The following is a 43372-nucleotide window of genomic DNA, read 5'->3' as shown; positions in this document are numbered from 1 at the left end:
AGAAACTGAATAAAACTTCTGCGTAAATCAGCGAGATCAGCGGGACATAAATAACAAGAATATTTGCCCGCAGAAGACGCAGATTAGCGCAGAAATTAAATGAAACTTCTGCGTATATCAGCGAAATCAGCGGGACAAAAAAAAATGAGATTCCCACGTCCGTGAGAATGCTAAACTTAAAAGAGATTCCTGCTTTCGCAGGAATGTAGTATGAAAAGATTTATAGGTTTTATAACAAAGGAATTTTACCATATTTTTAGAGATAGACGCTCCTTGTTTATTCTTTTTGGGATGCCTATTGTCCAAATTCTACTGTTTGGTTTTGCCATTACAAACGAAATAAACAATGTGGATATTGCTATTTTAGATCATTCTAAAGATGCCACCACCAAAGAGATTATTAATAAAATTTCTGCTTCAAAATATTTCAGTATCAAACAACTTATTGAACGAGAAGCCGATATTGAAGGTGTTTTTAAAAAAGGAAAAGTAAAGGCCGTTTTAAACTTTGAAAAAGACTTCAGTAAAAATCTTATTAAAGATCATCAGGCGACCATTCAAATTATTACGGATGCAACAGATCCCAACACAGCAAATACCATCAGTAATTATGTGAATTCTATTTTACAAAATTATCAGCAAGAGCAAAACAAAGCCATTAACATCGACTATGTGATTGTTCCTGAACCTAGAATGGTTTATAACCCAGAACTAAAAAGCGTCTATATGTTTGTTCCTGGCGTTATGACTATTATTTTAATGTTGGTTTCAGCGATGATGACTTCCATTTCAATTACAAGAGAGAAAGAATTAGGAACAATGGAGATTCTATTAGTGTCTCCAATCAAACCTTTTCAAGTAATAATAGGCAAGGTATTTCCATACATTTTTCTATCCATTATCAATGCCATTGTAATTGTAGTAATGAGTATTTTCATCTTTAAAATGCCCGTGCAAGGCAGTTTATTTCTCTTAGCATTAGAAAGTGTGCTGTTTATTGTTTCAGCATTGGCATTGGGGATTTTAATCTCAACCATTTCGGCAACTCAGCAAACAGCCATGATGATTTCGCTCATGGGATTAATGCTTCCTGTAATTCTACTATCAGGATTTATTTTTCCTATTTCAAGCATGCCTGTGCCTTTACAAATTATTAGTCATGCCATTCCAGCTAAATGGTTTATCATCATCTTAAAAGGGATTATGCTTAAAGGTGTTGGAATCCAATTTTTATGGAAGGAAACATTTATTTTACTAGGTATGACCGTATTTTTTATTGGATTGAGTGTTAAGAAATATAAAATTAGATTGGAGTAGAAAGTGATTCTGAAAGGTTTTTAAAATCTTTCAGATATAAATTAAAAAAGATTCCCGCTTTCGTGAAAAATGATTATGAGAACAATTAGATTTATCATACAAAAAGAATTCAAACAAATCTTTAGAAATAAAGGAATGTTGCCTATTATTTTTGTGTTACCACTACTCCAATTGGTTATTCTTTCCAATGCTGCCACTTTTGAAGTCAAAAACATCAAATTTGCATATATAGATCATGACCATAGTTCTTCATCCAGAGCCTTAATTGAAAAATTTGAAGCATCAACGTATTTTAATGTTTTAACCGATTTTCCTTCGGAAGCTAAAGCAAGTTCTGCTATGCAAAAAGGCGATGTAGATGTGGTTTTAGAGATTCCTTCGCATTTTGAACGGGATTTACAAAAAGAGAAAAAAGTAAGTCTTGGCATTACTATTAATGCTATTGATGGAGCAGCTGCTGGAGTTGAAAACGTCTATATCTCGCAAATTATTCAAAGTTATAACAAGCATATAAAAACAGATTTGATGCAACTGTCAGGTTCTCAAATACAACCTGTAAATATTAAAACCATTCCCTTATTTTGGTATAACGAAACCTTAAACTATAAGACTTATATGGTTCCAGGAATTCTGGTATTATTAGTAACCATGATTACCTTATTTCTTTCAGGAATGAATATTGTTCGAGAAAAAGAAATTGGCACTTTAGAACAAATAAATGTGACACCAATAAAGAAAAGTCAGTTTATTATAGGCAAACTCTTTCCGTTTTGGCTTATAGGTATGGGCTTATTAACCATTGGATTAATATTAGCCAGATTAATTTTTGATGTTCCTATGATTGGAAGTTTATTTTTAATGTACTTCTATACGTCCATTTATGTTTTAGTCATACTTGGGATGGGATTATTCATATCCAACTTTACCGACACCCAACAACAAGCCATGTTTATTGCCTGGTTTTTTACGGTTATTTTTATTTTAATGAGTGGTTTGTTTACCCCTATCGAAAGTATGCCAGAATGGGCTCAAACCCTCACAGAATTCAATCCTATAAAGTATTTTGTGGAAGTGATGCGTATGGTTATGCTAAAAGGTTCTGGATTTATGGATATTTTACCACAACTGATAAAAACACTTGTTTACGCTATTATTATGAATGGCCTAGCTGTATTGAGTTACAAGAAAACTACTTAATTAATAATGCGCTTTGAGCAGTGTATCATTATTTAATTATGGTTAAAATTAAACGATACTTTAAATTATAATTAAATGAAATTAAGAACAAATGAAAATCAATATAATAATTAGCGAAAAAACTCTTTTTTTAGATCTAATTTTGGACTCAAATCAAGGTTTAAATTATTAAAACTAATACATTGCAGAGTAATCAGTAAATTTGAAGTACCAGAAGAAAAAATAAATACTCTAAAACACTAAGTTTCATGGAAAAGCAGGTTTTTATCAAAAAAAGTAATGGAGAAACAGAATTGTTTTCGTTTGAAAAATTAAGAAACTCTTTACTTTCTTCAGGAGCTTCGAAAGATATGGTTGAAAATATTGTAAATAAAATACAACTAGAGGTTTACAATGGGATGTCGTCCAATATAATTTACAAAAAGGCATTTGCTTTATTAAAGAAACACAATAGAACTTCTGCTTCTAAATACAGTTTAAAACGGGCTATTTTCGATTTGGGACCAACGGGATTTCCTTTTGAAAGGTTGATTGGCGCGCTTTTAAAAGAGAAAGGATTTCAAACTCAAGTAAGTGTAATTTTAAATGGCGAATGTGTCACTCACGAAATTGACGTATTGGCTGAAAAGGATGGGAATGTATACGCTATAGAATGTAAGTTTCATTCGGATGCTCAAGGAGCCAGTAACGTTAAAGTACCTCTATATATTAATTCAAGATTTTTAGATATCCAAAAGCAATGGAATATAAACTCTAACAAGAATACATATTTAAAACAAGGTTGGTTGGTTACAAACACTAGGTTTACGGAAGATGCTTTAAACTACGGAAAATGTGTTGGTTTAACTATGTTAAGTTGGAATTATCCTAAAAACAACGGACTTAAAGCTAATATTGACACGCTAGCTTTGTACCCTATAACTACTTTAACAACCTTAACAAAAAAAGAACAACACTTGCTTATTGATAACAATATTGTTTTAGTTAAAGAGTTGGCTAATGAAAAGGAAGCGTTGAAAGATCTTGGAATTTCAAAAACTAGAACAAAGCGCATTTTAGAAGAAGTAAAACAATTATGTAACCGGTAGATATTGTAAGAATAATCTTGACAAATACACTCTAAAACAAAACATTTATTTGTAATTTGGAATAAAAAAAACCATCTTTTCAGATGGTCTTTTTACTAGAACTTTACTAACTCTTATTTTTTCAATGTAAAAACTTTTTTTACAATAGCATTTTTACTGGTATCATAGTATTCAATAATAAAGTTATTGTTGGAGTCAAAGTATCCAATCCCATTATAATTGTTAGATTTAAAAACATAATTGTTAGAACGACTGGTGTTTATTGCTTTTCCAAATTCTGTTTCTGAATTAGAAACAACCTGTGAAACTAAAAAGCCATTACTGTTACGTTTAAAAACATATGGTTTATCATTATAACTATAATGAATAGTTTTAATTTTAGAATCGTAGTAAGAATCACTATCATCATCCACTTCTACGGTTTGAGTTACTTTTGATGGAGAGCTAACTACATCTTGATTTACCTTATTCTTATCGGCTTTATCTAATTTAAGTTGTTGCTCTTCTCGAGTCGTAATTTTCACTTTTTTTTCTACAACTTCCTTCCCATCATCTACTTTAATGGTTTTGGTAGTTGTTTCTTCAGACACATTTTTTGGTTTCTCTTGTGCAAAAAACACTGTGGGAACCATAAACATGGCTATGTATAATAAATTTTTCATTTTAATAATTTTTAAAGGTTAATAATCAACTTAAAACAGTGTCTTATTTACCGTCAACAGCATCCTCAACTTCGTCTGCAGCATCATCAACGGCGTCGCCTACATCATCAGCTGCATCTTCAATTCCATCGCCTATGTCATCTGCAGTGTTTTCTATTTTGTCTCCGGCAGTTTTTTCATCTCTACATCCCGTAAGGGCAATTGAAAGTGTAAATAAAACGGCAAACATTAATATGACTTTTCTCATGATTTCTAAATTTTTGGATTAATATTAAACCTGAATATCAAGTTTATATCACAAATATCATAGATTAAGAGAGAATGGATTAACTTTAATAAAAAACATATTAACTCAAAACCTGATATTGAGATTGGTCTATAGATTCTTAAAAATTAATTATGCTTCAATAACATTTTCCTTAAATGTATCTGAAGTTTCTTTACTCCAAGCTTCTAACATCCAACTAGATTTTTCAAGTTCTCGAATGTATGCTCCTATTAAATCTATGGTTCCTTCGTCTGAAACATCATTTGCTTTTTTTAAAACTACACTCATCTGGTTTAATAAAGCTTTATGATCTTCAATAGTTTCTGAAACCATTTCCTTATCTGTTAACAAGGCCGACGACTCTTTAATAGTAGACACTTTTAAATAGTCGCTATATTTACTCATTGGATGGTATCTAAGGGTTAAAATGCGTTCCGCAATTTCATCTACTTTTAAACGGGCATCTGTGTACAATTCTTCGAATTTATTGTGTAAATCGAAAAAATTCTTTCCTAAAACATTCCAATGATTACTTCTTAATTTCTGATAATACAAATGATAATCTGCCAACAGTGTGTTTAATTCCACTACAACTGGTAATAATTTTTCATCTTGCATGTTCAAATAACTCATAATTATATAATTCTTTTATTGGTTTATATATAACTTATGGTCTTAACTACATAAAACAAACCAATTAACAGGTTTTAACCCTATTCGGTTTTATTTAACTTAAATTATGTTAAACATGCATTTTATAAATTTAAAAGAGTGGTTTTAAAATGTGAAGTATTATTTATTCAAATTCAATTTTGTTTAAAATAAGCCCTGAAGCCGGAGCTATATAGTCCATGACTTCTGTACTTTCAGGCTTTAAGGAATCTTCTATATAGTTTAAAGTAATTTCATTTTTTCCTAATTTTATAAGAGCTCCCATAATTAATCTTATTTGATTTCGCATAAAACCCTGGCCTCTAACTCTTAAAATATAAGAAGTTTCTGGAAAAAAATTAGCAGTAAAAAGTGTGTTTTCTATAATTTCGCAAGTTAGAATTTCCCGATTGTAAATTCCATTATTAGTTGCCTTATAACAGTAAGTTTTAAAATTATGAAAACCTTCAAAAAGTTTAGCTCCTTGTTTCATAGTTTCAATATCAAGTTCATCCAATATAGTAGTCATAATTGGTGCACAAAATGGGTGGTATTTATCGCCATGAGCAAAAACATATAGGTATTCTTTAATTTTAGCGTGATTTATTACATTAAAATCCTTGGACACCTCTTTAACCGAAAGTGCGCGAATGTCTTGTGGTAAATTGTGATTGAATAAGGCTAGAAACTCTTCTAAATTAGTCAATGGCTCATCATATACAAACAATTCGAAAGCAGCTTCTTGCGAAGAAACCATGGCGTCCGTTCTGCCAGATCCTAATGTTTTAAAGCGTTTTCCTTCAAAAATATAATTTAAGGTCCTATCTATCATTAAATGAACTGTTTTCACGTTTGGCTGTTTTTGCCAACCGTGAAATCTATAACCTAAATACTGAACTGTTATTAGATAGTAATATCTTTTATTAAACACAACTTTATAGTTTTAAACGGAAAAGTAAGGTATTTTAGAGAACTGCCAAATTTTTTATACCTTGTATATATAACCAATTTATTATGACTAGTAATTCAACAAATAAACCAACTTTATGGTTTTGGATTGTAGGTGTAGTAGCTTTAGTTTGGAATCTTTTGGGAGTTATAGCATATTTAAAACAAACTTTTATAAGCGATATCAAATTAGTTAGTCTGTCTAAAGCTGAGCAAGCACTTTATACAAATGTTCCAATATGGGCTACCATTGCTTTTGCAATTGCTGTTTTTAGTGGAGTTTTGGGTTCTATTGCTTTACTGTTTAGAAAAAAAATAGCTATAATTTTTTTTATAATATCGTTGATTGGAATTATAGTTCAAATGAATTATAGTTTTTTTGAAAGTAAAGCGAAAGAGGTTTATGGTCCTATGGTTATCGCTATTCCTGTATTAATAATTCTAATTGGAATATACCTAGTAACTTTTACAAATAGATGTATTTATAGAAATTGGATTTCTTAAACAAGTTAAAATATAAGTTTAAAAAACATTCATTAACTAGAATGCCTTTTTTTTAGAACCTTTATAATATCCTGTAATTGAAATCCTTTTGCCTGCAATAAAATTAAATAATGAAACAATAAATCTGCATTTTCGTTTAAAAACAAATCATCGTTATTGTCTTTAGCTTCTATAACAACTTCTATTGCCTCTTCGCCTACTTTCTGTGCTATTTTATTTAATCCTTTTTCAAATAAAGAAGCAACATAAGATTCTTTTGAAAGGGAATTTGTTTTTCTGTCTTTTATAATGTTCTCAAGATTAGTTATAAAACCGTATGTTTCTATATTATCTTCATTCCAACAGGTATCTGATCCTTTGTGACATGTTGGGCCTTTTGGAAGGACTTGAATCAGTAATGAATCGCTATCACAATCTAATTTTATATCCACCAAATTCAAGAAATTCCCACTTTTTTCTCCTTTAGTCCATAATCTTTGTTTTGTTCTACTATAAAAGGTTACTTGTTTGGTTGCGTTTGTTTTTTTTAAAGCCTCTTCATTCATATATCCTAACATTAAGACATTTTTTGTTAGGGCATCCTGAATGATTGCTGGAACCAAGCCGTCATTATTTTTATTAAAATCTATTTTCATTATAATCTCACTTCAATATTATTATTCTTTAATTTTCTTTTCAAATCTAAAATCTCAATTTCACCAAAATGAAATACACTAGCAGCTAAGGCTGCATCAGCTTTTCCAAGTTGAAATGTATCTATAAAATGCTGTATATTACCTGCTCCACCGGATGCAATAATTGGAATATTTAATTCTTCAGAAAGTTGTTTTAAAACCAAATTAGCAAAGCCATTTTTGGTTCCATCATGATCCATGGATGTAAATAGGATTTCTCCAGCGCCACGTTGCTCAACTTCCTTAGCCCATTCGAATAAATCTAAGTCTGTCGAAATAGTTCCACCTGCAAGATGTACTTTCCATTGGCCATGAATTTGTTTGGCATCTATAGCAACTACAATACATTGATTCCCGAATTTTTTAGACAATTCATTAATTAAATCTGGACGTTTAATTGCTGAGGAATTTACAGATACTTTATCTGCACCAAATTTTAAAAGAGCTTCTACATCTTCTAACGAAGAAATTCCTCCACCAACAGTAAAAGGAATATTTATTTGTTTAGCAACCTCTAACACTAAATCCAGCATGGTTTTCCTACCTTCAAGAGTGGCTGATATATCTAAAAAAACCAATTCGTCTGCACCATTCTCCGAATAAATCTTGGCAAGCTCAATAGGGTCTCCAGCATCTCTCAAATCGATAAAATTAACGCCTTTAACTGTACGTCCGTTTTTAATATCTAAGCACGGAATAATTCTTTTTGCAAGCATATTAAAAATTTGTTTCTAAGTCTTTTAGGCTGATTTTTCCTTCGTATAAAGCCTTACCAATAATTACTGCTTCACAACCAATATCTTCTAGTAAATTAATATCATCTAAACAAGAGACACCTCCTGAAGCAATCAGGTTAATTGACTGAGCATCGCTGTTAGAACAGGAATTTATTATTTTTTTATACAAATCGATGGATGGTCCCTCTAGCATACCATCTTTTGAAATATCTGTACAAATAACATATTTAATACTCTTTTTTTGATAGTTTTTTATAAATGGAATTATTTCTAAAGGACTATGTTCTTGCCAGCCATCAATTACTATTTTTTCTTCCTTGCAATCTGCTCCAAGAATTATTTTAGTACCTCCATATTTTTCAAGCCAACCATCAAATAGTTTTGAATTATTTACAGCAATACTTCCACCAGTAATCTGCTTTGCACCAGAATTAAAAGCTATGTGTAAATCTTCATTTGTTCTTATGCCACCTCCAAAATCAATTTTTAGTGTTGTTTTTGAAGCAATTTGTTCCAAAACTCTATAATTGACAATTTGCTGGGCTTTTGCTCCATCTAAATCTACTAAGTGTAGATATTCAATTCCTGCTGCTTCAAATTGTTTTGCCACTTCTAATGGACTTTCGTTATATATTTTTTTTGTGTTGTAATCGCCTTTTGTTAGCCTAACGCACTTTCCGTCTATAATATCAATTGCAGGTATAATTCTCATGTTATAATTCTAAAAAATTCTTTAATAATAGTTCTCCTGTATAACTACTCTTTTCTGGATGAAATTGAACTCCATAAAAATTGTTTTTTTGTAAAGCTGATGAATAGATTTCGCTATAATTAGTAGTTGCTATGGTGTCTTTGCAGTTTTCGGCATAATAACTATGAACAAGATACATATATTCATTTTCAGAAATACCATGAAAAAGCTCCGATTTTAAATTATTTATTGTGTTCCAACCCATTTGGGGTACTTTTACTTGATTGGGAAAGCGTTTTACTGAAACATTAAAGACTCCCAAACCTTTTGTATTACCTTCTTCGGTATCATTACAAAGTAATTGCATACCTAAACAAATTCCTAAAACAGGTTGTGTAAGTTGTGGAATAATAATATCTAAACCACTTTCTCCAAGCATTTTCATAGCACTATTTGCTTCGCCAACTCCAGGGAATATCACTTTATCTGCTCCCATAATCTCTTTTAGTTTATTGGAAAGTACAGCATCTACTCCCAAACGCTTAAATGCAAACTGAATACTTTTAATGTTTCCGGCTCCATAATCTATAATAACTACTTTCATTTTCTTTTTTTTTAGACTCTTCGCCAAGCTCAGAGTGACATTATTTTAATCAATTTCATATAAGACCTTTTGTTGAAGGCAACACCATTTTATCTACATCTTGTTTTACGGCCATTTTAATGGCTTTAGCAAAAGCTTTAAAAATAGCCTCAATCTTGTGATGCTCATTTGTACCTTCTGCTTTAATGTTCAGGTTACATTTGGCACCGTCTGTAAAGGACTTAAAGAAGTGCATAAACATTTCTGTTGGCATCCTACCAATCATTTCGCGTTTAAACTCTGCATCCCAAACCAACCAGTTTCTCCCACCAAAATCTATGGCTACCTGTGCTAAACAATCGTCCATTGGTAAACAAAATCCATAACGTTCAATGCCTAATTTGTTGCCCAAAGTTGTAGCAAAAAGGTCACCTAAAGCAATAGCTGTATCTTCAATGGTGTGGTGTTCATCCACTTCTAAATCGCCATGTACTTTAACATTCAAATCCAATTGTCCATGACGTGCAATTTGATCCAACATATGGTCGAAAAAAGCAATTCCAGTATCAATACTACTTTTACCTGTTCCATCTAAATTTAAACCAATTTTAATTTTAGTTTCATTGGTGTTTCTTTCAATAACACTAGTTCTCTCTTTCATTTTTAAGAAGGTGTAAATTTGCTCCCAACTATTAGTTTCTAAAGCTATATACTCATCTAATTCTTCTCGTTTTACTGTAATTTCATTTGTTCCAAGGTTTGTATTATCATTAATAAAAACACCTTTAGAACCTAAGTTTTTGGCTAATTCCATATCTGTTAGACGATCTCCAATAACGTATGAGTCTTCTAAATTATATGCCTTTGAAAAGTATTGCGTTAATAAACCCGTATTTGGCTTTCTAGTTGGTGCATTATCTTTTGCAAAAGTTCTATCTATGAATTGCTCTTTAAATTGAATCCCTTCCGCTTGAAACGTTTTGAGGATAAAATTATGGATAGGCCAAAAAGTATCTTCAGGAAACGCTTTGGTTCCAAGACCATCTTGATTGGTGATCATGACAATTTCAAAATCTAATTCTTTAGCAATTTTACTTAAATATTGAAATACATTTGGATAAAAATCTAGTTTCTCAAAAGAATCTATTTGTTCATCTGAAGTTTCTTTTATGATGGTTCCATCTCTATCTATAAAAAGGACTTTTTTCATTATATAGCGTTTAATGTGTTTATTAATTTTTGATTTTCTAATGGTGTACCAACTGTTAAACGTAAACAATTTTCACAACCAAATTGAGTGGTTCTATTGCGGATAACAATTCCTTTTTCTGTTAATTGCTTATACCTTAAATTAGCATTATCTACTTTAATAAGTAAAAAATTGGCATCTGTAGGGTAGATTTTAGAAATATATTCCACAGAGCTCAATTGTGATATTAATTGGTCTCTTTCTAATCTTATTAAATTTATTTCAGACATAACTTCATCATTATTTTTCAATCTCTCTAATGCTAAATCTTGACTTAAACTATTGATATTATAAGGTGGTTTTATTTTATTCAAAACAGCTATTATTTCGGTTGAAGCATAGCCAATACCTAATCTAATTCCTGCCAAACCATAGGCTTTAGAAAAGGTTTGTGTGATTATTAAATTAGGAAATTCTTCCAATCTATTTAGCCAACTTTTTTGCTTTGAAAAATCTACATAAGCTTCATCGAGAACGACGATTCCTTTAAATTTCTTAAGCAGTTCATCAATTGTAGATTTATTAAAACTATTTCCTGTTGGGTTATTTGGTGAACAAAGAAACAAGATTTTAGCATTAGACACTTTTAAAATTAAATCTAAGTGTGGTTGAAAAGCATTTGTTAATGGCACTTCCACTACTTCAACAGCATTGATATTAGCTAACACCTGATACATCCCATAAGTTGGTGGTAAACAAATAACTTTATCTGTCTTTGGTTCACAAAAAGCTCGAATAATTAAATCTAGAACTTCGTCGCTACCATTTCCTAAAAGGATATTATTTGTTGCAATGTTTTTAATTTTAGAGAGTTCTAATTTCACAAGAGTTTGTTGCGGATCTGGATACCGATTTACACCATTATCAAATGGATTTTCGTTGGCATCTAAAAAAACCATATCGTTTACAAAGTCCTGGTATTCGTCTCTTGCAGAAGAATATGGCTTTAAAGTCTTTACGTTATCTCTAACTAAGTCTAAAATTTTCATGTTTAAATGTCTTTTAATCTAATAGTTACTGCGTTTTTATGTGCTTGTAAACCTTCAGCTTCTGCCATTAATTCAATTGCATTACCTATATTTTTCAAACCTTCTTTTGAGATGTTTTGAAAGGTGATACTCTTAGTAAAACTATCTAAATTCACCCCAGAATAAGATTTGCTAAAACCATTTGTTGGCAAGGTATGGTTAGTGCCAGACGCATAATCTCCAGCACTTTCAGGTGTATAATTTCCAATAAAAACTGATCCTGCATTCATCACATTGTTGATGAAAAATTCTTGATTTTTACTACAAATTATAAAATGTTCTGGAGCGTATTCATTAATTAAATCCATGGCATCTTTATCATTCTCTAAATAAATAAATTTTGATTTGGATAATGCTTTTTCTACCATATCCTTTCTTGGCAAACCTTTTAATTGTTTCAAGATTTCGTTTTGAACGTCTTTAATAAGATATTTTGAAGTTGAAACCAAAACAACTTGACTATCTGTTCCGTGTTCTGCCTGACTTAATAAATCGGAAGCAACATAAGCTGCATTTGCACTATCATCAGCTACCACTAACAATTCACTAGGTCCAGCAGGCATATCAATAGCAACACCAAATTTTGTTGCCAACTGTTTGGCAACCGTAACGAATTGATTTCCTGGACCAAATATTTTATACACTTGAGGCATAGACTCTGTACCAAAAGTCAAGCCCGCAATGGCTTGAATTCCTCCTACCATAAAAATTTTAGTAACGCCACAAAGTTGTGCTGCGTATAAAATTTCATTTGCAATTTTCCCTTGTTTGTTTGGAGGTGAGCACAACACAATTTCTTTACAACCTGCAATTTGGGCAGGAATAGCCAACATTAAAACCGTTGAAAACAAAGGAGCGGTACCTCCAGGAATATATAGTCCAATTTTTTCAATAGGTCTTTTTTCTTGCCAACAACTAACACCAGTCATAGTCTCTACTTGAACTTTATTTGTTTTCTGAGCTTTATGAAACTTTTCAATATTATTTTTTGCCAATTTTATGGCATTTTTCAATTCGTTTGAAATTTGATTTGATGCTTTTTCAATGTCTACTTTAGCAACCATATTTGATTTTAAAGCTATACCATCAAAAAGTTCTGTATATTTTGAAATAGCATTATTTCCATTTCTTTGTACATCATTAAAAATATGATTAACAGTATCTTCTAAGTTTTCAATTTTTTGTGTAGGTCTCTGCAAAATAGCAGACCAAGCTTCTCTATTTGGGTTTATTATCGTTTTCATTATAATACCATATTTTCTATTGGACAAACTAAAATACCTTGAGCTCCTTTGGCTTTTAATTCATCGATAATTTCCCAAAAATCATTTTTATTGATTACTGAATGTAAAGAGCTCCAACCTTCTTCCGCTAATGGTAAAATAGTTGGGCTTTTCATTCCAGGAAGAATTTTTAGAATATCTTGAATCTTATTATTAGGTGCATTTAATAATACATATTTTGAATGTCTTCCTTTTAAAACAGATAGAAATTGAAACTTTAATTGATTTAAAATAATCTCATTTTTAGCTGATATTAGGGGAGATACAGCCAAAACTGCTTCCGATTGCAACAACACTTCTACTTCCTTTAAATTGTTTTTAAACAAAGTACTTCCACTTGAAACAATATCAACAATGGCATCTGCAAGTCCGATGTTTGGGGCAATCTCAACAGAACCATTAATAATATGAAGTTGGGCTTCAATATTATTTTTCGATAAAAACTGATTGACTGTGTTTGGATATGAAGTGGCAATCCGCTTGCCTTGTAAATCCTGAATAGATTTAAATTTTATAGCTTTTGGAACTGCAAGTGACACTTTACAGCTTGAGAAACCTAATTTTTCAACAATTGGGATATCAATCCCTTTTTCTATTAAAATGTTTTCTCCAATTATGGCTGCATCAACTACCCCATCTCTAAGGTATTGTGGAATATCTCCATTTCGCAAATAAAATACTTCCAAAGGGAAATTTTTAGCTGATGCTTTTAGTTGGTCTCTTCCATTATCTATAGAAACACCTACATCTTTAAGAATCTTCATGGAATCGTCGTGTAGACGACCCGACTTTTGAACGGCAATTTTTAATTTACTCATAATATTTCCCATGAAAGTGGGAAGCTTTTAATTTGTGTTTGAGTAAATTTATTTGGAAAGAGATTTCTATATGACTAAAAATAAAAAACCCGTCTGATTTACTCAAACGGGTTTTTAAATATTTTGAAATTATTCAATACATTTTCAGCTCGCTTGAATGCCAGAATGAAAATGATGATGTAATTGAATAAAAGTCATGTTTCTTTTTTGTGAGTACAAAGATTGTAAATTATAATTTACAATTCCAAAATTAATTTTATTTTTTTATTGATTTCCTAAAATAATAGGAAGTCCCGAATCTCCAGAACCAATAACAATAACCTTGCTATTAGGAGATTCTGATAGCTTTATAGTAGCTTCAATACCTTTATCTTGTAGAATCTTATCATTTAAAGACTCGCTTAAAATACGGTTCGCATCCGCTTTACCTTGAGCTTCAATAATTTGCTTTTCTGCTTCTTTTGCTGCCGTTACAAGTCTAAACTCGTATTCTAACGATTCTTGTTCTTGTTTTAATTTACGTTCAATAGCCTCTTTAATTGTTGGAGGTAAAGTAACGTCTCTTACTAAAATATCGTTTAATTGAATATATTGATCTGTAACCATTTTTTTGGTTTCTTCAAAGATCTCTTGCTGAATAGCATCTCTTTTACTAGAGTAAAGTTGTTCCGGTGTATAACGTCCTACAACACTTCTAGCTGCCGAACGAATAGCTGGTAAAAGTACTCTGTCTTTGTACATTTCACTCTTTTCTTGATGTAATTTTCCTAGATTTACGTAATCCGGTTGAAACCAAATTGAAGCTTCTAATTTAATGTCTAATCCATTAGAAGATAATACATTCATTCTTTCAACGAGTTCTTGCTGACGTACTTCGTAAACAAACACATTATTCCAAGGTGCTACAATATGAAAACCTTCACCCAAAGGTGGCTCATCTGTTACAACACCTCCTCCAAAAGTTTTATATAGTACTCCTGCTTGACCAGAGCCTATAGTTACGGCCGATTTAGCAATTAGAATAAGTAATACTACTGCAATAATAATAGTAGGTAATGCAATTTTTGGTAATTTTTCCATGTAATTTTTTTAAATTAATCCGTTATATTTTCTAATAAACCACTCTGCACTTAAACTTAAAATTATAAGCGCAAGTAGGTATTTCCAATCGATCAAAGGTACAACATTTTTATGGCTCTTTTGGATAGGTTTATATCTTTCGTCTTGTAATAATTCTTTTATCAATCCATTATAATTACTAACAAAATAGCTGCTTCCCTTACTGGTTTCCGCTATTTGTTGCATTTTATTTACATCAGCATTTAAAAATTGCTGCTCTATATTATAATCTAGAATTTTAAAACTTCCAGATTTTGAAATATTCTCATTTTTAGCACTTACTGTAAAGTTGTAATCTGAAGCAGGCAAACTACTTAAATCCACCTGGTAGAAGTTGTTTTTTAGAATTAAAGGAAAATCCTTTGTTTCTTTAGAGATCTTATCTGTGACCTTAATTGATAAAGATTCTTTAGAGTCGAATTCATAATTCTTATTAAAGAACTGCGCTTTTAATATAACACTAGAATTGCCTTCGTAAAAAGAGTTATACTCTAAACTTAATCTCGTTTTTCTTTCGGTTGAAGCTAGATACTGAATAAGTTTTCCAATAAAATTATCAAAGCTATTAAAGGACTTAGCATTTAAATAATTTTGTGCTCGCCATTGCCAGATATTCTCGCCAAATAAAATAGCTTCTCTCCTACCATTGTGTTCTAAAGTTGAGAGCAAACTACTTTCTGTACTGTAATTCCCAATTTTTTTATATAAAATAGTTTGAAATGGAGTTTTAAAATTAGCTTCACCAAAACTAGATTTTAGCGGAGGAAACGTATCAAAATCTAAATCTTCAATTATAAAATTAGAAAAACCCGTGTTTAATACAGCTTGATAATCTTCTGTCTGATTTGTAATTTCATGAGTAACACCTATATCAAGACTATTTAAATATCTCCAATTAGTTTTTGTTCCAGAAATTAAAAAATAATTGTTGTTTGAAGATTTTAAATAATCAAAAACACTGTTAAAGCTATTATTTGGCTGATACAGTATAACTAATTGATAATCATTTGCTTTTTCTAAATATTCATTTGGTTTCAAAACATTTACTTGACGTTGCTCGTTAGCTTCTACACTCTTTTTTAGAGCTCCTAAATCTGGATGTAAAATGGTTGATACTAGAGCTACATTTGTTTTCTGATCGATAATTTCTACTGCAAATTCCTTTTGATTATTAACCTTATTTTTTTCATTATCCAGAGGTTCTAAAATTGCTTTATAAGTTTGAACCCCTACCTTATTTGCTGGTAAATAAAAGTTTAAAATTTGAGAATTATTTTCTTTTGTAAAACTAACATTTACAGAATAAACATTAGAAGCACCACTTTGTATCTTAAACTGAGAACTTACATCTTCTTCTCCATGATACACCAAAATAACCTCCACAGGAAATTTATTCTTTAAATAAGCGTATTTATTGACATTTAACTGCTGAATTTTTAAATCGGAATAAATGGTTGAATCTCCTAAAATAACGGAATAAATAGGTTGTTTATATTTTTCTGCAGAAAACCGGTAATCGTTACCAATAGTTTGATTTCCGTCTGAAAGTACAATGGTTGGTGATACAGATTGCTTGTAAATTTGATTGAACTCACGGAAAACCTGATCTAAATGAGTTTGATTTTCAGTAAAACTAATAGAATCTGAAAGTTTAACCTCATTTCCAAAAGTATAGGTTTGAACGTTAAACTTCTTGCTAAGTTCCTGATTGGAATTCAGATCTGTTATAAAGTTTAATGCCTGTTCATTTTGTTTTAAATAATTAATTGAACTGGAATTATCTACTGCTACAACTAAATTAGGTTTTTCTAGATAAACGCTATCACTTTCAAACTTAGGATTGATTAGCAATATTAACAAAGAGAAAACAGTAATAAACCTTAAAGCCGCCAAAGCAATATCTGTTTTAGCCAACTGTTTCACTTTATATTTATACTGAAAAAGCGCTATAAATAGCGCTATAATTCCAGATATAAAAATGTATAAAATTGATTCTGTATGCATGTATTAAGTTAGGCAATTATTTTTTAGGATATAAACTATACCCGCTATTTAAATTACTAAGTTAACATTCCTCCATCTACATGAATGGTTTGTCCGGTAATATATGCACTCATATCGCTAGCTAAAAATACACAAACATTGGCAATATCGTCTGGTGTACCTCCTCGTTTTAAAGGAATAGCATCTCTCCATCCTTTTACAGTAGCTTCGTCCAACTTAGCAGTCATTTCTGTTTCAATAAAACCTGGAGCAACAACGTTGCTTCTAATATTTCTTGATCCTAATTCTAAGGCAACAGATTTAGAAAACCCAATAATACCTGCTTTAGAGGCAGCATAGTTTGTTTGTCCGGCATTTCCTTTTACTCCTACTACAGAGCTCATATTAATTATAGAACCACTTCGTTGCTTTAACATGGTGCGCTGCACCGCTTTGGTCATATTAAAAACAGATTTTAAATTAACCTCAATTACTTGATCAAAATCTTCTTCTGTAATACGTAACAACAAATTATCTTTTGTAATTCCAGCATTATTAACTAAAATATCTATGGTGTCAAAGTCTTTTAAAACCTTTTCTACCAGTTCTTGAGCTTCATTAAAATTAGCCGCATTACTTTTGTAGCCTTTAGCTTTAACACCAAGGGTATTTAACTCTTTCTCAAGTTCGTTTGCAGCTTCTACAGAAGAGCTATAAGTGAAAGCAACGTTAGCTCCTTGCTTTGCAAAAACTTCTGCAATACCTCTTCCTATGCCACGGCTTCCCCCAGTAATAATAGCCGTTTTTCCTTTTAATAATGTCATTTATATAAATTTTAATTAAGTTGGTATTTCGTCAATCAAAGATAAACTTTTTGAATATAATTTATCCTACAATTTCCGAAGATAAAAAATAAAACACTTATTTCGAAAAACAAGGTAGGAGTTTTAAAGACTTAACTGTTTAATAATAAAGAACTATTTATAAACTTAAAATTTTTAAAAACAATTAATTATGAATACCCTAAGAAAAAAGATTTTAATACTTGGATTAACAATAGCAGCAGTAGCACTGTTAGCTAGTTGTTCTGATGATAACGATGACAATATAAACAATGGTCAAGGAAACTTACAATTAAAGATAAGTTCGACTTTGCCAAACTCTACTGGCAAGACTTATATAAATAGTAGAGGAATTAACTCCACCCTTGAAATTTCTGATTTTTTAATTAATATTAAAGAATTCGAATTAGAACTGGATGATGATTACTACGATGAACAAAACAATGGTTATTATGGTTTTGAAGATGAAATTGAATTAGAAGGTCCTTTTTTATTAGATGTTCTTTCTAACGAATTTACTATTGTAGATGTTGCGATTCCAAATGGTGTTTACGAAGAAATTGAATTTGAATTCGACAAAAGTGCTGATTCAGGAAGCATTCTTTTTAATAAGTCTATCTTAATTAATGGGAACATTGACGGTGTTCCGTTTGAATTCTGGCATGATTTTGAAGACGAAATTGAAGTTGACTTTGAAGATACTGATATGGATATTGTAATTAATAACGATAATAACCAATTGGTGATAAACTTTGACTTAACCGGTGTTTTTAATGGTATATCAGGAGTTGATTTATCTGAAGCAGTTGATGGAAATGGGAATGGTGTTATTGAAATTAGTCCAATAGATACTGATGGTAACAACCAAATAGCTCAACAAATTAAAGAGAAAATAAAATTAATGATCGATCTTTTAGATGATTAATGAGTATTGATTAATAGCAGAAAAGTCGTCCGGAATTTAGGTTCTGGGCGATTTTTTTTTCATCATACTTTAGCCTTACATATAAAACCACCTAAGAAAATAGGAAATGGTTTTATCTCTCTTCTCTAGGAATCTAACTGATTTTAGGTTTAGAGATATTTAAAACTATAACTCCTGAAAAACACTTTAATATAAAACAAAAAAAAGGCCATCTTAGATAAGATAGCCTTTCGTATTATTTATGTAGCTTATTAGTTAGCTAATACTTCAGCCACTTTCTTTCCAATTTCAGCAGGAGACTCTACGACGTGAATGCCACAAGCTTTCATAATCTTCTTTTTAGCTTGAGCAGTATCATCGCTTCCACCAACTATAGCTCCAGCATGACCCATTGTACGTCCTGCAGGTGCAGTTTCGCCAGCAATAAAACCGATAATAGGTTTTTTAGATCCACTAGCTTTATACCAATTTGCAGCATCGGCTTCTAATTGTCCACCAATTTCACCAATCATAACTACTGCTTCAGTTTCTGGATCGTTAATTAGTAATTCTACAGCCTCTTTTGTTGTTGTTCCAATAATTGGATCTCCACCAATACCAATAGCAGTAGTAATTCCTAGACCTTGTTTTACAACTTGATCAGCAGCTTCATAAGTTAAAGTACCTGACTTAGAAACAATACCAACTTTACCTTTTTTGAAGACAAATCCTGGCATAATACCAACTTTAGCTTCGCCTGGTGTAATTACACCTGGACAGTTAGGACCAATTAATCTACAATCTTTATTTTTAATATATTCTGCAGCTTTAATCATATCTCCAACCGGAATACCTTCAGTAATTGTAATAATTACTTTAATTCCAGCATCGGCAGCTTCCATAATAGCATCAGCAGCAAACGCTGGTGGCACAAAAATAATTGTTGTGTCTGCACCTGCTTGCTCAACAGCTTCTTGCACTGTATTAAAAACCGGTCTGTCTAAATGTGATTGTCCACCTTTTCCCGGAGTTACACCACCAACAACATTAGTTCCATACTCAATCATCTGACCAGCATGAAATGTTCCTTCGCTTCCTGTAAATCCTTGTACTATTATTTTCGAATCTTTATTAACTAAAACGCTCATTATTGTTTAATTTTTTATGTTTTTAAAACGTTGCAAAAGTAAGTTTTTAACTGCTATTTATAAAGCCTTTTATACTTTAATTTCTGAAAAAGAATTGGATTCAATAGCATTGTCGTCTGCAAGCTGACTTATTTGATAGCCTCTATACAGTTTATTGTCTTTTATTTGCCAAATACACATATAATGTGCTAATGGTATTTCTTCGTCTTCATTTTCTATAGTCTTGCCATAAACTGTATATCTTGATGTAATATTGTCTGAATCCTCTAATAAATGACTGATTTCATATCTGATTGATAAGTAATTCTCTCGAACATTTTTAAAGAATCTTAAAATATCATCAAATTTAGAGATACGAAACCCTTCGCTACTGTTCCAGTGTAATTCGATATCTTTATGATAGTACTGTTCCACCAAATCTTTGGATTTTACTACATCTGTATTGTAAAACTCTTTTAATAAATCTTTAGGGCTCATTTTTTTATTTTTAAATTTTCTAAAATCTTTGGAATCATTTTAATAGAAGCTATTTCCTTGTATTTAGATCTAAAATCATCTGCTGGAGTTCCAAAATAACTCTTATTTCCTTCTAAGGATTTACTGACACCCGATTGTGCCGAAATTACTGCTTTTTTACCAATTGTAATTCCACTAGTAACGCCTACCTGTCCCCAAATGGTCACTTCATCTTCAATAACCACGCAACCGGCAATTCCAACTTGAGAAGCTATCAGGCATTTTTTTCCTATTACAGTATCGTGTCCCACTTGAATTTGGTTGTCTAATTTAGAACCTTCACCAATTGTTGTATCTCCGGTTACTCCTTTATCTATAGTACAAAGAGCACCAATATCTACATGGTTTTCAATTATGACACGTCCTCCAGATTTTAATTGATCGAAACCTTCTGGTCTATTTTTATAATAAAAAGCACTACTTCCTAGTACTGATCCAGCGTGAATGGTAACGTTGCTTCCAATTATTGTATCATCGTATATACTTACATTGGAATGTATAACACAGTTATCTCCTATAATGACATTATTTCCTATAAAACAATTGGGTTGAATAATCGTGTTTTTCCCTATAGAAGCCGATTCTGAAATAGCAGATTTGGATGAAAGGAAAGGTTTAAAATGTTGTGTTAGCTTATTGAAATCTCTAAACGGATCGTCACTTATTAATAAGGCTTTGCCCTCTGGACACGGAACTTCTTTATTAATTAAGACAATAGTTGCTGCAGATTCTAAAGCTTTATTATAGTATTTGGGATGATCTACAAAAACAATATCGCCAGATTCAACTACATGGATTTCATTCATTCCAAGTACAGGAAAGTTTTCATCACCAACAAAAGTGGTGTTTATTAAATCTGCAATCTGTTTTAGCGTATGTGGTTTTGGAAACTTCATAATAGTTATTCAAGGTTGTATATTTTAAGAATAAGAATTCTACACGTAAGAAATCGAATTCTAAAAAACACAACTATTCTTTAATACGCTCTTTATAGGTTCCTTTATCTGTTTCCACTTTAATTTTATCTCCTTCATTAATAAATAAAGGTACATTAACTTCTGCTCCAGTTTCAACAGTTGCAGGTTTTGTAGCATTGGTAGCTGTATTTCCTTTAACTCCCGGTTCTGTATGAGTAACCTCAAGAATAACATTTGCAGGCATGTCTACGGATAAAGGCATATTATCTTCTGAGTTTATTAGAACAGTAACTACTTCACCTTCCTTCATTAAATCTGCTCTGTCTAAAGCAGCTTCTAATAAGCGAATTTGCGTGTAGTCTTCAGTATTCATAAAATGAAAAAACTCTCCATCGTTATATAAAAACTGAAATTTGTGAGTTTCTACACGCACATCGTCTAACTTATGCCCGGCAGAAAATGTATTCTCTAAAGTTTTTCCAGTGGTAACACTTTTCATTTTAGTTCTTACAAAAGCAGGACCTTTTCCTGGCTTTACATGTAAAAATTCAGTTATTTTATAAATGTCATTATTATATCTGATGCATAATCCATTTCTAATATCACTTGTTGTTGCCATTATATTCTTTAGTTGTTTATTATTAAGTAGCTTCTCTTTTCTTTAAGTAAAGATATTAGGAAGCCTACAATTAATTTGATTTAAAATATCCTTTCATTATTCCACGATGCGAATTTTTAATAAACTGAAGGATTTCGTCTCTTTCTGGAGTTGCTTCCATTTCAGCTTCAATAATTTCTGCAGCTTGGGTATTATTATAGTTCTTTTGATACAAGATTCTATATATATCTTGAACTTCTCTTATTTTTTCTGTTGAAAATCCTCGTCTTCTTAGTCCTACCGAATTAATTCCGACGTAAGATAAAGGTTCTCTAGCAGCTTTTACAAAAGGAGGTACATCTTTTCTTACTAAAGAACCACCAGTAACAAAAGCGTGATTTCCTATGGAACAAAATTGATGAACAGCTGTCATTCCTGCTAATACTACATAATCGCCAACAGAAATATGTCCGGCAAGTGTGCTATTATTAGAAAAAATACAGTTTTTTCCAACTATGCAATCGTGAGCAATATGACAATAAGCCATAATTAAACAATTATCGCCTATTACAGTCTTCATTTTATCTGTGGTTCCTCTATTTATGGTTACACATTCTCTAATGGTAACATTATCTCCAATAATGGTTAAGGTATCTTCGTCGTTATATTTTAAATCTTGAGGTACGGCAGAGATTACAGCACCGGGAAAAATATTACAATTTTTTCCGATTCTGGCTCCTTCCATTATGGTTACATTGCTTCCAATCCATGTACCATCTCCAATTACAACGTTATTATGTATGGTAGTAAAAGGATCTATTACAACATTCTTTGCAATTTTAGCACCTGGATGTACGTAAGCGAGTGGTTGATTCATTTATCTAGTATTATTTTTAACTAAGCGGTAGAAATGTGCTCGCTTTAGAACATATATTCTTCAATTCAAAACTTGGATTCCGCTCGGTTTATTTTTTTAAGTTTTTCTAACTTTATTGTTTAACTTTTGCTATTTGAGCCATTAACTCTGCTTCTGCACATAATTTTCCATTGGCATAAGCATAGCCCTGCATATGACAAATACCACGACGAATTGGTGAAATTAAATCGCATTTAAAAATTAAGGTATCTCCTGGTACTACTTTTTGCTTAAACTTAACATTATCAATTTTCATAAAATAAGTTAAGTAATTTTCTGGGTCTGGAACTGTACTAAGCACTAATATTCCTCCAGTTTGAGCCATAGCCTCCACTATTAAAACGCCAGGCATTACTGGTGCTCCAGGGAAGTGTCCTGCAAAAAACGGTTCGTTCATGGTCACGTTTTTCATACCAATTACACCAGAGTCTGTTAGTTCGAAAATTTTATCAATCAATAAAAATGGTTGTCTATGTGGAAGCATTTCCATGATCTTATTGACATCCATTAAAGGCTCTTGATTTAAATCTAATTTAGGAACGTTGTTGCGTCTTTCATTTTTAATAATTTTAGACATTTTTTTTGCAAACTGGGTGTTTACAAAATGTCCAGGCTTATTAGCAATAACTTTACCTCTTAATCTTATTCCTATTAAAGCTAAGTCTCCTAACACATCTAATAGTTTGTGTCTAGCAGCTTCGTTAGGGTGGTGAAGTGTTAAGTTATCTAATATACCATTTGGCTTAACTGATATGTCGTCTTTATTAAAAGCTACCTTTAATTTTTCGATTGTTTTTGGAGAAATATCTTTATCTACATAAACAATGGCGTTATTTAAATCGCCTCCCTTAATAAGTCCGTGCTCTAAAAGTGCTTCTAATTCGTGTAAAAAACTGAAGGTTCTAGCGTCTGCAAATTCGTTTTTAAATTCGGAAACATGATTTAAAGTAGCATTTTGGGTTCCTAAAACTTTAGTACCAAAATCTACCATAGTAGTAACCTTATAATCGTTTGAAGGCATAATTAGGATTTCGCTTCCAGACTCTTCATCTGTATAAGAAATCACATCGGAAACTACGTATTCTTCTCTAAAAGCATCTTGCTCCTCTACTCCTACTTTTTCGAGAGCTTCTACAAAGTACTTAGAAGAACCGTCCATAATTGGAGGTTCAGAAGCATTTAGTTCAATAGTTACATTGTCTAAGTCCAACCCAACTAATGCAGCTAAAACATGCTCTGAGGTCTGAATGGTTACACCATTTTTTTCTAAACAAGTTCCTCTTTGAGTATTTGTAACATAATTAGCATCTGCCTCAATAATTGGTGTTCCCTCTAAATCTATGCGCTTAAAACGAAAACCTGTATTAGCATCTGCAGGCTTAAAAGTTAAAGTTACATTTTTGCCCGTATGTAAACCAACACCAGTTAAAGAAACAGAATCTTTAATGGTTTTTTGCTTAACTTCAGTATTAATTATTGCCATCTACTTTTTTTTCTAAATCGGTTATACTTTTTACAATTTTTGGTAAATTCTTAAAATGAACATATGACTTATTCCAATCGTTATAATTAAACGAGGGTGAGCCTTGTACCACTTCATTATCTTTTATATTTTTCCCTATTCCGGACTGTGCCTGAATTTTTACATTATTACCTATGGTTAAATGTCCTGCAAATCCTACTTGACCGCCAATTATGCAGCTTTCGCCTATTTTTGTAGAGCCAGCAATTCCTGTTTGTGCAGCAATAACGGTGTTTTTTCCTATTTCAACATTATGGGCTATTTGAATATGATTATCTAATTTTACACCCTTTCTAATTGTTGTTGACCCTAAAGTAGCTCTGTCAATTGTTGTTCCTGCACCTATATCTACAAAATCTTCTATAACAACATTACCAGTTTGAGGCACTTTATTGTACTCGCCTTTTTCATTTGGAACAAAACCAAAACCATCTGCTCCTAAAATAACTCCAGAATTTAACACGCAGTTTGATCCAATAACTGTTTCAGAATAAACTTTAGTTCCAGCAAATATAATTGTGTCGTTACCAATAACAACATTATCGCCTATATATGTATTAGGAAAAATTTTAACATTATTACCTATTTTCACATTTTCACCTAAATAAGTAAATGCCCCTATATAGACATCGGAACCATAAGAGGCTGTTTTAGATATAAACGAAGGATTCTCGATTCCTTGTTTATTTAACTTCACCATATTATAGTACTCTAGCAACTTAGAGAACGACTTATAGGCATCTTCTACCTTAATAAGTGTGGTGTCTATATTATGTTCTGGCTCAAAAGTTTTATTAACTATAGTTATAGATGCCTTTGTAGAATATATATACGATTGATATTTAGGATTAGCAAGAAAGGTTAGAGACCCTTTTGTTCCTTCTTCAATCTTGGAAAGCTTAGAAACTTCAACATCGGGATTACCTACAATGTCGCCTTCTAAAATTCCTGCTATTTGTTGTGCTGTAAATTTCATTCCGACAAAAATAGGAAAAAAGTCCTAAAGTTTTTCTTTAGGGTAACAGATATAATATTTTGTTACTGTTTTTGAGAGAAATTTTAAGTTTAATTGATCTGTAGCCTTAATAATATCTTGTACTTTACCTGTTTTGTACAGAATTTTTATTTGTTGATCTTTTTGATAAGCCTGGTTGGAAATCTCTCCTGTAAAAACAAAGTAATTTGCTTCGTGCTCACTAATAGAATAATCTGTCTTTAATTTTTTAATATGCTTTTGAAGTTTTTCTTTTTTTATTGGTTTATTTTTAATTTTTACCTTAAGCAAAGTTCTATTTATAAGCATTTCGCTTAGATTTCTTAAAACAAAATCTTCATGAAATTGCCATTCTTTCATTGCAGATACAATATCATAATCATCCAATTTAGCAAAATTTTCTAGGGTATCTCTATTGAAGTTCGTTAGATTAATTTCGTTAATTAAAAAATATTTCAGTGCTGTACTTGCTTGTAAAACTACTCCCTGACTTGTTAATTCTTTTGCTCGTTTTAAAACACGTATTAATAGTTGTTCTGCTGCAACACTGGTTTTATGTAAATAAACCTGCCAATACATAAGTCTTCTAGCCATGAGAAACTTTTCTACACTATAAACCCCTTTCTCTTCTACTACCAATTCATTATCAACCACATTAAGCATAGCTATTAAACGCTGGCTATTTATATTCCCTTCAGCAACTCCGGTATAAAAACTATCGCGTTTTAAATAATCGGCACGATCCATATCCAATTGTCCGGAAATAAGCTGACATAAAAATATTCGAGGATATTTTCCTTTAAATATTTCTATAGCCAGAGTTAAACTTAAGTTAAATTCCTTATTAAGTTCCTCCATAAAAAGCAAGGAAATCTGCTCGTGAGACACCCCATTTACAATACTATGTTCCATTGCATGAGAAAATGGACCATGTCCAATATCGTGCAATAAAATGGCTATATAGAGAGCTTGCTCTTCATCTTTAGAGATGCTAACCCCCTTAAAACGAAGCGTATTAACAGCTTTTTGCATTAAATGCATACAACCCAAAGCGTGATGAAATCTAGTATGATGTGCGCCTGGATAAACCAAATACGACATGCCCATTTGCGAAATTCTTCGCAAACGCTGAAAGTATTTGTGTTCAATTAAATCGAAAATTACCGAATTAGGTATGGTAATAAAACCGTAAATTGGGTCGTTAAATATTTTGAGTTTGTTTTGCAAAATCAGACTTAGTCTTTTGACATTTAAATTTAAACAAATATACATGAACCAGATAAATATTCTTTGGGTTGACGATGAAATTGATTTATTAAAACCACATATCCTTTTTTTAGAAAAGAAAAACTATTCCGTAACATCATGCAAAAGTGGAACAGAAGCATTAGAAGTTCTAGATGATAAAAATTTTGATATTGTATTTCTAGACGAAAACATGCCCGGATTAACAGGACTTGAAACTTTAAATGAAATTAAAGAAAAGCGAGACACACTTCCTGTAGTTATGATTACTAAGAGTGAAGAGGAATATATTATGGAAGAAGCTATTGGGAATAAAATTGCCGATTACCTAATAAAACCCGTTAATCCGAATCAGATTTTATTAAGTCTGAAGAAAAATTTAGATCACTCAAGATTAGTATCAGAAAAGACCACTTCTAATTATCAGCAAGAGTTTAGAAAAATTGCTATGGATTTAAGCATGGTTAATACCTATGAGGAATGGGCTAACTTATATCAAAAACTTATTTATTGGGAAATTCAATTAGAAAATATAGAAGACCCAGGAATGTTCGAAATATTGGAGTCTCAAAAAAGTGAAGCAAACACTCAGTTTGGTAAGTTTATAGATAAACATTATCCTTCTTGGTTTGAACCTAATACAGATGCCCCAACCTTGTCGCACACCTTATTTAAAAACAAAGTTGTTCCAGAAATTAGTAAAGAACAACCTACACTTTTAGTGGTCATTGATAATTTGAGATACGACCAATGGAAGGCTTTTGAGCCAACCGTTAATAATTATTATAAAAAAGTATCAGAAACACCTTTTTATAGTATACTTCCATCGGCCACTCAGTATTCAAGAAATGCAATTTTCTCTGGATTAATGCCAAGCGATATGGAAAAATTACACCCAGATCTCTGGAAAAACGATACAGACGAAGGTGGTAAAAACCTCTACGAAAAGGAATTTCTAGAAGCTCAATTAAAACGTTTAGGTCTTTCTAATCTAAAAATGGAATACCATAAAATTACTAATTTAAAAAATGGTAAAAAGCTGGTAGAAAACTTTAAGACTCAAAAAGAGAACGACTTAACTGTTGTAGTTTATAATTTTGTAGATATGCTTTCCCATTCTAAAACAGAAATGGATGTAGTAAAAGAATTGGCATCTAACGATAAAGCCTATCGATCTCTAACTCAAAGTTGGTTTAAAAATTCTCCTTTATTAGAAATGATCCAGCAAGCACAGCATTTAGGGTTTAAACTTATTATTACCACAGATCACGGAACTATTAATGTTAAAAACCCGTCGAAAGTTATAGGTGATAAAGACACGAGTTTAAATTTAAGATACAAAACAGGTAGAAGTTTAACCTATGAAGACAAAGATGTTTTGGTTGCAAAAGATCCAAGAACAATACATCTACCTTCTATTACCATGAGTAGCTCGTTTATTTTCACCAAAGGAGATTTGTTCTTTGCCTATCCTAACAACTATAACCATTATGTAAGTTACTATAGAAATACCTACCAACATGGAGGTGTTTCTTTAGAGGAAATGATTATTCCTTTCATAGTTCTAAATCCTAAATAATTCCATGTAATACACAAATATCCGACGAAATACACTATTTGTTAGTTATTCTAAATTATTATCAGTATTATTGTATCCAAATTTGATTAATTTGAATGTTACCTATAACTTAAATGATCTTGATACTGTTGCTCAGCAACTTATAAAGAACTTAAACGGCAAGACCATCTTATTATATGGAGAAATGGGAGTTGGTAAAACAACTTTAGTAAAAGCTCTTATAAAAGCTCTAGGTAGTTTAGATGAAGTTAGTAGCCCAACATATTCCATTGTGAATGAATATGAATTAACTAATGATAAAATTTATCATTTTGATTTATATAGAATAAAAGACATTGAAGAAGTTTATAATTTCGGAATTGAAGATTATTTAGATTCCGACCATTGGATAATAATTGAATGGCCAGAATTAATTGAAGAATTGATTCTAGAAGATAATAATCGTGTTATTTTGAAGTTAAATGTTAACAAAACAAGAAATTTGATATTAAAGTAATTATAAAATGAGCAAATAAAAGTGTAGATAGCCACCAAATTCTACTAGAAAAACAAATAATTACGGTTTTCCCGTAATTGAAAATCGAAAAAAAGGCGTTTTTAACATAATTTTAACATTTTGACCCAAAAACGACTTATGTTCTTAGTTACATTTGAGGTATTAATTAATTAAATCCCTTAAAATTATGAAAAGTAAGAAGTACTTAATTGCAATTGCAATTTTCGGTGGAATGTTATTTACAGCTCAAGCAGAAAATTTTTTCCAATCAGATGAAGATGCACCACAAATTGAAAAAAGTAGAATCAAAGTACCGAGACACGTTTAATAAAAAAGAACTTGTTTATGGTAGTATTATTGCTACATTTATAGCAATATCTCCTTTTATTTTTAATTTATATCAAAGTGTTCCAGACCAAAAGGTTTGGAACACTTTTTTGTTTACCTACGATAGTAACTATTTTGAAAGTGTTTATGTAGTCGCTTGGACTTTAGCTGGAAAAATTATTCCATTGCTTCTTATGTTTATCTGGTTTTTCACCTGTAAACATTGGTGGTACCACACAATAATTGTCCCAATTTCTATGTTTATTTACCAAGCAATTCAAACATTAAATAGTGATTTATCTTGGGTTGATAATAATTTAATTCTTTATATGTTGCCTATTATGGCTATAGTTATACCAACTATTTACTTAATTAGAGCACGAATGTTTAATAAACTAAATACGGCCAATAAGTCTTTAGAAGAGCTAGAGGCAGAGTTTATGATTAAACCAAAAGGCTTTTGGGATAAACTAAGACAGTATTTTTAAAATCTTACCTAAACATTTAAAAATTTATTCGTAATTTGACTACATTATATAATGTGTGTCAACTATGTCTAAATCCTTATCTCCTTTTACCAAGCAACAACTACTTCCTCAAGAGGAAAGACTAGAAATTTTTAGTCGTAAAGGCAGTTTATTTATTGGTATTCCTAAAGAAACAGCATATCAAGAAAAGCGAGTTTGCCTAACCCCAGATGCTGTTTCAGCCATAGTTAGCAACGGACATCGTGTTTTATTAGAATCGGGAGCAGGAAGTGGAGCTCATTTTTCGGATAAAGAATATAGTGAGGCAGGTGCAGAAATTACAAAAGACACAGCCAAAGTTTATGCTTGTCCTATGATTTTAAAGGTGGAGCCTCCTACTCTAGAACAAATAAACCTTATTAATCCACAAACTATTTTAATTTCTGCAGTTCAATTAAAAACTCAAACAAAGAAATATTTTGAAACTTTAGCAGCCAAACGTATTACTGCTCTAGCTTTTGAGTTTATTAGAGACGAAACAGGTGCTTTCCCAGCAGTTAGATCCTTGAGTGAGATTGCCGGAACAGCTTCGGTTCTAATTGCTTCAGAACTGCTGAGTAATGTTAATGATGGAAATGGTCTAATGTTTGGTAATGTCTGTGGTGTTCCACCTATAGAAGTTGTTATTTTAGGTGCAGGAACTGTAGGAGAATTTGCGGCTAGAAGCGCTATTGGACTAGGTGCAAACGTAAAAGTTTTTGATAACTCCATTACTAAATTAAGACGTATTCAGGTAAATTTAGGTAAAACCTTCTATACCTCTACTCTACAACCTAAAAACTTAAGTAAAGCATTGAAGCGATGCGATGTTGTAATTGCTGCTGTTAGAGGTAAAAATAGATCTCCTATTATTGTTACAGATTCTATGGTTGCAAATATGAAAAATGGTTCGGTAGTAATTGACGTCAGTATTGATATGGGTGGATGCTTTGAAACTAGTGAAGTGACCTCTCATAAAACTCCAACTTTTACCAAACACGGAGTTATTCATTACTGTGTTCCTAATATTCCAGCCCGTTATTCCAGAACGGCCTCTATTTCAATTAGTAACATATTTACACCATATCTTTTAAAAATTGCTGAAGATGGCGGACTAGAAAATTCTTTACGTTTTGATAGAGGATTAAAAAATGGGTTGTATTTTTACCACGGAATTTTAACCAGTAAACCTGTTGGAGAGTGGTTCGATTTAAAACATAGCGATATTAATTTGCTTATCTTTTAATTTATATTCATATAATACGTCCAACAATATGTCCCATAAATCATTAATTAAATGAAATTATTACATCGTATTGGCTATTATCTTGGTGGATTTGCTATTGGACTAGTTATTTTAGCCTTTTTCTTTAGTGGCAAAAAAACATCTTGTGCTTATGGACCAGAAGCCCGTGTGCTAAAAAACATCAACTTAAAGCAAGTTGAATTTTCAGAAAACATCTACTCCGCTATTTCAAATAAAAAAATAGACTCTTTACAAGTGAGAGAGTTATTAAAATATGGAGATATTGATTTTTCTAAAAGTGACACTCGTAAAGAACCATGTGCTATTTATGCAATTGACGGAAGAATTGGTAAAAAAGAAATTGTTTTAACTGTAGAGAATTGTGATAGTATTGCTACCATTCACGATATTAAATGGCTTAATTAAGCTTTTTATTGCATAAATAACGAAAAGAAGTTCTTATTAACCAGTTAGTTTATATAGTTTTTATTCCATAAATCATTTCTTTACTCTTAAGAAACAATTATTAATAGTCTGCGATTATAAGTTATAAGAGAACTTCAAAATAACTCAATCTCAAATTGCAACCATAAAAAAAGGCCTGAAATTAAAGTTTCAGGCCTTTTTTATTCTATAAACGCGTATTCTAGTTAAGAACAACTCGTTTTGTAATAGATCCACTTTTTTCTGTTCTAAATGTAAGCAAATAAACACCAGTAGGTAAACCTGACAAATTCAAGCTTTTCTCGTTGGAACTCATTTCTTCCGTGCTAATTACTCTACCTAGCATATCATGAACCTCAATAGTTTTAACAACTATACTTCCATTCAGTTTAATGTTAACTATTCCATCTATTGATGGGTTTGGATATACTTTAATGTTGCTTGTAGCAATGGTTTCGTCTTCTATGTTTAGAGAAGATTCAGGGGCTTGAACAATAAACGCTGGAGGATAAGAATCAGACTTAATACTACTATCTTCCCAATTACTTCCAAACATCATCTTACTACCATCTCGATTTGGAACACCCATTGGAGAATGTCCATAACCTGCGCTCTTATCTGAGTGATGATAACCAAATCTCTCAATAGTATTAGAACCATCTAATTTTATTGCAAACATTTCTCTTTTACCATGTGTGTTACAGCACGACTCAGTTACATAAGCATACCCTGGTCTATCTGTGTTTCTACAGCTTATATGACCACCCCAAACTCCTGTGGCTGTTGTATAATGGAAAAGAGGGGTTAATAATCCATCACTTAATCTTACCATTTTTAAATAGTAACTATCTGGTCTAGTATCATTATCTCCAAAAGCAACGTAAACATCATCTCCATTAGCATCCGTGCCTAAATCTGCATGTGTTGTATAGTCCGTAACATGTCTTTCATTAGTCATATCAATATTATAAACCTTTAAGCCTTCAACGGAACTACTTCCGTCTGGTCTCCAACTGACAACGGCATATGTCCCTGATGGGCTGACTGAAAACCAGTCCATATCCCCACTTGATCCAATATGCTTAGTTCCTGTTATTAAATCATTAGCAATGTCGTAAACAATTAAAGTTAAATCACTTCCGTTTTGTCCAATTAGTCCAATATATCTATCATCTGTAGACATATTCCCTTCGTTAAAACCATAACTAATTTTATTATACTCACTAAACGTATGAAGGGTTACTCTATTATTTGTTGTTACATCGTATCTAACTATAGTGTTTCCAGAGGTGCCATACATATGAATTGGACTTGTATTTGCCCAAGTTGCAGCACTTGGAATGGATGCCCAATACAAAAACTCATGTGTTGAGCCATCAAGAATAGCAGCAGGATATCCTGCTAACTTAATCAAACTACCATCAGAATTCCAAGGTTGATCTTTAGCATAATGGTGCTTTAATCTTTGTCCATCTGTTCCAAATACGTCTTTATCACTAATCCTAGTTACTTCATTTCCAAATTCATTGGTAATAGTAGATAAATAATCAGGAATACCTTGTGAAGGTGCTTGATAATTTTGATAATCGATTGAAGAAATTGTAACAGCTGTAGGATAATTTTGAGCTGTAATAATAAGATTGAAAAATAAGAAATTTAAAAATACTATTTTCTTTAAATTCGCACATAGTGAGAATTTTCTAACATATAAATGTTTCATACTTAAGGGTTTTGCTATTAATCTTTGGCTAAACTATTAAAATGGATCTCATGTGACTATCAAAATAAATATAAATTCGATGAAATACAATAAAATTGTAAGACGTTTTTTACCTTAACTGTATTTTGTAGTATTAAATTGACTTTAAACGATTTAATAATCGATGAAATGCATTTTATAGAACATTAAAGGTATATACGGTAGGAATTTGATTTTGGATGTTTTAAATTAAAAATAATTAATAGCTTCTAATTAGTTCAAATATTATAAAACTTACCCTACAAAACAGAACAATGTATTTTATATAACAAAATTGTACGTTTATCTAATTAAAATTATTGATACAGTTTAAGTATTAAAAAATACATATTTTTAATCCACAAAGATATAAATGTCTAAAAAGCATTTTGAGAATATATATTATGAGAAAACCCATTACTTTCATTTTATCTAGTTTAGATCCTGGTGGAGCCCAGCGTGTGGTTTGTGTTCTAGCAAATAATTTAGTACATAGTTATGATATTTCAATAATTACATTTTATCAAGGCCCAGTCTTTTATAAATTAGATAAAAGAATAAAAGTAAATTATTGTAAGCCTAAATACGTGCATAATCGCCACAGAACTTTATTTCATTCTTTAATTATGCATGTTCAACTTATTTCGAAAATAAAGAGTATTTTAAAGAAAAATAAAACAAGTCTTATAATTGGATTTATGACAACCCCAAATATTTATAGTGTTATAGTTTCTAAATGGACTAAAGTACCATGTGTAATTAGCGAAAGGGTTCATCCAGAGTATAGTACTATTAACTTGTTTTGGCGCAAAGTAAGGCGAATAATCTATCCTTATACAAATTTATTGGTCGTACAAACTCAAGAAATTAAGGACTATTTTTTAGATGATATAAAAGAAGATAAAATTACTATAGTAAAAAACCCAATAGACCAAAAACTGTCTCACTCTAGAAAGCCTGATTATATTAAAGAAAATATTATTTTAAATGTAGGACGCTTAGAGGAACAAAAGAACCAAGAGTTGTTAATAAGAGCTTTTGCTAATTTAAATTTAAAAGATTGGTCTCTAATTATAATTGGAGAAGGTAAAAAAAGAAAAGAATTAGAGTTATTAATAAAACAATTAGGCTTAAAAGAGCAGGTTATATTAATGGGGAATTTAACTAATGTATCAGAATACTACAACAAAGCAAAAGTATTTGCATTTACCTCTAAATTTGAAGGATTCCCGAATGCCTTAGCAGAAGCTATGCACTTTGGACTAGCATGTATTTCGACAGATTGCCCTTCTGGACCTTCAGAATTAATAGAAAATAATAAAAATGGTATTTTAATCCCTTCTGAAGATATTATAGCTTTAGAAAATGGATTAAATAAATTAGTTAATAGTTATAAATTAAGAAAAGAGTTTGGTAAAAGTGCTATTGAATCAACTAAAGAATTAGAGTTAAGCACTATCACTAAAAAATGGTTAGAAATTATTAATATGGTTAGCTAGAAATGGATTTAAAAAAGTTAATTCCCACATACACCCCAATTAAGAATCCAACTGAATTTGAATATAAATTTACAATATTTACCCCTATATTTAATCGAGCAGATACATTACATAGAGTTTTTAATTCGTTACAAAAACAAACTTACTCTAATTTTGAATTGTTACTTATAAATGATGGTTCTACAGACAACTCCCATGAAGTAGCTCTAGAGTTAATAAAAAGTGCAAATTTTAAGGTTAGGTATATTAACAATCTAGTCAATAGACATAAAATGGCTTGTATGATTCAAGGAGTTGAATTAGCAAAAGGCGAATTTTTTCTTCCTCTTGACTCAGATGATGAGTGTGTAGAAAATGCTTTAGAAGTTTTTTTAAATAGGTATAATTCTATCCCAAAAAAATTAATGAGCTATGTTAGTGGTGTTACTTGTTTATGTGCAGATCAAAACGGAAATTTAATAGGTGAAAAGTTTAAACAAACTCCGTTTCTTAGTTCTTCTTTTAAAAATAGATTAAATAACTTAAATTTAGAAGAAAAATGGGGTTTTACCAAGACAGATATTTTAAAAGGTATCTCTATTAATCCAATTATTTTTTCTAAGGGTTATATACCAGAAGGCATTATCTGGAACTTACTGTCAAAACACCATTTTAAAACAGTATATACAAATGATGTTTTAAGGATCTATTATTTAGATACAGAAAACAGTATTTCTAAACAAAGTTACCAAGATGAGGCAATAGGCACTGCTGTTTTCTCTTTATGTTTTTTAAATTGGTTTTCAAAAGATTATTTCTGGAAAAACCCAAAAGTAATATTAGCTCGAATATACACACTTTTAAGAGCTTCAAGTTTTTTAGATATAAAAAAAGGAGATTATATTAGGGCCATTGAAGATAAAAGGATGAAGACTCTTTTTAATTTATTATGGCCTTTTAAAAAGATAATATTTAAAGTGATAGGATAACTAGTGAATAAACTAAAGCACATAAAAACATTCTTACGGTCCCTAAGAAAAAACCCTACAATTATTAACATTATAACTGTAGCATTTATAACTCTACTTGTTAAAGGACTAGGCTTTTATAAAGAAATTATAGTGGCAGGTAGTTTTGGACTATCAGAATTATTAGACACTTTCTTTATTGCAGCATTAGTTCCCGGCTTTATTTATCAAGTATTTTTAGTTGCTTTTAAATCGGTTTTTATTCCTAATTATGTAGCAGAGCAAAAGGCAGGGGCTTCAGTAGGTTCAATTCAAACCACTAGCCTGCTTATAACAATTTTTATGTCGTTATTTTTTATGATAATTGCATTTTTAATTACAAATACTTTTTTAAAAATACTATTTCCAAATCACACGGATTTATATTATAACCTTATAAAACTTCAGTTTTCCTATTTATTACCCTGTATTCTGTTTTGGGGGATGTCTTCGCTAATAAGTGGATTGCTAAACGTACATAACGAATTTAAATACGCAACTTTATATCCGATCTTCACCTCTATTTCAATGATTACTTTATTATTGTTTTTTAAAGACTATTTTCAAGAAAGAGTACTTGCCTTAGGAATGTTAATAGGAAGTATTTTAGAGTTTTTATTTCTATTTATAGTGGCTAAATTTAAACATATTTTAAAATTTAGGAAGCCAGATTTTAAAAGTCATGGAACAAGAATGATGCTTAATCAACTTCCAGCGAAAGCATCTTCCGGGTTTTTAACAGGATTAATACCCGTAACAGATCAATTTTTTGCAGCGCAACTAGTTATTGGTTCTGTTGCAGCCCTAAACTATGGTTTAAAAATCCCTGCTTTTTTTACTACTATTATAATCATTGCTATGGGAAATGTACTGCTTCCGTATTTTTCAAAATTAACTTTAGACAATAGAGATATGGCCTTTAAAGAGCTTTATAACATTCTTAAATGGCTGTTTATCGGGTTATTAATTGTTATTATCCCAATTATACTATTTTCGTCTTCTTTAGTTGAGCTTATTTTTGAAAGAAATGAATTCACATCTAATGATACAATCATTGTTTCTAAAATACAAATTATATTTTTATGCGGAATTCCGTTTACTATATGCGGAAATATAATTGTTCGTTTCTTAACTAGTATTAACAGGAACTCTTTTATGGCTTATGTTTCTTTTTTTAGTATGTTATTAAATATATTATTAGACTATATTTTACTTAAAATTTATGGTGTATTTGGCATAGCTTTTAGTACAATAATCCTACAAATAGTAAGAAGTATGGTACTACTAAAGTATACTACTAAACAACGTTATTTAATTAAAAGAGGATGATTTTTTTAAAATATTTTACTCTTGCTTTAATTTTATTAAACTTACCCACTTTTGGTGTTTATGCCTTTGGGTCTACGGTTGGTAGTTTACTAAGCGCCTTGTTATTTAGCAGTATTATTCTATATTTCTTTTTAAGCAAAAAAGAAGCCCCTCCTCTAATTTTTATACTCATAGGGGTTTCTTATTTTTTAATATCTGGTTTTAACTATATTGGTGATACTAGAGATTATTTTATTGATGTAATAAAGTTTTTTATTTTTATACTGGGTGGTACATCTCTAATTAAAGATACAAGTTCTAAAGAGTTAGGTGTTTTTATGCTTATAGGAACAATATCAGTTATTATTAATGCCGTACTGTTTTCTACTGATTATGGACGTTATGGTGGGCTCTATTTAAATCCAAACAGAGCAGGACTCACTTGTTTAGCTGCATTTAGTCTTTCATTTACAATAAAACACAGAATCACCAAATTAGGTCTCCAACTTATTATTGTTATCGCAGGAATCATGACATTGTCCAGATATTTTATTTTACTGTTAGTGATTATTAATTTAATTGCTATATCGAGTAATATTAAAAATGGAATAGGTTTACTTGCAGGGTCTTTTGGGGTTGTACTTATTTTAGCTTTATCTTCTGTTCTTCAATTAAACACAGAAAGATTTGATGCATTTAAAAGTCTTTTTAATAGTGATCACGTAGAAACAGAAACAATATCTAGAGGCTCTAGAACTGAAACTTGGGCTTTATATACTGATGTTATATTAGAAAATGTAGTAACCGGTAAAGGGTATAAAACACTACATGGTAGAGACTACAACACTGTGGGTGTACAAACGGGAGTGCACAATACATATTTATTAGTATTGGGAGAAGCAGGATTTATTGTTTTTTTAATGTTTATTTTCTGCTACACCAGCTTGTTTTTAAAAAGTCTGAAATTTCTCAAAATAAATATTGAATATGTGTGTTTAGCTTTTATTCTAATGACTTTCTTACTTGTCTCACATAATTTTTTTGATAACTATTTATTATTATTCTTATCCATATGGCTCTATCGACTAGTTAGTAAAGCTACAACAGAATCCATATATTCAGAAAACAGTAATATACACACAGAAAACTAAATTGATTATGATATGGATAATAATAAATACTCGAAGTATACATGTTCTATATTGTGGAAAAAATCTAATTTCTGTCATAGTTAAAGGCAACAAACAAAACAAAATAACCCAATAAACCTATAAATTTATGTGCGGAATTTACGGCTCTACAATCCAATACAGTAACTCTCAAATTAAAGAAAAACTTGAACGTACAAAATTTAGAGGTCCAGACAGGTTAAAGTTTAAACATTTCGGAGTAGAGGAACAAGTAGTATTTGGACACAACAGATTAGCCATAATAGACTTAGACGAACGTGCAGACCAACCATTTACATATAAAGACAGCATCCATCTAGTTTTTAATGGGGAGATTTATAATTTTCTAGATATTAAAAAAGTCTTAATTAAAAAAGGATATGAATTTCAGACCACTAGCGATACAGAGGTTATTTGTGCTGCTTATTTAGAATATGGCGAAGCATGTGTTAATCATTTTAATGGCATGTTTGCTTTTGTTATTTTCGATGAAACCAAAAATATATTTTTTGGTGCAAGGGATAGATTAGGCCAAAAACCCTTTTATTATTATCATAATGGTAAAGAATTTGAGTTTGCTAGTCAGCTTTCCGTTATTCAGTTACATCATAACAACCTCACGATTTCAAAAAAAGCTGTGACACTTTATTTAGGTTGGAGTGTTATTCCAGATCCATATTCTATTTTCAACCAAATAAAAAAGCTTCGTGCTGGACATCTATTTACTTATAATTTAAATACAGGTGAGTTTAAGGATAAAGAGTATTGGGATATCGATTATAAAGGCAAAAATATTTATTCAGGAAATTTCAATCAGGCAGTAAACAATCTAGATACCATTTTAAAAGACTCCGTTAAGCTAAGGCTATTTGCTGATGTTCCTGTTGGCATTTTTCTTTCTGGAGGAATAGACTCTTCTCTTATTGCTGCTTTAGCAACTAAAAGCACAAACAGTAAGGTAAAAACATTTTCAGTGAAATTTGAAGAAGATGGTTTTGATGAAAGTGAATATGCTCAGCAAGTGGCTAATCATTTAGATACGGAACATCATGTAATAAAATGTAATTATAAAGAAGGTAAAGATCTAATTAAGAACTTTTGCTATTACTATGATGAGCCTTTTTCAGATTCGTCCGCTATTCCTTCTATGTTATTAGCCAAGCATACTAAAGAACATGTAACTGTAGCACTTTCAGGCGACGCTGGAGATGAAAATTTTATAGGTTATCACAGATATCATTGGATAAGAACAGGTGCGAAAGTGAATATATTACCATTATTTTTAAGAAAAGTTTGCGCAAAAATTCTTAATTTATCCTCTAATTATAGGTTAAAAACCATAGCCAACGCAATTACTTTTAAAAACACCAATGAAGCTTATTTGGCTTCAATGACTAAGTTAGATACGTCTTGGATAGATAGTAACTTAGACTTGTTAGATTTAGACGAAGTAAAATATTTAAAGCATACTCATAAAAATTTAATGGAACGGGTATCAGATTTTGATTTAAAAACCTATCTTAATTGGGATATTAACACTAAGGTAGATCGTGCAACCATGGCGTTTTCTTTAGAATCAAGGTCTCCACTTTTAGACTATAGAGTTGTCGAGTTTGGAAGAACTTTACCTACATCGTTTAAGATTAAAGGCAAAAATCAGAAGCGCATCTTAAAAGAGGTGCTTTATAAATATGTACCAAAAGAAATATTCGATAGACCTAAATCAGGCTTTGCCATTCCACTCTCAGAATGGTTTAGAAATGATTTAAAAGAATATGTTCTTACGGAGTTGAGTGAAGAAAACTTAAAAGAGATTCCTTGTATTAATCCACATATAATTACTAAATATATAAAACAACACATGGAAGGTTCTTGGAATAGATTTTGGGTCATTTGGCAGGTTTTGGTATTAAAACAATGGTTAGATAATAATGGTAAAGGCTATAAAATAGAATGAAAAAAGAAAAACTAAATATTATTTTCATAATTCCTTCGTTAGCAGCTGGTGGAGCAGAACGCATCCTATCTTTTGTTGCTCAAAATTTAAATCAAGACAAGTTTAACACCACTTTGTTAGTTACAGGTTTTGAAAAAAATACGGTATATAAATTAGATAATTTAAATATTGTTTATTTAAATAAGCCAAGAGTTTTAAAGGCCTACTTTTCAATATTTAAGTTTTTAAAAAAAGAAAAACCAGATGTAGTTATTAGCTCTATAGTTCATTTAAATATGATAATAGCCTCCATGTCTCCTTTTTTTAAACATACCAAATTTGTTGCTCGTGAAGCTAATGTTCTTAGTGTATTAAATAAGTATAACACCTCTTCTTCTATATTTTATTCAGAAAAGCTTATTACTTTTTCATACAACTTAGTGGATTGTATTTTGTGTCAGTCTAAAGACATGAAAGCAGATGTTATCAATTATTTTAATATTCCTGAAGAAAAAACAGCACTTATTAATAACCCCATTACTAATAATTTTGAGTTGAAACCTAATACCAAAACCAAAAATGAAACAATTAGGTTTATTAGTATTGGTCGTTTAAGTAAAGAAAAAGGTCATCTTAGAATTATTGAAGCACTAGCTGAACTCGACTTCGATTTTCATTATACACTTATTGGAAAGGGTGTTGAAAAAGAAAATGTTTTTAAAGCAATTGACAAAGCTGGAATACAAGACCAAGTTACTTATATAGAATATACAAAAGATGTAGATAAGCATTTAATTAACAGTCATTTATTTTTACAAGGTTCTTATGTGGAAGGTTTTCCAAATGTTCTTATTGAAAGTTGTGTGGTTGGCACACCTGTTTTAGCATTTAATGCACCTGGAGGTTTAGATGAAATTATAGAAGTTGGTAAGAATGGTTATATTGCCAATACTAAGGAAGCTTATTTAGATTATCTGAACGCTATTAACTCAAACTATCCTTTCATTCCAGAAACCGTGAGAAACATTGTAGTAGAACGATTTAATAAAAAGAAAATAATTTCTAAATATGAAAGTTTATTTCTAAATTTGAGTAACTCAAATTAAATGACAAACAAAAAGAAAATTGCTCTCTTTGTGCCTGCTATAGGTTTTGGAGGTGCTGAAAAAGTTGTAAGCCTACTAACTTTCGAGCTCACAAAATATTTCGATGTCACCTTAATTCTTTTATACGACATCATTGACTTACCAATATCTAATAAAATAAAGGTAATTAAGCTCTCTAAAGAAGGTGAATCTTTTAAAAGTTCTAAAATAGAACACTTTAAAGATTATTTAAAATTTATATTTAAATATAATAAGGTTCTAAAAGAGGAAAATATTGAAGTTGTTATTTCATTTATGCTTCGTCAAAATGCGATGACCGGGATAGCCAAAATGTTTAATCCTAAGTTAAAATCTATTATAAGCGAGAGATGTTTCCCTTCAAAACGCTATAAAAACACAAAACTTACCGCTACAATTTCAAGTTTTCTAATACCCTTATTCTATAATAGAAGCGATAAATTATTTTCAAATTCTGTGTATATCAATCAAGATTTAAAGGATCAGTTTAATGTAAATATTGATAAAAGTGTTATTTACAACCCAATTATTATTGAAGATGAAGAGCCCCAAATAAATTCATATACTCAGTTGGAGGAAAGTTTTAAAATAACTACAGTAGGACGATTAATACCTGTAAAAAATCAAATTCATATTTTAAAAAGCCTTAAAAACTTACCTGATAATATAGTTTTAGATATTTATGGTGATGGCGATTTACAACCTGAATTAGAGCAACTTTCTTTAGATTACAATTTAAAAAACCGAGTCAGTTTTAAAGGAAATGTTCTTGAGGTAAATAAAAAAATAAAAAACTACCATTGTTTTGTACTAAGCTCGTTAACAGAAGGTTTTCCTAATGCTTTATTAGAAGCCATGTCTGTAGGATTACCTGTAATTGCAACAAATTGCATGTCTGGTCCTTTAGAATTACTTAACGAGAACATACCCATAGCTATTGAGAAAGGTACTTTTTATAAGGCTAAATATGGCCTATTAATAAATGTAAATGATATAGAAGGCTTAACAAAAGCTATCCTGTTTTTGCAGAACAATAACACAGAGCGTATTGGTTTAGGAGGTTTAGCACATTCGCGAGCTCAAGAATATTCTTTAGAAAAGGTGGGGTTACAGCTTAAAGATTTAATCTTAAGTATCTAATAAGGTTGTTGAGTTTACAAATTATGCATCATAACTATTCTTAAGTAAGAGAACCTTATAGAAGCAACTTTTTATTTTTAAGTCTTTTCAACTTCATCTGACGGTAAACTTAACATATTTCCAAACTTCAAATCCCATTCTGGCGGATTAAAAGGTCCAAATCCAGACTCTGAATGAAATGTCATTTCTCCAAAATAAATACTATCATTTAATGTGTATAAATCTACTCTAACATGATAAAAACCTTGAGCCAAAATTTTTGAAATCTCTTTCATTTTTTCATAGCAAGATGGTTTTGGTACCGGAGGTCCATTTTTGTATGCCCATTCAACATCTAAAAAATTCCAATCTTTATCGTATAGATTTCTTTTATGTTCTATTTGTCTATCAATATCTACTTGAATAAACGCAAGTTCTCCATTAAAATAATGAAATTTATAATCAAATGGAATGGAACCATCTTCATGTTGTAGTAATTGTTCAACAATTACTCGAGGTTTTATATTCTTGTATTGCCACTCCTTCTTTTTGTCGAAGTAATTAATTTTAAAAGACTTATAGAGTTTATTTCGCACTACTGTCCAATTCGTACTTTTTTTATCCAGTATAATAGAACCACCCGAGCTATCGTGATTACTTTTAATTATAACAGGGAAATCAGGTATATTTTCTGGTTTAATATCACGTAAATTTGAAGTATGGAAATGTAATGGAATTAAATACTTCTCTCCTATTTTATCTTTTACAAATTCTCTTACAGCATATTTATCAGCACATTGAGTATGTAAAGCAGTTCTGTCGTTTCGCTTCAGCCATTGTAGTTTTTCGTTAAAAGTTTTTGGGTTTTTTATATTGGGTTTGTACCCAAAGTTGCGCTTAAACTCTTTATTCATCATTGTGTCTTCAGACACACGTGTATATCTAAAATAATTATATAAACCAAAAAATGGTTGCACTAGGTACGGTCCAAATGAAGTTTCTAAGTAGAATTTTTTTATAATATTTTTCACAACATTTTTTTATTAGCCTTTATTAATAGTTACTAAGTTTCCTAGTTTCAAATCCCATTCTTTAGGGTGAATTATTTCCAATCCACTACCATGATGAAAAGTAATTTCCCCAAACAATACTTCCGAAGCAAACTCGTATAAATCAATCCTGACATAAGGAAACGGTTCACTAAGTCTCTCAGCAATAGTAATCATTTTATCCAATTGAACAGGTTTATCTACATGCTTTCCATTAGGCCACAATGGCTTATTATTTTTCCACATAGACCATGTGAAAGGTAGTAATTCCCATTTAGGATTATAACAATTTCTTTTATGATTCGAGTACCTATCGATATCTACATGGATTACCTCTACTTTTCCATTAAAACAATGAAATTTATAATCAAACGGCACTTGTCCATTTTCTTCTACTAAAAGTTGCTCAACTAAAATGCCTGGTTTAATATTTTTGTACTGCCA

At 30.9% G+C, this 43372-nt stretch carries 44 protein-coding genes (1 of these 44 running past the window's edge); 18 read left to right on the top strand and 26 right to left on the bottom strand.

What is annotated here, in order from left to right:
• Positions 1–210: 210 nt before the first annotated feature.
• The 3 genes from OS188_RS10750 to OS188_RS10740 all read left to right on the top strand — a co-directional run bounded on the left by OS188_RS10750 (position 211) and on the right by OS188_RS10740 (position 3602).
• Positions 211–1317 (top strand): ABC transporter permease, encoded by a 1107-nt coding sequence (locus tag OS188_RS10750; RefSeq protein ID WP_267148842.1) that lies wholly within the window; start codon positions 211–213, stop codon positions 1315–1317.
• A 75-nt stretch (positions 1318–1392) separates the two neighbouring features.
• A complete protein-coding gene (locus tag OS188_RS10745) occupies positions 1393–2514 on the top strand; it encodes an ABC transporter permease (protein ID WP_267148841.1) in 1122 nt (373 codons plus the stop codon).
• 248 nt (positions 2515–2762) lie between these two features.
• Positions 2763–3602, top strand: coding sequence for a restriction endonuclease (locus tag OS188_RS10740; RefSeq protein ID WP_267148840.1), 840 nt, complete (start codon positions 2763–2765; stop codon positions 3600–3602).
• A 113-nt stretch (positions 3603–3715) separates the two neighbouring features.
• Here the strand turns inward: OS188_RS10740 and OS188_RS10735 are convergent, their stop codons facing one another.
• The 4 genes from OS188_RS10735 to OS188_RS10720 form a co-directional block, all read right to left on the bottom strand.
• Positions 3716–4264, bottom strand: coding sequence for a hypothetical protein (locus tag OS188_RS10735; RefSeq protein ID WP_267148839.1), 549 nt, complete (start codon positions 4262–4264; stop codon positions 3716–3718).
• Positions 4265–4307: 43 nt separating this feature from the next.
• Positions 4308–4511 carry a hypothetical protein gene (locus tag OS188_RS10730; RefSeq protein WP_267148838.1) on the bottom strand — a complete coding sequence of 68 codons (204 nt, stop codon included), beginning with the start codon at positions 4509–4511 and terminating at the stop codon, positions 4308–4310.
• Positions 4512–4661: 150 nt separating this feature from the next.
• On the bottom strand, positions 4662–5165 hold the full coding sequence (locus OS188_RS10725; protein WP_267148837.1) for a Dps family protein: 504 nt from the start codon (positions 5163–5165) through the stop codon (positions 4662–4664).
• Between the two features lie 163 nt (positions 5166–5328).
• Positions 5329–6114 (bottom strand): tRNA pseudouridine synthase A, encoded by a 786-nt coding sequence (locus OS188_RS10720; protein ID WP_267148836.1) that lies wholly within the window; start codon positions 6112–6114, stop codon positions 5329–5331.
• A gap of 83 nt (positions 6115–6197) precedes the next feature.
• Between OS188_RS10720 and OS188_RS10715 the strand changes: the two genes are divergently transcribed.
• Entirely contained in the window at positions 6198–6635 is a 438-nt protein-coding gene (locus tag OS188_RS10715) for a hypothetical protein (RefSeq protein ID WP_267148835.1), read from the top strand.
• A gap of 32 nt (positions 6636–6667) precedes the next feature.
• Here OS188_RS10715 and hisIE read toward each other — a convergent pair whose 3' ends face one another.
• The 11 genes from hisIE to fabG form a co-directional block, all read right to left on the bottom strand.
• A complete protein-coding gene (hisIE, locus tag OS188_RS10710) occupies positions 6668–7270 on the bottom strand; it encodes a bifunctional phosphoribosyl-AMP cyclohydrolase/phosphoribosyl-ATP diphosphatase HisIE (protein ID WP_267148834.1) in 603 nt (200 codons plus the stop codon).
• On the bottom strand, positions 7270–8025 hold the full coding sequence (gene hisF / locus OS188_RS10705; protein WP_267148833.1) for an imidazole glycerol phosphate synthase subunit HisF: 756 nt from the start codon (positions 8023–8025) through the stop codon (positions 7270–7272). Before hisF ends, hisIE begins: the two co-directional genes overlap by 1 nt.
• Before the next feature lies 1 nt (position 8026).
• Positions 8027–8758 carry a 1-(5-phosphoribosyl)-5-[(5-phosphoribosylamino)methylideneamino]imidazole-4-carboxamide isomerase gene (hisA, locus tag OS188_RS10700; RefSeq protein WP_267148832.1) on the bottom strand — a complete coding sequence of 244 codons (732 nt, stop codon included), beginning with the start codon at positions 8756–8758 and terminating at the stop codon, positions 8027–8029.
• Between the two features lies 1 nt (position 8759).
• Entirely contained in the window at positions 8760–9341 is a 582-nt protein-coding gene (gene hisH, locus OS188_RS10695; protein ID WP_267148831.1) for an imidazole glycerol phosphate synthase subunit HisH, read from the bottom strand.
• Between the two features lie 55 nt (positions 9342–9396).
• Complete coding sequence (gene hisB / locus OS188_RS10690) at positions 9397–10530, bottom strand: bifunctional histidinol-phosphatase/imidazoleglycerol-phosphate dehydratase HisB (RefSeq protein ID WP_267148830.1); 1134 nt, start codon at positions 10528–10530, stop codon at positions 9397–9399.
• Positions 10530–11558 (bottom strand): histidinol-phosphate transaminase, encoded by a 1029-nt coding sequence (gene hisC / locus OS188_RS10685; RefSeq protein WP_267148829.1) that lies wholly within the window; start codon positions 11556–11558, stop codon positions 10530–10532. The genes hisB and hisC overlap by 1 nt, the downstream gene beginning before the upstream one ends.
• A 2-nt stretch (positions 11559–11560) precedes the next feature.
• Positions 11561–12841 carry a histidinol dehydrogenase gene (hisD, locus tag OS188_RS10680; protein ID WP_267148828.1) on the bottom strand — a complete coding sequence of 427 codons (1281 nt, stop codon included), beginning with the start codon at positions 12839–12841 and terminating at the stop codon, positions 11561–11563.
• On the bottom strand, positions 12841–13698 hold the full coding sequence (gene hisG / locus OS188_RS10675) for an ATP phosphoribosyltransferase (protein ID WP_267148827.1): 858 nt from the start codon (positions 13696–13698) through the stop codon (positions 12841–12843). Before hisG ends, hisD begins: the two co-directional genes overlap by 1 nt.
• A 264-nt stretch (positions 13699–13962) precedes the next feature.
• Positions 13963–14778 carry a prohibitin family protein gene (locus tag OS188_RS10670; protein ID WP_267148826.1) on the bottom strand — a complete coding sequence of 272 codons (816 nt, stop codon included), beginning with the start codon at positions 14776–14778 and terminating at the stop codon, positions 13963–13965.
• Between the two features lie 9 nt (positions 14779–14787).
• A complete protein-coding gene (locus OS188_RS10665; RefSeq protein WP_267148825.1) occupies positions 14788–16821 on the bottom strand; it encodes a VWA domain-containing protein in 2034 nt (677 codons plus the stop codon).
• 56 nt (positions 16822–16877) lie between these two features.
• Positions 16878–17624 carry a 3-oxoacyl-[acyl-carrier-protein] reductase gene (gene fabG / locus OS188_RS10660; protein WP_267148824.1) on the bottom strand — a complete coding sequence of 249 codons (747 nt, stop codon included), beginning with the start codon at positions 17622–17624 and terminating at the stop codon, positions 16878–16880.
• 190 nt (positions 17625–17814) lie between these two features.
• Between fabG and OS188_RS10655 the strand changes: the two genes are divergently transcribed.
• Positions 17815–18567 (top strand): hypothetical protein, encoded by a 753-nt coding sequence (locus OS188_RS10655; protein ID WP_267148823.1) that lies wholly within the window; start codon positions 17815–17817, stop codon positions 18565–18567.
• Positions 18568–18818: 251 nt separating this feature from the next.
• On the opposite strand, the gene sucD is transcribed toward OS188_RS10655, so the two are convergent.
• The 8 genes from sucD to OS188_RS10615 all read right to left on the bottom strand — a co-directional run bounded on the left by sucD (position 18819) and on the right by OS188_RS10615 (position 26390).
• Positions 18819–19694, bottom strand: a complete 876-nt coding sequence (gene sucD, locus OS188_RS10650; RefSeq protein WP_267148822.1) for a succinate--CoA ligase subunit alpha — start codon at positions 19692–19694, stop codon at positions 18819–18821.
• Positions 19695–19763: 69 nt separating this feature from the next.
• Positions 19764–20171 carry a nuclear transport factor 2 family protein gene (locus OS188_RS10645; protein WP_267148821.1) on the bottom strand — a complete coding sequence of 136 codons (408 nt, stop codon included), beginning with the start codon at positions 20169–20171 and terminating at the stop codon, positions 19764–19766.
• Positions 20168–21106, bottom strand: coding sequence for a UDP-3-O-(3-hydroxymyristoyl)glucosamine N-acyltransferase (locus OS188_RS10640; RefSeq protein ID WP_267148820.1), 939 nt, complete (start codon positions 21104–21106; stop codon positions 20168–20170). Before OS188_RS10640 ends, OS188_RS10645 begins: the two co-directional genes overlap by 4 nt.
• 73 nt (positions 21107–21179) lie before the next feature.
• Positions 21180–21746: an elongation factor P gene (efp, locus tag OS188_RS10635; RefSeq protein ID WP_267148819.1), complete on the bottom strand. Its 567-nt coding sequence runs from the start codon at positions 21744–21746 to the stop codon at positions 21180–21182.
• A gap of 70 nt (positions 21747–21816) precedes the next feature.
• On the bottom strand, positions 21817–22602 hold the full coding sequence (gene lpxA / locus OS188_RS10630; protein ID WP_267148818.1) for an acyl-ACP--UDP-N-acetylglucosamine O-acyltransferase: 786 nt from the start codon (positions 22600–22602) through the stop codon (positions 21817–21819).
• A gap of 112 nt (positions 22603–22714) precedes the next feature.
• Entirely contained in the window at positions 22715–24124 is a 1410-nt protein-coding gene (locus tag OS188_RS10625) for a bifunctional UDP-3-O-[3-hydroxymyristoyl] N-acetylglucosamine deacetylase/3-hydroxyacyl-ACP dehydratase (RefSeq protein WP_267148817.1), read from the bottom strand.
• Complete coding sequence (gene lpxD / locus OS188_RS10620) at positions 24111–25139, bottom strand: UDP-3-O-(3-hydroxymyristoyl)glucosamine N-acyltransferase (RefSeq protein ID WP_267148816.1); 1029 nt, start codon at positions 25137–25139, stop codon at positions 24111–24113. The genes OS188_RS10625 and lpxD overlap by 14 nt, the downstream gene beginning before the upstream one ends.
• A 24-nt stretch (positions 25140–25163) precedes the next feature.
• Positions 25164–26390, bottom strand: coding sequence for an HD domain-containing protein (locus OS188_RS10615; protein WP_267148845.1), 1227 nt, complete (start codon positions 26388–26390; stop codon positions 25164–25166).
• Positions 26391–26427: 37 nt separating this feature from the next.
• Here OS188_RS10615 and porX point away from each other — a divergent pair, with 37 nt between their 5' ends.
• The 6 genes from porX to OS188_RS10585 all read left to right on the top strand — a co-directional run bounded on the left by porX (position 26428) and on the right by OS188_RS10585 (position 30982).
• Complete coding sequence (porX, locus tag OS188_RS10610; RefSeq protein WP_267148815.1) at positions 26428–27981, top strand: T9SS response regulator signal transducer PorX; 1554 nt, start codon at positions 26428–26430, stop codon at positions 27979–27981.
• A gap of 82 nt (positions 27982–28063) precedes the next feature.
• Complete coding sequence (gene tsaE / locus OS188_RS10605) at positions 28064–28477, top strand: tRNA (adenosine(37)-N6)-threonylcarbamoyltransferase complex ATPase subunit type 1 TsaE (protein WP_323370453.1); 414 nt, start codon at positions 28064–28066, stop codon at positions 28475–28477.
• A 187-nt stretch (positions 28478–28664) separates the two neighbouring features.
• Positions 28665–28805, top strand: coding sequence for a hypothetical protein (locus tag OS188_RS10600; RefSeq protein WP_267148814.1), 141 nt, complete (start codon positions 28665–28667; stop codon positions 28803–28805).
• Positions 28768–29292 (top strand): hypothetical protein, encoded by a 525-nt coding sequence (locus tag OS188_RS10595; RefSeq protein ID WP_267148813.1) that lies wholly within the window; start codon positions 28768–28770, stop codon positions 29290–29292. The genes OS188_RS10600 and OS188_RS10595 overlap by 38 nt, the downstream gene beginning before the upstream one ends.
• A 64-nt stretch (positions 29293–29356) precedes the next feature.
• Positions 29357–30556: an alanine dehydrogenase gene (locus tag OS188_RS10590; RefSeq protein WP_267148812.1), complete on the top strand. Its 1200-nt coding sequence runs from the start codon at positions 29357–29359 to the stop codon at positions 30554–30556.
• A gap of 51 nt (positions 30557–30607) precedes the next feature.
• On the top strand, positions 30608–30982 hold the full coding sequence (locus OS188_RS10585; RefSeq protein ID WP_267148811.1) for a hypothetical protein: 375 nt from the start codon (positions 30608–30610) through the stop codon (positions 30980–30982).
• A gap of 220 nt (positions 30983–31202) precedes the next feature.
• On the opposite strand, the gene OS188_RS10580 is transcribed toward OS188_RS10585, so the two are convergent.
• On the bottom strand, positions 31203–32720 hold the full coding sequence (locus OS188_RS10580) for a T9SS type A sorting domain-containing protein (protein WP_267148810.1): 1518 nt from the start codon (positions 32718–32720) through the stop codon (positions 31203–31205).
• Between the two features lie 422 nt (positions 32721–33142).
• Between OS188_RS10580 and OS188_RS10575 the strand changes: the two genes are divergently transcribed.
• From OS188_RS10575 to OS188_RS10545, 7 genes are all read left to right on the top strand, one after another.
• Positions 33143–34237, top strand: coding sequence for a glycosyltransferase family 4 protein (locus tag OS188_RS10575; RefSeq protein WP_267148809.1), 1095 nt, complete (start codon positions 33143–33145; stop codon positions 34235–34237).
• 2 nt (positions 34238–34239) lie between these two features.
• Positions 34240–35205 carry a glycosyltransferase family 2 protein gene (locus tag OS188_RS10570; RefSeq protein ID WP_267148808.1) on the top strand — a complete coding sequence of 322 codons (966 nt, stop codon included), beginning with the start codon at positions 34240–34242 and terminating at the stop codon, positions 35203–35205.
• A 3-nt stretch (positions 35206–35208) separates the two neighbouring features.
• A complete protein-coding gene (gene murJ / locus OS188_RS10565; RefSeq protein WP_267148807.1) occupies positions 35209–36552 on the top strand; it encodes a murein biosynthesis integral membrane protein MurJ in 1344 nt (447 codons plus the stop codon).
• Positions 36549–37682, top strand: coding sequence for an O-antigen ligase family protein (locus tag OS188_RS10560; protein WP_267148806.1), 1134 nt, complete (start codon positions 36549–36551; stop codon positions 37680–37682). Before murJ ends, OS188_RS10560 begins: the two co-directional genes overlap by 4 nt.
• Positions 37683–37809: 127 nt before the next feature.
• Positions 37810–39657, top strand: a complete 1848-nt coding sequence (gene asnB / locus OS188_RS10555) for an asparagine synthase (glutamine-hydrolyzing) (protein ID WP_267148805.1) — start codon at positions 37810–37812, stop codon at positions 39655–39657.
• On the top strand, positions 39654–40742 hold the full coding sequence (locus tag OS188_RS10550) for a glycosyltransferase (RefSeq protein ID WP_267148804.1): 1089 nt from the start codon (positions 39654–39656) through the stop codon (positions 40740–40742). Before asnB ends, OS188_RS10550 begins: the two co-directional genes overlap by 4 nt.
• Positions 40743–41900, top strand: a complete 1158-nt coding sequence (locus OS188_RS10545; protein WP_267148803.1) for a glycosyltransferase — start codon at positions 40743–40745, stop codon at positions 41898–41900.
• A gap of 77 nt (positions 41901–41977) precedes the next feature.
• Here the strand turns inward: OS188_RS10545 and OS188_RS10540 are convergent, their stop codons facing one another.
• Together OS188_RS10540 and OS188_RS10535 are read right to left on the bottom strand one after the other, a co-directional pair.
• Entirely contained in the window at positions 41978–42910 is a 933-nt protein-coding gene (locus tag OS188_RS10540; protein WP_267148802.1) for an ATP-grasp fold amidoligase family protein, read from the bottom strand.
• Between the two features lie 12 nt (positions 42911–42922).
• A protein-coding gene (locus tag OS188_RS10535) for an ATP-grasp fold amidoligase family protein (RefSeq protein ID WP_267148801.1) crosses the window boundary here: on the bottom strand, positions 42923–43372 show its 3' portion. It continues 333 nt past the right edge of the window; the window shows 450 of its 783 coding nt (coding positions 334–783); its start codon lies beyond the right edge, outside the window — the gene reads right to left on this strand; its stop codon occupies positions 42923–42925.

Origin of the sequence: Xanthomarina sp. F1114, assembly GCF_026410255.1 — a bacterium.
Classification (GTDB): domain Bacteria; phylum Bacteroidota; class Bacteroidia; order Flavobacteriales; family Flavobacteriaceae; genus Xanthomarina.
The sequence above is the reverse complement of the archived record's forward strand: the minus strand, read 5'-3'. Positions and strand labels throughout refer to the sequence as shown.

Bases quoted from the DNA above. Each gene is read 5' to 3' on its own strand.
- OS188_RS10750 (WP_267148842.1), top strand. From the start codon at position 211: ATGAAAAGATTTATAGGTTTTATAACAAAGGAATTTTACCATATTTTT.
- OS188_RS10745 (WP_267148841.1), top strand. From the start codon at position 1,393: ATGAGAACAATTAGATTTATCATACAAAAAGAATTCAAACAAATCTTT.
- OS188_RS10740 (WP_267148840.1), top strand. From the start codon at position 2,763: ATGGAAAAGCAGGTTTTTATCAAAAAAAGTAATGGAGAAACAGAATTG.
- OS188_RS10735 (WP_267148839.1), bottom strand. From the start codon at position 4,264: ATGAAAAATTTATTATACATAGCCATGTTTATGGTTCCCACAGTGTTT.
- OS188_RS10730 (WP_267148838.1), bottom strand. From the start codon at position 4,511: ATGAGAAAAGTCATATTAATGTTTGCCGTTTTATTTACACTTTCAATT.
- OS188_RS10725 (WP_267148837.1), bottom strand. From the start codon at position 5,165: ATGAGTTATTTGAACATGCAAGATGAAAAATTATTACCAGTTGTAGTG.
- OS188_RS10715 (WP_267148835.1), top strand. From the start codon at position 6,198: ATGACTAGTAATTCAACAAATAAACCAACTTTATGGTTTTGGATTGTA.
- hisIE (WP_267148834.1), bottom strand. From the start codon at position 7,270: ATGAAAATAGATTTTAATAAAAATAATGACGGCTTGGTTCCAGCAATC.
- hisF (WP_267148833.1), bottom strand. From the start codon at position 8,025: ATGCTTGCAAAAAGAATTATTCCGTGCTTAGATATTAAAAACGGACGT.
- hisA (WP_267148832.1), bottom strand. From the start codon at position 8,758: ATGAGAATTATACCTGCAATTGATATTATAGACGGAAAGTGCGTTAGG.
- hisH (WP_267148831.1), bottom strand. From the start codon at position 9,341: ATGAAAGTAGTTATTATAGATTATGGAGCCGGAAACATTAAAAGTATT.
- hisB (WP_267148830.1), bottom strand. From the start codon at position 10,530: ATGAAAAAAGTCCTTTTTATAGATAGAGATGGAACCATCATAAAAGAA.
- hisC (WP_267148829.1), bottom strand. From the start codon at position 11,558: ATGAAAATTTTAGACTTAGTTAGAGATAACGTAAAGACTTTAAAGCCA.
- hisD (WP_267148828.1), bottom strand. From the start codon at position 12,841: ATGAAAACGATAATAAACCCAAATAGAGAAGCTTGGTCTGCTATTTTG.
- hisG (WP_267148827.1), bottom strand. From the start codon at position 13,698: ATGAGTAAATTAAAAATTGCCGTTCAAAAGTCGGGTCGTCTACACGAC.
- OS188_RS10670 (WP_267148826.1), bottom strand. From the start codon at position 14,778: ATGGAAAAATTACCAAAAATTGCATTACCTACTATTATTATTGCAGTA.
- OS188_RS10665 (WP_267148825.1), bottom strand. From the start codon at position 16,821: ATGCATACAGAATCAATTTTATACATTTTTATATCTGGAATTATAGCG.
- fabG (WP_267148824.1), bottom strand. From the start codon at position 17,624: ATGACATTATTAAAAGGAAAAACGGCTATTATTACTGGGGGAAGCCGT.
- OS188_RS10655 (WP_267148823.1), top strand. From the start codon at position 17,815: ATGAATACCCTAAGAAAAAAGATTTTAATACTTGGATTAACAATAGCA.
- sucD (WP_267148822.1), bottom strand. From the start codon at position 19,694: ATGAGCGTTTTAGTTAATAAAGATTCGAAAATAATAGTACAAGGATTT.
- OS188_RS10645 (WP_267148821.1), bottom strand. From the start codon at position 20,171: ATGAGCCCTAAAGATTTATTAAAAGAGTTTTACAATACAGATGTAGTA.
- OS188_RS10640 (WP_267148820.1), bottom strand. From the start codon at position 21,106: ATGAAGTTTCCAAAACCACATACGCTAAAACAGATTGCAGATTTAATA.
- efp (WP_267148819.1), bottom strand. From the start codon at position 21,746: ATGGCAACAACAAGTGATATTAGAAATGGATTATGCATCAGATATAAT.
- lpxA (WP_267148818.1), bottom strand. From the start codon at position 22,602: ATGAATCAACCACTCGCTTACGTACATCCAGGTGCTAAAATTGCAAAG.
- OS188_RS10625 (WP_267148817.1), bottom strand. From the start codon at position 24,124: ATGGCAATAATTAATACTGAAGTTAAGCAAAAAACCATTAAAGATTCT.
- lpxD (WP_267148816.1), bottom strand. From the start codon at position 25,139: ATGAAATTTACAGCACAACAAATAGCAGGAATTTTAGAAGGCGACATT.
- porX (WP_267148815.1), top strand. From the start codon at position 26,428: ATGAACCAGATAAATATTCTTTGGGTTGACGATGAAATTGATTTATTA.
- OS188_RS10600 (WP_267148814.1), top strand. From the start codon at position 28,665: ATGAAAAGTAAGAAGTACTTAATTGCAATTGCAATTTTCGGTGGAATG.
- OS188_RS10590 (WP_267148812.1), top strand. From the start codon at position 29,357: ATGTCTAAATCCTTATCTCCTTTTACCAAGCAACAACTACTTCCTCAA.
- OS188_RS10585 (WP_267148811.1), top strand. From the start codon at position 30,608: ATGAAATTATTACATCGTATTGGCTATTATCTTGGTGGATTTGCTATT.
- OS188_RS10580 (WP_267148810.1), bottom strand. From the start codon at position 32,720: ATGAAACATTTATATGTTAGAAAATTCTCACTATGTGCGAATTTAAAG.
- OS188_RS10575 (WP_267148809.1), top strand. From the start codon at position 33,143: ATGAGAAAACCCATTACTTTCATTTTATCTAGTTTAGATCCTGGTGGA.
- OS188_RS10570 (WP_267148808.1), top strand. From the start codon at position 34,240: ATGGATTTAAAAAAGTTAATTCCCACATACACCCCAATTAAGAATCCA.
- OS188_RS10560 (WP_267148806.1), top strand. From the start codon at position 36,549: ATGATTTTTTTAAAATATTTTACTCTTGCTTTAATTTTATTAAACTTA.
- asnB (WP_267148805.1), top strand. From the start codon at position 37,810: ATGTGCGGAATTTACGGCTCTACAATCCAATACAGTAACTCTCAAATT.
- OS188_RS10550 (WP_267148804.1), top strand. From the start codon at position 39,654: ATGAAAAAAGAAAAACTAAATATTATTTTCATAATTCCTTCGTTAGCA.
- OS188_RS10545 (WP_267148803.1), top strand. From the start codon at position 40,743: ATGACAAACAAAAAGAAAATTGCTCTCTTTGTGCCTGCTATAGGTTTT.